The organism is Pseudomonas sp. B12(2026), assembly GCF_057767015.1.
This window is the reverse complement of the sequence record NZ_CM173430.1, coordinates 4,664,634-4,721,460: the sequence shown is the minus strand read 5'-3', so window position 1 is coordinate 4,721,460 and position 56,827 is coordinate 4,664,634. Positions and strand designations below refer to the sequence as shown.

The following is a 56,827-nucleotide window of genomic DNA, read 5'->3' as shown; positions in this document are numbered from 1 at the left end:
GCCGGGCGCCGACAGCGTGATCGCCCAGGAAGACTGCCAGGTCGACGGTGACTGGCTGCAGGTGCCGCCGGTCGCCCACGGCAGCCATGTGCGCCGGCGCGGCGAGGAGCTCTGCGCAGGCGACCTGCTGCTCAGCGCCGGGAAAGTCCTGCGCGCCCAGGAGCTGGGCCTGCTGGCCAGCGTCGGCCTCGACCGCGTGGCGGTGTACCGGCCGCTGCGCGTGTGCCTGCTGAGCAGCGGCGACGAGCTGCGCGAGCCGGGCGAGGCGCTGGCGCCGGGGCAGATCTACAACGCCAACCGCTTCAGCATCGGCGCGCTGCTGCGCGGCTGGGGCATGGAAGTGCACGACTACGGCGTGCTCGCCGACACCCTGGCGGCCAGCCGCGACGCGCTGAGCCTCGCCGCGTCCGAGTGGGACGTGCTGATCACCAGCGGCGGCGTGTCGGTGGGCGACCGCGACTACCTCAAGCAGGCGATCCGCGAGCTGGGCGAACTGCACCTGTGGAAACTGAAGATCCAGCCGGGCAAGCCGCTGGCCTTCGGCAGCGTCGCCGGCAAGCCGTGGATCGGCCTGCCGGGCAACCCGGCCGCCGCGCTGGTCACCGCGCAGGTGGTGGCGCGGCCGTTCCTCTGGCGCGCCCAGGGGCGCAGCGCGGTGGAGACGCTGCCGGTGTCGCTGCCGGCCGGCTTCGACTGGCCCACGCCCAACAGCCGCCGCCAGTACCTGCGCGCGCGTCTGGAGCTGGACGCCTCGGGCGTCGCGCGCGTCTGCCCGCATCCGCAGCAGGGCTCGGCCATGCTGCGGGCGGCGAGCTGGGCCGACGGCCTGGTGGTGGTGGAGGCCGGGCGCACGTTGCGCATGGGCGAGCCGGTGCCATTCCTGGCGTTCAGCGAACTCGGCGCCTGATGCCGTTCCCGGCCGCCGGCGGGTTCCGGCGGCCATCCATTGGTCAGGGGGATACATGCAACTGGTCTGTCCGGCGGGGAGTCTGCCCGCCTTGAAATCGGCCCTGCGCGAAGGCGCCGACGCCATCTACGTCGGTTTTCGCGACGACACCAACGCCCGGCACTTCGCCGGCCTCAACCTCGACGAGCGCCAGCTGCGCCAGGGCGTGGAACTCATCCACAGCGCCGGCAAGCAGATGTACGTGGCGGTCAACACCTACCCCGGCGCGGCCGGCTGGGCGCGCTGGCAGCGCGCCGTGGACCATGCCGCCGACCTGGGCGTGGACGCGCTGATCGCCGCCGACTGCGCGGTGCTCGGCTACGCGGCCAAGCGCCACCCCAAGCTCGCCCTGCACCTGTCGGTCCAGGGCTCGGCCACCAACGTCGCGGCGCTGGCCTTCTACCACGAGCGCTACGGCATCCGCCGCGCGGTGCTGCCGCGCGTGCTGTCGCTGGCGCAGGTGCGCCAGGTGGCGGCGAACAGCCCGGTGCCGATCGAGGTCTTCGCCTTCGGCAGCCTGTGCATCATGGCCGAGGGGCGCTGCCACCTGTCGTCCTACGTCACCGGCGAGTCGCCGAACCTCTGCGGCGTCTGCTCGCCGGCCAAGGCGGTGCGCTGGAGCGAGGAGCCCGAGGGGCTGACCTCGCGCTTGGGCGACGTGCTGATCGACCGCTACGCGCCGGACGAACCGGCCGGCTACCCGACCCTGTGCAAGGGCCGCTTCGTGGTCAACGGCGAGCGCTTCCACGCGCTGGAGGAACCCACCAGCCTGAACACCATCGACCTGATCCCGCAGTTGGCGGAGATCGGCGTGGCGGCGGTGAAGATCGAGGGCCGGCAACGCAGCCCGGCCTATGTCGAGCAGGTCACCCGGGTCTGGCGCCAGGCGCTGGACGCCTGGAAACGCGCGCCGCAGGACTACCGCGCGCTGACGCAATGGCAGGACGCCCTGGACAAGCTTTCCGAAGGCCACCAGACAACCCTGGGCGCCTACCATCGATCCTGGCAGTGAGGAAGTCGTGATGAAACTCAGCCTGGGACCGGTGCTGTTCTACTGGGACCGCCGGACACTCCTGGAATTCTACGCACAGATGGCCGAGCAACCGCTGGACGCCATCTACATCGGCGAGACCGTCTGCTCCAAGCGCCGCGCGCTGTCGCTGGACGACTGGCTGGGACTGGGCCGCGAGCTGCAGCAGCAGAGCGGGGCGCAGATCCTGATCTCCGGGCTGGCGCTGATCGAGGCGTCGTCGGAGCTGTCGTCGCTGCGCCGGCTGTGCGCCAACGGCGAGCTGCGCGTGGAAGCCAACGACATGGGCGCGGTGCAGATCCTCAGCGGGCTCGGCGTCGAGTTCGTCGGCGGGCCGGCGCTGAACGTCTACAACGGCCATGCGCTGGGCGAGCTGCGCGCCGCCGGCCTGCGCCGCTGGGTGCCGCCGGTGGAATGCTCCGGCGAGCAGATCAGCGCGGTGATCGAACAGGCGCGGGAACTGGGCATCGACGACGTGGAAACCGAAGTCTTCGCCTACGGCCACCTGCCGCTGGCCTACTCGGCGCGCTGCTTCACCGCGCGGGCGGAAAACCGGCCCAAGGACGACTGCCAGTTCTGCTGCCTGAACTACCCCGAGGGCATGTCGATGCTCAGCCAGGAAGGCACGCCGCTGTTCACCCTCAACGGCATCCAGACCATGTCCGGCGAGGTCAGCAACCTGCTGGCGGACTACGCCTCGCTGCAGGAATGCGGCGCCGACCTGCTGCGCCTGAGCCCGCGTGCGCAGGGCATGGTGGAGGTGGTGCAGGCCTTCGACCGGGTGCGCAAGGGCGCCACGCCGCCGCTGGCGGTGGAAGGGTGCAACGGATACTGGCATGGCCGCCCGGGCATGCTGCGCAGCGATGAGGTGAACCTGTGTTGAGTCTTGAAGCCGGCGCCCTGCGCGCCGCCGACCATTTGTTGCCGCTGGCCGCGCGCGTCCCTTCCGGGCTGCAGCGCGCGGTGCTGCAGCGTGCCGCCAACCGCCTGTTCGCCGAACCGCTGGCGGACGGCGCCTTCGACATCCTCGACGGCCACTGGCTGCGCCTGGAAGTGAGCGATCTCGGCCTGGGCTGGAGCCTGACCCGGGGTCGCGACGGCCTGCGCTTCGCCGACGCCTGCGCGCCGAGCGTGACCATCCGCGGCAGCTGGCGCGACTTCCTGCTGCTCGCCGGACGGCAGGAGGACCCGGACACGCTGTTCTTCCGTCGTCGTCTGGTGATCGAAGGGGATACCGAACTGGGGCTGGCGGTGAAGAACCTGATCGACAGCCTCGACCCGGACAGCCTGCCGGCCTGGCTGTGGAACGCCATGCGCCGCGCCAGCCGGGTGGTGCAGGAGAACGCCTGATCCGCTCGCCGTAGGATGGCGTGGAGCGAAGCGATACCCATCAGTTGCCCTGCCGGGACTGCGTGGGTATCGCAAGCTCGCGGAACGCCGCCCGACCCATCCTGCGTCAGCGCCCGTCCGTTGGCCTTGTGCCTTGCCTGGGCTGCGGAGCCTCAGGCCGGGACGCGCACGAGGAACTGCAGTTCCTCGTAGAGCATCTCGAAGTCCTGCACCGGCGCGTCCTGGCCGTAGCGTTTCTTCAGGCCGTATTCGGTGAGGGTGATTTCATGCTCGGCCTTCACCCCGTGGCGCGCCAGGCAGTTCTGCACGCAGTGCAGGTGGCAGCCGTCCACGGCGATGATCGGCCGGCCGGAGCAGGCCTTCTTCACCAGCGCCGGCACGTCGCCGCCGACGCCCGCGATGCAGGACATCTCCGCCAGCCCGTCGCGGTCCAGGCGCAGGGCGAGATCGTTGGCCAGCTGGGCGAGGTTGGAGCAGCCGGAGCAGGAATAGACGAGGGGCAGTTGCGGCGAGGGCGGCATGGGGACCTCCAGGGTGAGAGCGGCAGTGTCCCGCTGCGACGTGGTGTCGCGACATGATCTGAATCAAGTTGCGTAGATCACTACTACCAGGGAGGTACAGACTTCCGCAGGCGCGAGCAGGGGCTGTGCAGGCGAGGCCGTGTTCGGGCGTGGCGAGATCGTAGGATGGGTGGAGCTACGATCCGGGGAAGGCTCTTCGTAGGAGCGAGCTTGCTCGCGAACAAGGTCCGCAGCGGGGTTTGTTCGCGAGCAAGCTCGCTCCTACAGGTAGGGTCATGGTCGGCGTGGCGATCAGACCAGATGCTTCTCCACCGCCCACACCGCCGCCTCGACCCGCGAGCGCATGCCGAGCTTGTGCAGCACGCGCTTGACGTGGACCTTCACCGTGCCTTCGGTGATGTCCAGCTTGCGGGCGATCATCTTGTTGCTGTAGCCGTTGGCGAGCTGGCGGAGGATCTGCCGTTCGCGCTCGGTGAGCTCCTCGATGCCCTTGGGCCGGTCGTCGCCGCGCAGGGCCTGGGCCAGCACCTGGGTCAGCTGCGGGCTGATGGCGAGCTGGCCGGTGGCGGCCTGGCGGATGTGTTCGAGCAGGCGCTCGGGCTCCATGTCCTTGAGCAGGTAGCCGTCGGCGCCGGCGCGCAGCACGTTGATCACGTCGTTGCGGTCGTCCGAGACGGTGAACACCACGATGCGCGCGTCGACGCCGTTCTCGCGCAGCGCGCGCAGGGTGTCGAGGCCGTTCATGCCCTTCATGTTCAGGTCGAGCAGGATCATGTCCGGCTCCAGCTCCGCGGCCAGGCGCAGGGCCTCTTCGCCGCTGCCGGCCTCGCCCACCACGCAGAGGTCGTCCTCGAACTCCAGCAGCTGGATCACCCCCTTGCGCATCATCGGGTGGTCATCGACGAGGAGGATGCGGGCGCGGTCGTCGGTGGGGGTGGTCATGAAAGGGTCTCCGGGGATTGCGACAGGGTTTTGTGGGTGAAGCGCACGCTGACGCGGGTGCCGTGCGGCTCGCGCGGGGCGATGTTGAAGGAGGCGTCGAGGGTCTGGCTGCGTTCCCGCATGATGCTAAGCCCATAGTGCCCACTGCGGCTCTGCGCTGGGTCAAGGCCCACTCCGTCATCGTCGATGGTGATACACACCTGGCCGTCGGCGTCACTGGCGAGGCTTACCCGCGCGTGGCTCGCGCGGGCATGGCGCACTACGTTGGAGAGCGCCTCGCGGATGATCTGCAGGATGTGGATCTCCTCGTTGGGGTTGAGCGGGAGGTGCGCCAGGCGGTTGTCCAGCTCGATGGCGAGGTCGCCGCGCTCGCCGAATTCTTCCACCGTCTTCACCAGCGCCGCCTCCAGGCTGGATTGCTCCAGGCTCAGGCGGAAGGTGGTGAGCAGCTCGCGCAGTTGCCGGTAGGCGCTGTTGAGGCCTTCGCGCAGTTCGTCGAGGGTCTCGTCGATCTTCTGCGCGGACTCCTCGCGCTTGAGCAGGGTGGCCAGGCGGCTGACCTGGATCTTCAGGTAGGACAGCGATTGCGCCAGCGAGTCGTGCAGCTCGCGGGCGATGGTGCTGCGCTCGGCGAACAGCGCCAGGCGGTTTTCCTGGTCCTGCTGCAGGGACAGCGCGAAGGTGCGCGCGATGTTGTCGCAGAAACCTTCGACGAACTGGTGCTGCCAGTCCTCCAGGCGGCCGCTGGCGGTCTCGATGAACAGTTCGCCGAAGCGGTGCTCGCCGATGCTCAGCGGCTGCATCAGCAGCGGGTTGATGCCGCGGACGGAGTCGCCGCAGTAATTGGCCTGGGCGCGGCAGGCGCCGCAGTTGCCCTGCAGGCAGAAGCTGCCGGTGACGCCGTCGGTGGTGAGCGAGGTGTAGGCGCGCTCGACGCCGTCCTTGTTCAGGCAGAGGGTCACCTTGCCGGCCTGCAGGACGCGCTCCAGCTGGTTGAGCAGCGGTTGCAGGGTGCGTTCGTCGTAGGGGTCCTGGCCCAGGCGGCGGGCGCTGGCGTAGAGCAGCTCCAGGCGCTGGTGGCTGCTGGAGAGGTCGCGGGTCTTGTCCTCGACCCGCGCTTCCAGCTCGCCGTAGATGGCCTGCAGTTCCTCGGCCATCTGGTTGAAGCGTTCGCCCAGCTGGCTCAGTTCGTCCTCGCCGCTGCTGCTGACCCGCGCGCTGAGGTCGCCGCGCCCGAGCCGGCGGGCGGTGCTGGTGAGGTCGCGCAGCGGGCCGACCACGTGGTAGCTCAGGTCGTAGAGGCTGACGAAGACCACCAGCAGGCTGAGGAACAGGCACAGGCCCTGCACCGTGCTGAGCATCGTCGAGCGGTGCTCGGCGTTGTTCTGCAGCGTGCCGACGAAGGTGTCGATGTGGTTGACGAAGGTGTCCAGGGTTTCCAGCAGCGGGGCCCGGGACAGGTCGAGCTGCTCCAGTTCCCGGCGCAGTTGCGCGTGCTGCCGGCGGATCGGCGCGTCGGCGTCGGCGCGCTGCAGCAGGTGGCTGATCTCGGGGCTGTCCAGGCGCGCGCTCAGCGTCTCATGCAGCGCCTGGCGGTTGATCGGCGAGGGGTCGAGCGCCAGGCGATAGGTGAGCATGCGCAGCGAGCCGGCCTGGTTGATCACCGCGGCATCCTGGTGCGAGTAGTCGGCGAACAGCAGGGCGCTGAACATGCCGGCGAGCGCCAGGGAAACCAGCAGGGTGAGGTAGCAGCCGAAGCGCACGACGATGGATTTGCGCAGGGCAGGGCGGCCGGCGGGGGTACTACCCACAAAGATCCGGTCGCTGCCGGAAGGTTCGCTGGAGTGCACCGTACTCATTGAAAATGCCTTTTAAAACAATACTTTAGGTGTAGGAAAAAAGCATACTCCCTAAGGGGTAGCGCTGCGCATCTGCTCATGAATCGCCCTTTGGCTCATTGATGGCGATCAACAGTCGGGACTTAAGCCTTACCTAACGTGCGGGCAAAGCCATTACCGAGTGAGCTTAGCCATGCTCTCCCATCGTCAGAAACAGTACTCCGTGCTCGGCATGAGCACACTGGCGTTCGCCGTGAACTTCGCGGTCTGGACGATGTTTTCGATCATCGGTATTCGCATCAAGGAGGAGCTGGGCCTGTCCGAGGCGCAGTTCGGCCTGATGGTGGCGCTGCCGATCCTCACCGGCTCGCTGGTGCGCCTGCCGCTGGGGCTGATCACCGACCGCTTCGGCGGCCGCATCGTGTTCTTCATCCACATGCTGCTGGTGGCCATCCCGATCTACGGCCTGGCCTTCGCCACCCTCTACTGGCACTACCTGGTGCTGGGCCTGTTCGTCGGCCTGGCCGGCGGCTCCTTCGCGGTGGGCATCGCCTACACCTCGTCCTGGTTCGAGAAGCATCGCCAGGGCACCGCCATGGGCATCTTCGGCGCCGGCAACGCGGGCGCGGCGATCACCAACCTGGTGGCGCCGATGATCGTGGTCGCCTTCGGCTGGCGCATGGTGCCGCAGATCTACTCGGTGGCGATGCTGGTCACCGCGCTGCTGTTCTGGTGCTGCACCTGGACCGACCCGGCCCACGCCAAGGGCGGCGACGCCGACCCGAGCCGGCCGCGGCCGACCCTGGCCAAGCAGCTGGCGCCGCTGGGCGAGCTGCGCGTGTGGCGCTTCGGCCTGTACTACTTCTTCGTCTTCGGCGGCTTCGTCGCCCTGGCCCTGTGGCTGCCCAAGTACTACATCGCCGAGTACGGCCTGGACCTGAAGACCGCTTCCTTCATCACCATGCTGTTCACCCTGCCGTCGGGCATGGTCCGCGCCCTGGGCGGCTGGTTCAGCGACCACTACGGCGCCCGTTCGGTGAACTGGGGCGTGTTCTGGATCTGCCTGGTCTGCCTGTTCTTCCTCTCCTACCCGCAGACCACCATGACCATCCACGGCATCAAGGGCGACGTCAGCCTCGGCATCGGCCTGAACGTCTGGCTGTTCACCTTCCTGGTGTTCGTCGTCGGCATCGCCCAGGGCTTCGGCAAGGCCAGCGTGTACCGGATCATCCACGACTACTACCCGCAGAACATGGGCACCGTCGGCGGCATGGTCGGGGTCATCGGCGGCCTCGGCGGCTTCTGCCTGCCCATCCTGTTCGGCTACGCCGCCGACCGCATCGGCGTGCGTTCCTCCTGCTTCATGCTGCTGTTCGGCCTGACCGTGGTCTGCATGGTCTGGATGCATTACGCGATCAAGCAGCAGCGGCGCATCGACGGCCAGGCCCAGGTGGCCGGCTTCGACGCCTCCCCGATTCCTTCCAGCCAAACTTGAGGTAGTGCCGTCATGGGCATGATCGTCAATCCCCAACTGAAAGCCGCCATAGGTCCGTTATTGATCGACTGGCGTCCCGAAGACTCCGAGTTCTGGGCGCAGAGTGGCAAGCGCATCGCCACCCGCAACCTGTGGATTTCCATCCCGGCGCTGCTGCTGGCGTTCTCCGTGTGGATGATCTGGAGCACCGTCACCGTGCGCCTGAACAGCGCCGGCTTCAGCTTCAGCAACGACCAGCTGTTCATGCTCGCCGCGCTGCCGTCGATCTCCGGCGCCACCCTGCGGGTGTTCTACTCCTTCATGGTGCCGATGGTCGGCGGCCGCCGCTGGACCGCGCTGTCCACCGCCTCGCTGCTGATCCCCTGCATCTGGCTGGGCTTCGCCGTGCAGGACCCGACCACCCCTTACTGGGTGTTCGCCACCATCGCCCTGCTGTGCGGCTTCGGCGGCGGCAACTTCGCCTCCAGCATGTCCAACATCAGCTTCTTCTACCCGAAGAACCAGCAGGGCACCGCCCTGGGCCTGAACGCCGGCCTGGGCAACCTGGGCGTCTCGGTGATGCAGTTCGCCGTGCCCCTGGCGGTGGCCGGCGGCCTGTTCGGCGCCTTCGGCGGCGAGCCGCAGCAGCTGACTGACGGCGGCCGCCTGTTCCTGCAGAACGCCGGCTGGATCTGGGTGCCCTTCATCGCCGTGGTGGCCGTCGCCGCCTGGTTCGGCATGAACGACATCGCCGACGCCAAGGCCTCGTTCCGCGAGCAGTCGGTGATCTTCAAGCGCAAGCACAACTGGCTGATGTGCTGGCTGTACGTGGCCACCTTCGGCTCGTTCATCGGCTTCTCCGCCGGCTTCGCCATGCTCAGCAAGACCCAGTTCCCGGACATCAACCCGCTGCAGTACGCCTTCCTCGGCCCGCTGGTGGGCGCCCTGAGCCGGCCGCTGGGAGGCTGGCTGGCCGACAAGTTCGGCGGCGCGCGCATCACCCTGTGGAACTACGTGGCGATGATCGGCGGGGTGTTCGCGGTGATTTCCTTCCTGCCCGGCGCGGGCGGCAGCGGCAGCTTCTTCGGCTTCCTCGGCTCGTTCATCGCGCTGTTCTTCTTCGCCGGCATCGGCAACGGCAGCACCTTCCGCATGATCCCGGTGATCTTCCGCAACGAGTGGGCCATGCGCCTGCTGAAGGGCAACGTTTCCGAGGCCCAGGCGGCCAAGAGCGCCAGCATGGAGTCGGCGGCGGTGATCGGCTTCTCGGCCGCCATCGGCGCCTTCGGCGGCTTCTTCATTCCCAAGGCTTTCGGCACCTCGCTGGCCATGACCGGCAGCGCCGAGGGCGCCCTCTACGTGTTCGTCGCCTACTACCTGAGCTGCATCCTCGCCACCTGGTGGTGGTATGCGCGCAAGGGGGCCGAGAGCCCGTGCTGATCCCCGTGGCGGGCGCTGTCCGCGCCCGCCGCATTCCCGTTTAGCGAGCTTGATTGGTGTTTGTACGCCCGGCGTAGACCGGGTGAGGAGATATAGATGAGTTACCTGCTCGACCGCCTGCAGTTCTTCAAGAAGAAGCAGGGCGAATTCGCCGATGGTCATGGCGAAGTCAGCAACGAGAGCCGTGCCTGGGAAAACAGTTACCGGCAGCGCTGGCAGCACGACAAGATCGTGCGCTCCACCCACGGGGTGAACTGCACCGGCTCCTGTTCCTGGAAGATCTACGTGAAGAACGGTCTGATCACCTGGGAAACCCAGCAGACCGACTACCCGCGCACCCGCCCGGACCTGCCCAACCACGAGCCGCGCGGCTGCCCCCGCGGCGCCAGCTACTCCTGGTACATCTACAGCGCCAACCGCCTGAAATACCCCAAGGTGCGCAAGCCGCTGCTCAAGCTGTGGCGCGAGGCGCGCGCCGTGCACAAGGACCCGGTGAACGCCTGGGCCAGCATCGTCGAGGATTCGGCCAAGGCCAGGAGCTACAAGAGCGAGCGCGGCCTGGGCGGCTTCGTCCGTTCCAGCTGGAACGAAGTCACCGAGATCATCGCCGCCGCCAACGTCTACACCGCCAAGACCTACGGCCCCGACCGTGTGGTCGGCTTCTCGCCGATCCCGGCGATGTCCATGGTCAGCTACGCCGCCGGCGCCCGTTACCTGTCGCTGATCGGCGGCGTGTGCCTGTCCTTCTATGACTGGTACTGCGACCTTCCTCCCGCGTCCCCACAAATATGGGGCGAGCAGACCGACGTGCCGGAATCGGCCGACTGGTACAACTCCAGCTACATCATCGCCTGGGGCTCCAACGTCCCGCAGACCCGTACCCCCGACGCGCACTTCTTCACCGAGGTCCGCTACAAGGGCACCAAGACCGTCTCCGTCACCCCGGACTACTCCGAGGTGGCCAAGCTCACCGACCTCTGGCTCAACCCCAAGCAGGGCACCGACGCCGCGCTGGGCATGGCCTTCGGTCACGTCATCCTCAAGGAATTCCACCTCGACAAGCCCAGCGCCTACTTCGTCGACTACTGCCGCCAGTACACCGACATGCCGATGCTGGTGCTGCTGGAGCCGCACGCCGAGGGCGTGCTCAAGCCGACCCGCTATCTGCGCGCGGCCGACCTGGCGAACAATCTCGGCCAGGACAACAACCCCGAGTGGAAGACCATCGGCCTCGACGAAATCAGCGGCGAGCTGGTCTCGCCCACCGGCGCCATCGGCTACCGCTGGGGCGAGTCGGGCAAGTGGAACATAGAGGAGAAGGAAGGCGGCCAGAAGCGTGACACCCGCCTGGCGCTGACCCTGATCGACGGCCCGGAACAGGCCTGCGACGTCGGCTTCCCGTACTTCGCCGGGCAGGAACACCCGCACTTCAAGGGCGTGGAAAACGACGAGGTGCTGGTGCGCCGCGTGCCGTTCCGCGAGATCACCGGCGCCGACGGCAAGACCCTGCGCGTGGCCACCGTCTACGACCTGCAGATGGCCAACTACAGCCTCGACCGTGGCCTGGGTGGCGGCAACGTCGCCGCCTCCTACAACGATGCCGACGTGCCCTACACCCCGGCGTGGCAGGCGCGCATCACCGGCGTTCCGGCGGCCCGCGCGATCCAGGTGGCCCGCGAGTTCGCCGACAGCGCCGACAAGACCCACGGCAAGGCCATGGTGATCATCGGCGCGGCGATGAACCACTGGTACCACATGGACATGAACTACCGCGCGGTCATCAACATGCTGATGATGTGCGGCTGCATCGGCCAGAGCGGTGGCGGCTGGGCGCACTACGTCGGCCAGGAGAAGCTCCGCCCGCAGACCGGCTGGGTCCCGCTGGCCTTCGGCACCGACTGGAGCCGCCCGCCGCGGCAGATGAACGGCACCAGCTTCTTCTACCTGCACAGCTCGCAATGGCGCCACGAGAAGCTGTCGATGCACGAAGTGCTGTCGTCGCTGGCCGACACCAGGCAGTTCCCCGAACACGCGGTGGACTACAACATCCGCGCCGAGCGCATGGGCTGGCTGCCGTCCGCCCCGCAGCTCGACCGCAACCCGCTGCGCATCGCCGCCGACGCCGAGAAGGCCGGCCTGCCGGTGCAGGACTACGTGGTGCGCGAGCTCAAGGCCGGCAACCTGCGCGTGGCCAGCGAGGCGCCGGACGATCCGCAGAACTTCCCGCGCAACATGTTCGTCTGGCGCTCCAACCTGCTCGGCTCCTCGGGCAAGGGCCACGAGTACATGCTCAAGTACCTGCTGGGCACCAAGAACGGCGTGATGAACGACGACCTCGGCAAGGCCGGCGGCCCGTGCCCGGGCGAAGTGGACTGGGTCGACCAGGGCGCCGAAGGCAAGCTGGACCTGGTCACCACCCTCGACTTCCGCATGTCCTCCACCTGCATGTACTCGGACATCGTCCTGCCGACCGCCACCTGGTACGAGAAGGACGACCTCAACACCTCCGACATGCACCCCTTCATTCACCCGCTGTCGGCCGCCACCGACCCGGCCTGGGAAGCCAAGAGCGACTGGGAGATCTACAAGGCCATCGCGAAGAAGTTCTCCGAGGTTTCCGTCGGCCACCTGGGCGTGGAGAAGGACCTGGTCACCGTGCCGCTGCTGCACGACACCGCCAACGAGCTGGCGCAGCCGTTCGGCGGCAGCGACTGGAAGAAGGGCGAGTGCGAACCGGTTCCTGGCCGCACCATGCCGACCCTGCACGTGGTCGAGCGTGACTACCCCAACACCTACAAGAAGTTCACCTCCCTCGGCCCGCTGCTGGACAAGCTGGGCAACGGCGGCAAGGGCATCGGCTGGAACACCGAGAAGGAAGTGAAGCTGCTCGGCGAGCTGAACCATCGCGTCACCGAGCCGGGCATCAGTGAAGGCCGTCCGCGCATCGAGAGCGCCATCGACGCCGCCGAGGTGATCCTCGCCCTGGCGCCGGAAACCAACGGCCAGGTCGCGGTCAAGGCCTGGGACGCGCTGGCGCAGATCACCGGCCGCGAGCACAACCACCTGGCGCTGCCCAAGCAGGAAGAGAAGATCCGCTTCCGCGACGTCCAGGCGCAGCCGCGCAAGATCATCTCCAGCCCCACCTGGTCGGGCCTGGAAGACGAGCACGTGAGCTACAACGCCGGCTACACCAACGTCCACGAGATGATCCCGTGGCGCACCATCACCGGTCGCCAGCAGTTCTACCAGGATCACCCCTGGATGCAGGCCTTCGGCGAGGGCTTCGTCAGCTACCGGCCGCCGGTCAACACCCGCAGCACCGACAAGCTGTTCAACAAGAAGCCCAACGGCAACACCGAGATCACCCTGAACTGGATCACCCCGCACCAGAAGTGGGGCATCCACTCCACCTACACCGACAACCTGCTGATGCTCACCCTGTCGCGCGGCGGCCCGATCATCTGGATGAGCGAGAACGACGCCAGGCGCGCCGGCATCGAGGACAACGACTGGTGCGAAGTCTTCAACGCCAACGGCGCCGCGACCTGCCGCGCGGTGGTCAGCCAGCGCGTGAAGGACGGCATGGTGATGATGTACCACGCCCAGGAACGCATCGTGAACCTGCCGGGCAGCGAGACCACCGGCACCCGTGGCGGCCACCACAACTCGGTGACCCGCGTGGTGCTCAAGCCCACCCACATGATCGGCGGCTACGCGCAGCAGGCGTGGGGCTTCAACTACTACGGCACCGTCGGCTGCAACCGCGACGAGTTCGTCGTGGTGCGCAAGATGAACAAGGTCGACTGGCTCGACGAGCCGGAGCACGGCGGGTTGGGCGGTGACGCCCTGCCGCAACCGCTGCCCCAGGATATTTGAGGATTACTGCCATGAAAATTCGTTCGCAAGTCGGCATGGTGTTGAACCTCGACAAGTGCATCGGTTGCCACACCTGCTCCATCACCTGCAAGAACGTCTGGACCAGCCGCGAAGGCGTCGAGTACGCCTGGTTCAACAACGTCGAGACCAAGCCCGGCATCGGTTACCCGAAGGAGTGGGAAAACCAGGAGAAGTGGAAGGGCGGCTGGAAGCGCAACGCCGACGGCTCCATCGTCCCGCGCATCGGCGGCAAGTTCCGCGTGCTGGCGAACATCTTCGCCAACCCGGACCTGCCGGAAATCGATGACTACTACGAGCCCTTCGACTTCGACTACCAGCACCTGCACACCGCGCCCAAGGCCCAGCACCAGCCGGTCGCCCGCCCGCGCTCGCTGGTCTCCGGCCAGCGCATGCAGAAGATCGAGTGGGGCCCGAACTGGGAGGAAATCCTCGGCACCGAATTCGCCAAGCGGCGCAAGGACAAGAACTTCGACAAGGTCCAGGCGGACATCTACGGCGAGTACGAAAACACCTTCATGATGTACCTGCCGCGCCTGTGCGAGCACTGCCTGAACCCGGCGTGTGTGGCCTCGTGCCCGAGCGGCGCGATCTACAAGCGCGAGGAAGACGGCATCGTCCTCATCGACCAGGACAAGTGCCGCGGCTGGCGCATGTGCATCAGCGGCTGCCCGTACAAGAAGATCTACTTCAACTGGAAGAGCGGCAAATCCGAGAAGTGCATCTTCTGCTACCCGCGCATCGAGGCCGGCCAGCCGACCGTCTGCTCCGAGACCTGCGTGGGGCGCATCCGCTACCTCGGCGTGCTGCTGTATGACGCCGACCGCATCCACGAAGTGGCGAGCTGCGAGAACGAGCGCGATCTGTACCAGAAGCAGCTGGAGATCTTCCTCGACCCGTTCGACCCGAAGGTGATCGCCCAGGCCCGCAAGGACGGCATCGCCGACAGCGTCATCGAGGCCGCGCAGAAGTCCCCGGTGTACAAGCTGGCGATGGACTGGAAGCTGGCCCTGCCGCTGCACCCGGAATACCGCACGCTGCCGATGGTGTGGTACGTGCCGCCGCTGTCGCCGATCCAGAACGCCGCCGCCGAAGGCCATATCGGCAGCGACGGGGTGATCCCGGACGTCGAGTCCCTGCGCATCCCCGTGCAGTACCTGGCCAACCTGCTGACCGCCGGCGACACCGCGCCGGTGCTGCTGGCGCTCAAGCGCCTGCTGGCGATGCGCGCCTACAAGCGCGCCGAGCACGTCGAAGGCAAGCAGGACCTGGAAGTGCTGGAGAAGGTCGGCCTGAGCGTGCACCAGGTGGAAGAGATGTACCGCTACCTGGCCATCGCCAACTACGAGGACCGCTTCGTCATTCCCGCCGCGCACCGTGAAGAGGCGCTGTCGGATGCCTTCGCCGAGCGTTCCGGCTGCGGCTTCAGCTTCGGCAACGGCTGCTCCAGCAACTCCGGCGTCAACCTGTTCGGCGGCAAGGCCGTGGACAAGCGCAACGTCATCCAGACCGTGCAGATCCAGGAGTGAGCACCATGAGCATTTCCATGGAAAGCCACAGCCAGTTGCTCAAGCTGAGCGCGCTGCTGCTGGACTACCCGCGCGCCGAACTGCGCGAGGAAAGCCTGGCGCTGCACGCCCTGATCCGCACCTGCGACCTGCCCGAAGCGCAGCGCGACGGCATCGCCGCGCTGCTCAACGAGCTGTGCCAGGGCGACATCCTCGATGTGCAGGCACGCTATGACGGCCTGTTCGAGCGCGGCCGCTCGGTCTCGCTGCTGCTCTTCGAACACGTTCACGGCGAAAGCCGTGACCGTGGCCAGGCCATGGTCGACCTGATGCAGCGCTACAGCGACGCGGGCCTGGCCATCGACGTCAACGAGCTGCCGGACTACCTGCCGCTGTACCTGGAGTTCCTCGCCCTGCAGGACGCCGGGGCGGCGCGCTCGGGCCTCGCCGAAGTGGCGCACATCCTCGCCCTGCTGGCGGTACGCCTGGAGGAACGCGACAGCGCCTATGCCGCAATCTTCCAGGGCCTGCTGGAACTGTCCGGCGAGCGCCCGGACCTCGGCGCGCTCAAGCGCGACCGCGAGCAGGAAGTGCGCGACGACAGCCTGGAAGCCATCGACAAGGCCTGGGAGGAAACCCCGGTGAGCTTCACCGAGCCCGCCGCCGGTTGCCCGTCCTCCAGCCCCCGGCGGATCTCCACCTCCGCCGAACAACCCATGCAGTGGGTCGCCCAGCCGGTTCCGCAGATGCAGTACCGGGCGGCCAGAGAAGGAGCCTGATCCATGTCCCTCAATCTTCTAGTCTTCGGGGTCTATCCCTACGTCGCGCTGCTCATCTGCCTGATCGGCAGCTGGGCGCGCTTCGACCTGTCGCAATACACCTGGCGGGCCGGTTCCAGCCAGATGCTCAGCAAGAAGGGCATGCGGATCTACAGCAACCTGTTCCACGTCGGCGTGCTGTTCATCCTCGCCGGCCACTTCGTCGGCCTGCTGACCCCGCACTCGGTCTATTCGCACCTGATCAGCACCGAGAACAAGCAACTGCTGGCGATGGTCTCCGGCGGCCTCTTCGGCGTGCTCTGCTTCATCGGCCTGACCGGCCTGCTGCTGCGCCGCCTGACCGACGCCCGCGTGCGCGCCACCGGCAATGCGTCCGACCTGATGATCCTGGTGGTGCTCTACCTCCAGCTGATCCTCGGCCTGTCCACCATCGTCGCCTCGACGCACCACCTGGACGGTTCGGTGATGGTGATGCTGGCCGACTGGGCGCAGTCCATCGTCACCCTGCAGCCGCTGGCCGCCGCCGAAGCCATCGCGCCGGTATCGCTGGTCTACAAGCTGCACGTGACCCTCGGCCTGACCCTGTTCGTGCTGTTCCCCTTCACCCGCCTGGTGCACATCGCCAGCGCCCCGGTGTGGTACTTCGGCCGCCGCTACCAGGTGGTCCGCCAGAAGCGTCGCGCAGCCTGAGCATGAGCTTTCCCACTCCCCGCGCGGGAGTGGGAAACGGAGGTAATCGAAATGAGTTGTTCCCACTACGAAGCCAAGGTCGAACACGTCGACCTGCCGAAGATCGCCGTCAACGGCATCGCCATCGCCGAAGACGAACTGGCCCGCGAGCTGCAATACCATCCTGCTTCCAGTCACGCCGAGGCGCTGTACGCCGCCTGCCGCGCGCTGGTGGTGCGCCAGCTGCTGCTGCAGCGCGCCGACGCGCTGGGTCTTGCGGCCGACGCGGAGGAGGGCGAGGCCCCGGAAGAGGCGCGCATCCGCGCGCTGATCGACCGTGAAGTCGGCGTGCCCGAAGCCGACGAAACCGCCTGCCGCCAGTGGCACGCTGCCAACCCGACGCGCCTGACCTCGCCCTGGCGCATGCGCCTGCGCCACGTGCTGCTGGGCTGCGCGCCGGACGACCTGGACGGCCGCGCCAAGGCCCGCGAACAGGCCGAGGCGCTGCTCGCCGAGCTGCGCGAACACCCCGAGCGCTTCGCCGAGAAGGCCATGCGTTTCTCCGACTGCCCGTCCAAGGACGACGGTGGTGACCTGGGCTGGATCGAACCGGGGCAGACCGTCCCCGAGTTCGAGAAACGCCTGCTGCAACAGCAACCCGGCCTGCTCGGCCATCCGCTGGAAAGCCGCTACGGCCTGCACGTGGTCGAGCTGATCGAGCGCGATGGCGGCGAGCCGCTGGACTTCGCGCAAGCGCACCCGCGCATCGCCGCCTACCTGCGCGCCCAGGTGCTGCAGCGGGCGGTCAGCCAGTACATCAGCGTACTGGCGGGCGAGGCTCTGATCGAGGGCTTCGCCTTCGACGGGGCGGAGAGTCCGCTGGTGCAGTGACCCGGTTCCGGACCCCTCTCTCCTCATTCCTCCCTCCTGCAGGGGGAGAGGGGTTTCGGAAAAGGACAAGTCTATTGGCCGCCGCGCGCCACGGGGAGCGACGGCCGGAGTTGAACAGCATGCCCGAATGGATCGACGGCCAAGGCCGCAAGATCGACTACCTGCGCCTGTCGGTGACCGACCGCTGCGACTTCCGCTGCGTCTACTGCATGGCCGAGAACATGCAGTTCCTGCCGCGCCAGCAGGTGCTGACCCTGGAAGAGATCGAACGGGTGGCGCGGATCTTCGTCGAGCGCGGCGTGAAGAAGCTGCGCCTCACCGGCGGCGAACCGCTGGTGCGCCCCGGCATCGTCCACCTGTGCGACCGCCTCGCCGCGCTGCCCGGCCTGCGCGAACTGTGCATGACCAGCAACGGCTCGCAGCTCACCCGGCTGGCCGGCGACCTGCATGCCGCCGGTCTTACCCGCCTGAACATCAGCCTCGACACCCTCGACCCGCAGCGCTTCGCCGCGATCACCCGCACCGGGCGCCTGGAGCAGGTGCTGCGCGGCATCGACGCGGCGCAGCAGGCCGGCTTCGAGCACATCAAGCTCAACTGCGTGGTGATGAAGGGCCGCAACGCCGACGAAGTGCCGGCGCTGGTGGACTACGCCATCGCCCACGGGCTGGACATCAGCTTCATCGAGGAAATGCCGCTGGGCCAGGTCGGCCGCGAGCGCGAGGAGAGCTTCTGCTCCAGCGACGAGGTGCGCGCGCTGATCGCCGAGCGCTTCGAGCTGCTGGACAGCGCCGAGCACAGCGGCGGCCCGGCGCGCTACGTGCGTCTGGCGCAGCATCCGGGCACGCGCATCGGCTTCATCTCGCCGCACTCGCACAACTTCTGCGCCACCTGCAACCGCCTGCGCCTGACCGCCGAAGGCCGCCTGCTGCTGTGCCTGGGCCACGAGCATTCCCTCGACCTGCGCGGCCTGCTGCGCCGCCATCCGCTGCACGACGAACCGATCCTCGAGGCACTGCAGGGCGCCCTGCAGCGCAAGCCCGCGCGCCACGACTTCAGCGTCGGCGACGTGCAGGTGCTGCGCTTCATGAACCTCAGCGGCGGTTGACCGTTCCTCCCTCGGCGGGCCCTGCGCCCGCCCTTGCCTTGCCTGCGCCCTTCCTCACCCGCGGCGGATGACACAGCGTCGTCCGCCGCGGGTTTTCGGTTTATGCCAGACAAAAGAAAAGGCCCCGGCGACATGAGCGTATCGCGGGGCCTCGGGGCAATCTGCCAAGTTGAACCGTGGAAGCTAAAAAATCATGCGAAAGAATCAGTCGGCTCCTCCTCGGATTGCCTGGAACACCTCCAGCCTACGACCATCGCCCCGCTGCCGACATTCCTCCGAAGGAGTAGCGACGGGGCCGCAAAGGGGAGTGCGCCGGACGGTCGCAGGACGATTGACGTTCTGTACTTTTTAGTCCAGATTGGATTTTAAGTTTATGCGCACGGCGCGCATGGACGAATCACAACAAGACAGTCGCCTGGGCAAGGGCAAGGCAATGCCGCTGCGGCGCTCCGCGCCGCGACCCCGGACGGGCTATTCACTGCCAAGCCGAAACCCAACGGCCGGCGCTCGCTCGCCCGGTCGCGTCACCGACCACGCCACGGAGTTCATCGATGAATCGCAAAGCCCTGCTGGGCAGCCTGCTGCTGGCCGCCTTCACCACCTTCGCCCACGCCGACGACAAGCCGCTGCGCATCGGCATCGAGGCGGCCTATCCACCCTTCGCCTACAAGACCCCCGACGGCGGCATCGCGGGCTTCGACTACGATATCGGCAACGCCCTGTGCGAACAGATGAAGCGCAAGTGCCAGTGGGTCGAGCAGGAATACGACGGCCTGATCCCCTCGCTGAAGGTGCGCAAGATCGACGCCGCGCTGTCGTCCATCACCATCACCGACGAGCGCAAGCATTCGGTGGACTTCACCCACAAGTACTACTTCACCCCGGGCCGCCTGGTGATGAAGGAAGGCTCGCAGCTGGACGAGCAGTTCAGCCAGCTCAAGGGCAAGAATATCGGCGTGCAGCGCGGCTCCACCGCCGACCGCTTCGCCACCGAGGTCCTGGGCAAGGCCGGCGCCAACGTGGTGCGCTACACCAGCCAGGACGAGATCTACCTGGACCTGCTGGCGGGCCGCCTGGACGGCACCTTCGCCGACTCCATCCCGCTGGAGATCGGCTTCCTGCAGACCCCGCGCGGCAAGGGCTTCGCCTTCATCGGGCCGGAGTTCAAGGACCCGAAATACTTCGGCGAGGGCGCCGGCATCGCCGTGCACAAGGGCAATACCGAACTGGTCGGCCAGCTCAACGCCGCCATCGATGCCCTGCGCGCCAATGGCAAGTACAAGGAGATCGAGGGCAAGTACTTCAAGAGCGACATCTACGGCGATTGATTGGCCCGGCGTGTTGCAGGAAAGGCCGCCTTCGGGCGGCCTTTTTCATTGCGGCGGGTGGTTTTGCGCGTTCGCCTGGGCGGGACTTGCTCGCGAACCCGCCTGGCGCCGGCCCTGCCGGCGGATCGCGGACAAGGTCCGCTCCTACAAGGGGCACGGCGCGAACGGGGGCTCATCGCACAGGGTACGGTGGGACCGGCTTTCGTAGGAGCGGACCTTGTCCGCGATGCTCTCGCTCTTCGTAGGGAGGATACGCGCGGCGTCGTTCGCCGTGATGGGTATCGCTTCGCTCCACGCCATCCTACGAACGCGGCTCAGCAGTGGTCGGCTTGGCGCTTTCGTAGGAGCGAGCTTGCTCGCGAACCCGCTTGACGCCGGCCCTGCCGGCGGATCGCGGACAAGGTCCGCTCCTACAAGGGGCACTGAGCGAACCGGGGCTCATCGCACAGGGTACGGTGGGACCGGCTTTCGTAGGAGCGGACCTTGTCCGCGATGCTCTCGCTCTTCGTAGGGAGGATACGCGCGGCGTCGTCCGCCGTGATGGGTATCGCTTTGCTCCACGCCATCTTACGAACGCGGCTCTGCGGCGGGGGGCTTGGCGTTTTCGTAGGAGCGAGCTTGCTCGCGAGCCCGCTTGACGCCGGCCCTGCCGGCGGATCGCGGACAAGGTCCGCTCCTACAAGGGGCACGGCGCGAACCGGAGCTCATCGCACAGGGTACGGTGGGACCGGCTTTCGTAGGAGCGGACTCCGTCCGCGATGCTCCTGCTCTTCGTACGAACGCAGGCAGTCTCAGGCGCGCAGGAAGCCGATTGGCAGAGGGCAAGCAGCATTGCCGCGCACGTACGAGGCATCAGATCACTCGCCCCGCAGAGGGCTCGCCAACCAGCGGTCCCGCCGGGATATCCCGAGCAATCCACTCGGGAAAGTCGTGCTAGGATTTGCCCCCGGCTCCGATTTCTCGGGCGGTGCTGGCTCTCCGCCAGCGCTGCCACCCCTCAGCAGAAGGATCCAAGCAATGGCTCAAGTCACCCTCAAGGGCAATCCGGTTTCCGTCGATGGCAAGCTGCCGCAGAAAGGCGAACAGGCCCCGGCCCTCAAGCTGGTCGCCGGCGACCTCTCCGACGTCACCCTGGACAACTACGCCGGCAAGCGCAAGGTGCTGAACATCTTCCCCAGCGTCGACACCCCGACCTGCGCCACCTCCGTGCGCAAGTTCAACGCCGAGGCGAGCAAGCTGGCCAACACCGTGGTGCTGTGCGTTTCCGCCGACCTGCCGTTCGCCCAGGCGCGCTTCTGTGGCGCCGAAGGCCTGGCCAACGTGGTCAACCTGTCCACCCTGCGTGGCCGCGAGTTCCTCGCCGACTACGGCGTGGCCATCGCCAGCGGTCCGCTGGTCGGCCTGGCCGCCCGCGCGGTGGTGGTGCTGGACGAGCAGAACAAGGTGCTGCACAGCGAGCTGGTCGGCGAGATCGCCGATGAGCCGAACTACGCCGCCGCCATCGCCGCCCTGGCCTGATGACGCTGCCGGGCTGCCCCCCCGCGGGGCGGTCCGGCCGGCCGGAAAACCTTCCGGCCTCCTTCGGCGACATTCGCCGAAAATTCGTAACCCCCGGTAAATCAAAGGTAAATAGCGGGTAAAGAGACTTTGCCTGCGGCCTCGCTGTGCTTATCGTTCAGCCTCGCTATCCTCTATTTTTTCGCCATGACGACGACCATGACCCCAAGCAATGGAACCCTCCGTACCCTGCGCCCCTGGCTTTTCACCGCGATCATCTTCGCCGCCGTGGTGGGGCTGATCATGTGGCTGCACTCGACCTCCAGTGGCGCGCCGGCACCCCAGGGCGGTCGCGGCGGGCGGCCATCCGCGGGGCAGATGGCGGCGGGGCAGGGCGCCACGGTCACCGTCAGCGTCGCGCCCACCGTCAAGGGCGACCTGCCGGTGCACTACAACGCGCTGGGCACCGTCACGGCCTACAACACGGTCAACGTCCGCGCGCGGGTCAGCGGCCAGCTGGTCAAGGTGCCGTTCCAGGAAGGCCAGGAAGTGAAGGCCGGCGACGTGCTCGCGGTGATCGACCCGCGTCCGTTCCAGGCCGCGCTGGACCAGGCCCAGGGCACCCTGCTGCAGAACCAGGCGCAGCTGAAGAACGCGCAGATCGACCTGGCGCGCTACCGCGGCCTGTACGCCGAGGACTCCATCGCCAAGCAGACCCTGGACACCCAGGAGGCCCTGGTGCGCCAGTACGAAGGCACCCTGAAGACCAACCAGGGCCAGGTCAGCGACGCCAGGCTCAACCTTGAATTCACCCAGGTGCGCGCGCCCATCTCCGGCCGCGTCGGCCTGCGCCAGGTGGACGTGGGCAACCTGGTCACCTCCGGCGACACCACGCCGCTGGTGGTGATCACCCAGGTCAAGCCGATCTCCGTGGTGTTCAGCCTGCCGCAGCAGCAGCTCGGCACCGTCGCCCGCGAGCTCTACGCCGGCAAGCCGGTGCCGGTCCAGGCGCTGGACCGCAACCAGGACCTGACCCTCGCCACCGGCGTGCTCAAGACCCTGGACAACCAGATCGACACCACCACCGGTACGATCAAGCTCAAGGCCGGTTTCGAGAACGCCGACCACGCGCTGTTCCCCAACCAGTTCGTCAACGTCCGCCTGCTCGCCGAGACCCTGCGGGGCGTGCTGACCATCCCGGCCAACGCCGTGCAGCGCGGCAACGACGGCACCTACGTGTACCGCGTGGGCGAGGAGGACAAGGCCAAGCGCCAGCTCGTCACCCTGGGCGCCAGCGAGGGCGAGAAGGTGGTGATCACCGAGGGCCTGAAGGAAGGCGACCGCGTGGTCGTCGAGGGCACCGACCGCCTGCGCGACGGCATGCGCATGAACATCGTCGCCTCCGCCGAGCAGGCCCGCGAGGCCGCCAGCGAGGAGGGCGAGAAGAGCACCGCCAAGCCGTTCGGCTCGGACAGCCCGGTCCAGGACAGCGGTAAGCGCGAATGAACCCGTCACGCCTGTTCATCCTGCGGCCGGTCGCCACCACGCTGCTGATGGTGGCGATCCTGCTGTCGGGGATCATCGCCTACCGCTTCCTGCCGATCTCGGCGCTGCCGGAAGTGGACTACCCGACCATCCAGGTGGTGACCCTGTACCCCGGCGCCAGCCCGGACATCATGACTTCGTCCGTGACCGCGCCGCTGGAGAACCAGCTGGGGCAGATTCCCGGCCTCAACGAGATGTCCTCCACCAGCTCCGGCGGCGCCTCGGTGATCACCCTGCAGTTCAGCCTGCAGGTGAACCTCGACGTGGCCGAGCAGGAAGTGCAGGCGGCGATCAACACCGCGCAGAGCCTGCTGCCCAAGGACCTGCCGAACCAGCCGGTGTACAGCAAGGTGAACCCGGCGGACGCGCCGATCCTGACCCTGGCGGTGATGTCCCCGGACATGCCGCTGCCGCAGATCCAGGACCTGGTCGACACGCGCCTCGCGCAGAAGATTTCGCAGATTTCCGGCGTTGGCCTGGTCAGCATCAGCGGCGGCCAGCGCCCCGCCGTGCGCATCCGCGCCAACCCCGGCGCCCTGGCGGCGGCCGGGCTGAGCCTGGACGACCTGCAGACCACCGTCACCAACAACAACCTCAACGGCCCCAAGGGCAGCTTCGACGGCCCGACGCGCTCCTCGACCCTGGACGCCAACGACCAGCTGAAGTCCGCCGACGCCTACCGCGACCTGATCATCGCCTACAACAACGGCGCGCCGCTGCGCGTGCGCGATGTCGCCAGCGTCGAGGACGACGCCGAGAACGTGCGCCTGGCCGCCTGGGCCAACAACGCGCCGGCGGTGGTGCTGAACATCCAGCGCCAGCCGGGGGCCAACGTCATCGAGGTGGTGGACAGCATCAAGAAGATGCTCCCGCAGTTGCAGGCGACCCTGCCGGGCAGCCTCGAAGTGACGGTGCTCACCGACCGCACCACGACCATCCGCGCCTCGGTGGCCGACGTGCAGTTCGAGCTTTTCCTCGCCGTCTGTCTGGTGGTGATGGTCACCTTCCTGTTCCTGCGCAACATCTCCGCGACGCTGATCCCCAGCTTCGCCGTGCCGCTGTCGCTGATCGGCACCTTCGGCGTGATGTACCTCGCCGGCTTTTCGATCAACAACCTGACGCTGATGGCGCTGACCATCGCCACCGGCTTCGTGGTCGACGACGCCATCGTCATGGTGGAGAACATCGCCCGCTACCTGGAGCAGGGCGACTCGCCGCTGGACGCCGCGCTCAAGGGCTCCAGGCAGATCGGCTTCACCATCATCTCGCTGACCTTCTCGCTGATCGCCGTGCTGATCCCGCTGCTGTTCATGGGCGACGTGGCCGGCCGGCTGTTCCGCGAGTTCGCCATCACCCTGGCGGTGGCCATTCTCATCTCCGGCTTCGTCTCCCTGACCCTGACGCCGATGCTCAGCGCCAAGCTGCTGCGCCACGTCGCGCCGGAGAAGGAAGGCCGCTTCGCGCGCGCCGCCGGGCACTTCATCGAGCGGATGATCGAGCGCTACGCCGACGCCCTGCGCGTGGTCCTGCGCCACCAGAGGCTGACCCTGCTGGTGGCCATCGCCACCCTGGCGCTCACCGCGCTGCTCTACGTGTTCATGCCCAAGGGCTTCTTCCCGGTGCAGGACACCGGGGTGATCCAGGGCATCGCCGAGGCGCCGCAGTCGATCTCCTTCCAGGCCATGGCCGACCGCCAGCAGGCGCTGGCCAAGGTGGTGCTGCAGGACCCGGCGGTGGACAGCCTGTCGTCCTTCATCGGCGTCGACGGCACCAACGCCACGCTCAACACCGGGCGCCTGCTGATCAACCTCAAGCCCCACGCCCAGCGCGACGTCACCGTCAGCGAGGTGATCCAGCGCCTGCAGCCGGAGCTGGACAAGGTCGCCGGCGTGCGCCTGTACCTGCAGCCGGTGCAGGACCTGACCATCGAAGACCGCATCGCCCGTACCCAGTACCAGTTCACCCTGCAGGACGCCGACCCCGAGGTGCTCGCCGAGTGGGTGCCGAAGCTGGTGGATCGCCTGGAGCAGCTGCCGGAGCTGGCCGACGTGGCCAGCGACTGGCAGGACAAGGGCCTGCAGGCCTTCATCAACATCGACCGCGACACCGCCTCGCGCCTGGGCGTGAGCCTGTCGGACATCGACAGCGTGCTGTACAACGCCTTCGGCCAGCGGCTGATCTCCACCATCTTCACCCAGGCCACCCAGTACCGCGTGGTGCTGGAAGTGGCGCCGGAATTCCAGATCGGCCCGCAGTCGCTGGAAAACCTCTACGTGCCCGCCAGCGACGGCACCCAGGTGCGCCTGTCGAGCCTGGCCAGGGTCGAGGAGCGCCACACCCTGCTGGCGGTCAACCACATCGCCCAGTTCCCGTCCGCGACCATCTCCTTCAACCTCGCCAAGGGCGTCGCCCTGGGTGACGCGGTGCAGGCGATCCGCGGCGTCGAGGCGCAGATGGAGCTGCCGGTCAGCCTGCAGGGCAGCTTCCGCGGCGCGGCCCAGGCCTTCGAGTCGTCGCTGTCGAACACCCTGCTGCTGGTGCTGGCCTCCATCGTCACCATGTACATCGTGCTGGGCATCCTCTACGAGAGCTTCATCCACCCGGTGACCATCCTTTCCACGCTGCCCTCGGCGGGCGTGGGCGCGCTGCTGGCGCTGATGCTCTCGGGGCAGGACATCGGCATCGTGGCGATCATCGGCATCATCCTGCTGATCGGCATCGTGAAGAAGAACGCGATCATGATGATCGACTTCGCCCTCGACGCCGAACGCAACGAGGGCAAGTCGCCGCAGGAGGCCATCTACCAGGCCTGCCTGCTGCGTTTCCGGCCGATCCTGATGACCACCATGGCCGCGCTGCTCGGCGCGCTGCCGCTGATGCTCGCCGGCGGCGCCGGCGCCGAACTGCGCCGGCCGCTGGGCGTGACCATGGTCGGCGGCCTGCTGCTGAGCCAGCTGCTGACGCTGTTCACCACCCCGGTGATCTACCTGTATTTCGACCGCCTCGCCGCGCGCTGGGCCGCCTGGCGCGGCCGCCACGGGCTTGACGTGAACAGCATCGACCCGGCGGAGCGCGGGTGATGAACCTCTCCCGACCGTTCATCCTGCGCCCGGTCGCGACCTTCCTGCTGACCCTGGCGCTGCTGCTGGCCGGCATCCTGTCGTTCGGCCTGCTGCCGGTGGCGCCGCTGCCCAACGTGGACTTCCCCACCATCATGGTGCAGGCCGCGCTGCCCGGCGCCAGCCCGGAAACCATGGCCTCCACCGTGGCGACGCCGCTGGAGCGCGCGCTCGGGCGCATCGCCGGGGTCACCGACATGACCTCCAGCAGCTCCCTGGGCAACACCACCATCGTCGTGCAGTTCGACCTGTCCAAGGACATCGACGGCGCCGCGCGCGAGGTGCAGTCGGCGATCAACGCGGCGATGAGCCTGCTGCCCACCGGCATGCCGAACAACCCGACGTACCGCAAGGCGAACCCGTCGGACAGCCCGATCATGATCCTCACCCTGACCTCGGACACCTACTCCCGCGGGCAGATGTACGACCTCGCCTCGACCATCGTGTCGCCCAAGCTGGCGCAGGTGAAAGGCGTGGGGCAGGTGAGCATCGGCGGTTCCTCGCTGCCGGCGGTGCGGGTCAACGTGATTCCGGACCGGCTCAGCCACTACGGCATTTCCCTGGACAACGTGCGCACCGCCATCGCCAACACCAACGCCGACGGCCCCAAGGGTTCCCTGGAATTCGGCGGGCGCCACTGGCAGGTGGACTCCAACGACCAGCTGCGCACCGCCAGCGAATACGCGCCGCTGATCGTCCACTTCAACGCCGACACCGGCGCCGCGGTGCGCCTGGAGGATGTGGCGCAGGTCAGCGACTCGGTGGAAGACATCCGCAACGCCGGCTTCTCCGACAACCTGCCGGCGGTGCTGCTGATCATCACCCGCCAGCCGGGCGCCAACATCATCGAGGCCACCGACGCCATCCACGCGCAGCTGCCGATCATCCAGGACGTGCTTGGCCCGCAGGTGAAACTGTCGGTGATGGACGACCGCAGCCCGTCGATCCGCGCCTCGCTGGACGAGGCCGAGCTGACCCTGCTGATCTCCGTGGCGCTGGTGATCCTGGTGGTCTACCTGTTCCTGCGCAACGGCCGCGCCACGCTGATCCCCAGCCTGGCGGTGCCGGTGTCGCTGGTGGGCACCTTCGCGGTCATGTACCTGTGCGGCTTCTCGCTGAACAACCTGTCGCTGATGGCGCTGATCATCGCCACCGGCTTCGTGGTGGACGACGCCATCGTCGTGGTGGAGAACATCGCCCGGCGCATCGAGGAGGGCGACCCGCCGCTCCAGGCGGCGATCCGCGGCGCCCGCGAGGTGAGCTTCACCGTGCTGTCGATGACCCTGTCGCTGGTGGCGGTGTTCATTCCGCTGCTGCTGATGGGCGGCATCACCGGGCGGCTGTTCCGCGAATTCTCGGTGACCCTGGCGGCGGCCATCCTGGTCTCGCTGGTGGTCTCCCTGACCCTGACGCCGATGCTCTGCGCGCGCCTGCTCAAGCCCATCGAGCGCGGGCAGAAGAAGTCCCCGGTGGAGCGCCGGAGCAACCGCTACTTCGTCGCCTTCATGCTGCGCTACCGCGCAAGCCTGAGCTGGGCGCTGGAGCACTCGCGGCTGATGATGGTGATCCTGCTGGGCTGCATCGCGCTGAACCTCTACCTGTTCGTGGTGGTGCCCAAGGGCTTCCTGCCGCAGCAGGACTCCGGGCGCCTGCGCGGCTTCGCGGTGGCCGACCAGAGCACCTCGTTCCGCGCGCTGGACCGCAAGATGGCCGAGTTCCGCAAGATCCTCTCGGAAGACCCGGGCGTGGAGAACGTGGTGGGCTTCGTCGGCGGCGGCAGGTGGCAGTCGAGCAACACCGGCTCCTTCTTCGTCACCCTCAAGGACATCGGCGAGCGCGACTCGGGCGAGGTCATCGTCAACCGCCTGCGCAAGCGCCTGGCGCAGATTCCCGGCGCCGCGCTCTACCTGCAGGCCGGCCAGGACGTGCGCCTCGGCGGCCGGCAGAGCAACGCCCAGTTCGAGTTCACCCTGCGCAGCGACGACCTGACCCTGCTGCGCGACTGGGCGCCCAAGGTCGAGGCGGTGCTGAACAAGGTCCCGCAACTGGTGGACGTCAACAGCGACGCCCAGGACAAGGGCGTGCAGAGCCGCCTGGTGATCGACCGCGACCGCGCCGCCACCCTGGGCGTGAACGTGGCCGACGTGGACGCGGTGCTGAACAACTCCTTCGGCCAGCGCCAGGTGTCGACCATCTTCAATCCGCTGAACCAGTACCACGTGGTGATGGAAGTGGACCAACCCTTCCAGGAGTCGCCCGAGGAGCTGCGGCGGATCTACGTGATCGGCAGCGACGGCCAGCGCATCCCGCTGTCGGCCTTCACCCACGTGGAGCCCAGCCGCGCGCCGCTGACGGTCAACCACCAGGGCCAGTTCGCCGCGACCACCTTCTCCTTCAACCTCGCCCCCGGCGCCCAGATCGGCCCGGCCCGCGACGCGGTGATGGCGGCGCTGGAGCCGCTGCACCTGCCGCTGGAAATCCAGGCCACCTTCGAAGGCAACGCCGGCGCGGTGCAGGACACCCAGAACGACATGCCCTGGCTGATCCTGCTGGCGCTGGTGGCGGTGTACATCGTGCTCGGCATCCTCTACGAGAGCTACGTGCACCCGCTGACCATCCTCTCGACGCTGCCCTCGGCCGGTGTCGGCGCGCTGCTCACGCTGATGCTGTTCCGCACCGAGCTGTCGCTGATCGCCCTGATCGGGGTGATCCTGCTGATCGGCATCGTGAAGAAGAACGCGATCATGATGATCGACTTCGCCCTCGACGCCGAACGCACCCTCGGCCTGTCGCCGCGCGAGGCGATCCTCGAAGCCTGCATGAAGCGCTTCCGGCCGATCATGATGACCACCCTGGCCGCCATCCTCGGCGCGCTGCCGCTGATCTTCGGCGTCGGCGTCGACGCCGCGCTGCGCCGCCCGCTGGGCATGACCATCGTCGGCGGCCTGATCGGCAGCCAGTTGCTGACCCTGTACACCACCCCCGTCGTCTACCTCTACCTCGACCGCCTGCGCCACTGGGTCAACCGGAAGCGCGGCGTGGCCACCGACGGCGCCCTGGAGACACCCGTATGATCCGCCCCCGTTCCCTGTTCGCCCCCCTGGCGCTGGCCGTGGCCCTGGCCGGCTGCGCCATCGGCCCGGACTACCAGCGCCCCGAGCTGACGGTGCCCGCCAGCTTCAAGGAAGGCGACGGCTGGCGCCTGGCGCAGCCGCAGGACGGCTTCAGCCACGGCGCCTGGTGGGAGCTGTACGGCGACGCCACGCTGAACGACCTGCAGACCCGCCTGGTCGCCGCCAACCAGACCCTCGCCCAGTCCGTCGCCTCCTACCGCCAGGCGCGGGCGCTGGCCAAGGGCTCGCGCTCGTCGTTCTTCCCGACCCTCAGCGCCGACGCCGGCAAGACCCGCTCCGGCCAGGGCACCGGCAGCGGCGGCAGCGTGCGCCTGCCCGACGGCTCGACGGTGAGCAGCGGCGGCGGTGGCGGCATTTCCAACAGCTACGACGCCAGCCTCGGGGTGAGCTGGGAGCTGGACCTGTGGGGCAAGCTGCGCCGCCAGCTGGAAGCCGACACCGCGAGCATGGACGCCAGCGCCGCGGACCTCGCCGCCTCGCGCCTGTCGCTGCAGTCGGAGCTGGCCCAGGACTACCTGCAACTGCGGGTGATGGACCAGCAGATCAAGCTGCTCAACGACACGGTGGTAGCCTACCAGCGCTCGCTGACGCTGACCCAGAACCAGTACAACGCCGGCATCGTCACCAAGGCCGACGTGGCCCAGGCGCGCACCCAGCTGAAAAGCACCGAGGCCCAGGCCATCGACCTGGAATACCAGCGCGCCCAGCTGGAGCACGCCATCGCTGTGCTGGTCGGGGTGCCGCCGGCGCAGTTCGCCCTGGCCGCCGTGGACGGCGTCCCGGCGCTGCCGCCGGTGCCGGCGCTGTTGCCGTCCGAGCTGCTGCAACGCCGCCCGGACGTGGCTTCGGCCGAGCGCAGGGTGATCGCCGCCAACGCGCAGATCGGCGTGGCCAAGGCCGCCTGGTTCCCCGACCTGACCCTCACCGCCGCCGGCGGCTACCGCAGCGGCAGCTTCCAGAACTGGATCGAGACGCCCAACCGCTACTGGTCCATCGGCCCGCAGTTCGCCATGACCCTGTTCGACGGCGGCCTGATCGCCTCGCAGGTCGAACAGGCCGAGGCCAGCTACGACCAGACCGTGGCCAGCTACCGGCAGACCGTGCTCGACAGCTTCCGCGAGGTGGAGGACTACATGGTCCAGCTCAAGGTGCTGGAACAGGAGAGCGGCGTGCAGAAGGAAGCGCTGGACGCCGCCCGCGAGGCGCTGCGCCTGACCTTCAACCAGTACAAGGCCGGCACCATCGACTTCAGCAACGTGGTCACCACCCAGACCGCCGCGCTGTCCAACGAGCGCACCCTGCTGACCCTGCAGGGCAGCCGGCTGACCGCCAGCGTGCAGCTGATCGCCGCGCTGGGCGGCGGCTGGGACGCGGCGGGGATCGCCGAGGAAGGCCAGGCGCTGCGCGACTGACGGCGGCCGGTCCGGCTGCCCTCAGTGGGCGAAGAGCTGGCCGATATCGCGGAACGCCTTGAACTCCAGGGCGTTGCCGCAGGGGTCAAAGAGGAAGAAGGTGCCCTGTTCGCCGACCTTGCCCTGGAAGCGCACGTAGGGCTCGATGACGAACCGCGCACCGTGCTCGCGCAGCCGCTGCGCCAGGCGTTCCCAGTCCTCCCAGGGCAGCACCACGCCGAAGTGCGGCACCGGCACGTCGTGGCCGTCCACCGGGTTGGTGTGCGCCGCCTCCTGGCTGGCGGTGCGCGGGTGCTCGTGGATCACCAGCTGGTGGCCGAAGAAGTCGAAATCCACCCATTGCCCGCTGCTGCGGCCCTCGGCGAGGCCGAAGACCTCGCCGTAGAAGCGCCGGGCGAGGGCCAGGTCGTGGACGGGAATGGCCAGGTGGAAGGGCGAGAGGCTCATCGGTGTGCTCCTGTGCGGTTCAGGCCGGTACGGCCAGCAGGCGGGTGATGGCGGCCTCGGCCTCGCTCATCCGCCCGTGGCGGGCCAGGCGGGTGAAGGCCAGCAGGGCGCGTTCGTGCTCGGCGAGGTCGTCGAGGATGTCGCGGTCGCTGTCGTCGCCCTGCTCGGCGAGGGCGTCGTAGCGCTCGACGAAGGGCTCCAGCAGGTCTTCCAGCTGCTTCAGCGTCTGCGCCCAGTCCAGCCCCAGCCACTCGGCGGCGCGCTGGCGGCCCTGGGCGCCGGCCCGGGCGGTGTCGCCCAGCGGCAGGTTGTGGCGCTGCAGCAGGCGGGCCATGCGCAGGCCGGTCTGGCGCTCCAGCCGGGCCAGCAGGAGCATCGTGGAAGCGGCCTCGGGCAACTGCCCGGCGAGGCCGAGGAAGAAGTTCTCGCCGCGCACTTCACCGAGGTAGGCGGCCTGCAGCTCACTGGCTTGTCGATGCATGCGTCGGTCTCCCTTGCGGACAGCCAGCAGCTTAGACGATGCCGGCGGCGCATCGGCCGCGCATGTCGCGGCTGGGCCGGAAGGGGTCGCTCAGCGCTGCAAGCCGTAGTCCCGCTCGACCCGGCTGACGCGCACCCGGAAGGCGCTGTACCAGTCGCGGCGGCCGGCCTGCTGGGCCGCGCGGTGCTCGGCCTGCCGGCGCCACTGCGCGATGGCCGCCTCGTCGCGCCAGTAGGACACCGTGATGCCCAGGCCGTCGGCGCCGCGCGCGGATTCCACGCCGAGGAAGCCGTCCTGCTGCGCGGCCAGTTCGAGCATGCGCGCGGCGGTGTCCCCGTAGCCCTCGTCGAGGTCGCTGCGGCGGGAGGTGAAGATCACCGCGTAATAGGGCGGCTGGGGCGTGCTGGCGATCATGCGGGGCTCCCGACGGTGGTTGCGGCATGGCGCAAGGCCGCGGCGAGGAACGCCTGGGCCAGCGGTACGCCGATGCCGGCGAGCGCCTTGCGCTCGGGCTGGAACAGGGTGGCGAGGAAGAACGGGTGGTCGCTGGCTTCCAGCGCGCGGATGCTGCCGTCCTCGCCGTGGGCGCTGGCGCGCAGCGAGTCGCCGAACAGCGCGTCCTGGAACTGCGGGTTCACCCCGTAGCGGCAGCGATAGCCTTCGCGGATGCTCGGCAGGCCGTAGATGGCGGCCAGGCGCGAGCCGGGGCGCAGGGCGATGCTCTCGCTGACGTCCAGCAGCGCGCAGGGCAGGGCCTGGACCACCGGGCGCGCGGCGTCCGGGTCGGTCTCGGCGTGGGCCGCATCGTCCCAGCCGAGCACCTCGCGGGCGCGCTCCAGCAGCGCGTGCTGGAAGCCGCCGCAGGTGCCGAGGAACGGCACCCCGTGGGTGCGCGCATGGGTGATGGCGCGCAGCGCGCCGGCGGTATCGCGGTAGGGGCTGCCGGGCGTGCACCAGAAGCCGGAGTAGCCGTGCAGCGGCAGGCCGGCGGCCAGGGCCGGTGTCTCCAGCCAGTCGATGCGCAAGGTGCCGGAGTGCGGCAGCAGCGATTGCTCCAGCGCCAGGGGGATCGCCCAGTGCGCGGTGACGCGGCTGTCGGGATCGCCGATCAAGCCGATTCGCAGAGCTTTTCGCCGTCGCCCCATGCCTGCACCCTCTTTGCGCCAAGGCCCATTGGCGGGCCGATGGGCGCAATTTATAGTTGCGCTTGCGCAAGCTGAATGGGCGGTTGCGCAACCTCGGAGTGCGTCCATGCAATATCGTCTTGAGTACGCCGATCTCGCCCTGGTGCTGGCGCTGGTCCGTGGCGGCAACCTGGCCCGCGCGGCGGAGCTGCTGGATGTCGACGTCTCCACGGTGTTCCGCGCCGTGCGCCGGCTGGAGAAGGGGCTGGGCACCGCGCTGTTCGAAAAGGGCCGTCACGGCTACCTGCCGACCGCCACCGCGCGCCAGCTGGCCGGCCAGGCGGAACTCGCCGAGCAGGCGCTGGAGGCCGCGCGGCTGGGCCTGGAACAGGGGCACGAGGTGCTCAGCGGCACCGTCCGCCTGACCTGCTCGGATACCGTGCTGCAGGGCTTGCTGCTGCCGGCGCTGGCGCGCTTCATGAAGCGCTACCCGGCGCTCAACCTGGAGCTGACCACCTCCAACGCCTTCGCCAACCTGAGCCGCCGCGACGCCGATATCGCCCTGCGCCTGACCAGCGCGCCGCCGGAGCATCTCGTCGGGCGCAAGCTGGGCGACGTGCATTACGTTCTCTGCGCGCACCGCGATTACCTCGCCGAGCAGGGCCCGCGGCCCTGGCAGGAGATGAGCTGGATCGCGCCGGACGACTTCCTGCCCGATCACTCCAGCGTTGCCTGGCGCCGCCAGGTGTTTCCGGCGGTGGTCCCGGCGTACCGCTGCAACAGCATGCTCTCGGTGCTCGACCTGTGCCGCGCGGGACTGGGGCTGGCGGCGCTGCCCGCCTTCCTGCTGCGCCCCGGCGACGGCCTGCAGGTGCTGGAGGACGCGCTGCCGGGCTGCAGCACTAACCTCTGGCTGCTCACACGCCCGGACTGCCGCGCGCTGCGCGCGGTGGTGACGCTGTTCGAGGAACTGGCCGGGAACCTGTCCCTGGGCGCGCCGGCGGAGGCTGGCGGCCAGGGCTAGCCAAGGCGGGCGCCGGGAGCAAAGGCCCCGCGTGACGCGGGGCCCGTGGCGGTCACCAGCGGCGATAGTGCCCCGGCGGGCCGTAGTAGGCCGGTCCGTAATAGCGGGGTGCGTAGTAGCGCGGGCCGTAGTAACGCGGCGCCGGCACCACCACGACCGGGCGGTAGACCGGAACCGGCTGGTAGTACACCGGCGGAGGCGGGTAGTAGGCCGCCGGCGGCGGTGCGTAATACGGCTGCGGAGGCGGTGCGTAGTAGGGCGTGGAGCCGGCGACTATGGCCCCGCCGACCACGGCGCCGACCACCGCCCCGACGACGGCGGCATCGCTGTTGCTGTGGGCCGTTGCCTGTCCGGCGAGGGCCAGGCAACCGCAGAGTACGGCGAACTGGGGAAGACGGCGAAGCATGGTGCACCTCCTGGAACTCCGGCAGGGAGCCCCATATCTATCAGACATCCGCCGGCCCGGAAGCGTAAGCCCATCCGGTGTAAATGTTGTGTAAAAGGTGCCGCGCGGCTCTGCGCCGGGCCTTGCGTGCAGCAGCTTGCAATACTTCCCGGGCCCGTCGCCGGCGCCATGCTGCTAAGGTGGCGCCTTTCACGCCCATCACCAGATCAGGGAGACCTGCCATGCCCTTGAACCGAGTGACCCTGCTGTCGCTTTTCGCCATTACCGCGCTGGCCGGATGCAGCGCCAGGGACGCCGCGCCCGACGCCGCCTCGCAAACGCCGCCGGAACTGTCCGGCAGCTGCAACGCCAAGGCCGTGCAGTCGCTGGTCGGCAGGACCATCGACCCGACCCTGACCGAAGAGGCCCGCCGCGATGCCGGCGCCAACGTGGCGCGCGTGCTGCACCCGCACCAGCCGGTCACCATGGAGTACAACTCCCAGCGCCTGAACATCGATGTCGATGACCGGCAGGTGGTGCGGCAGGTCTCCTGCGGCTGATCCATCGCCCCACGAAAAAGCCGCCCATCGGGCGGCTTTTTCGTTTCGTTCGCGAGCAAGCCCGCTCCCACAGGGGCGCCGTGCTCTTCGTAGGAGCGGAGCTTCTCCGCGATCCGGCCGGCAGGCCGGTATCCATGGCAACGCACCGCTGGCGCGGTGATCGCGGACAAGGTCCGCTCCTACAAAAGCCGTTGCGCCACCGACCACACGCCCGCAGGCAGGCTCGCGAGCTTGCTCGCGAACCGTCCTCCAGACCCATCCCGCCCAATCAGATCGCCGAAAAACGCTCCCCCAGCCCGGAGTCGCGGAAGTGGTCGACGACATGCTCGACGAAGACGCGGGTCTTGGCCGGCAGGAGCTTCTGCGCGGCGTAGTAGATGGCGGTGTTGCCGGCATCGACGTACCACTCCGGCAGCACCCGCACCAGCCTCCCGTCGTCCAGGTACGGCAGCGCGTGCTGCATGCTCACCAGGGTGATGCCCAGCCCCATGAGCGCGGCGCAGCAGGCGGCCTCCGGGTCGCTCATGGTCATGCGTTCCCGCAGCGCGATGGGCGCCTGGGCCTGCTGGCGGTTGGTCAGCGGCCAGGGGCGCACCCGGCCGGTCTGCGGCGAGCGGATGCGGATGCCGTCGTGGCCGGGCAGGTCGCTCGGGTAGCGGACCGGCGGATGGGCGGCGAGATAGGCCGGCGAGGCCAGCAGCACCATGTGCGCCGGCGACAGCTTGCGCGCCACGACCCCGGGCGGCAGCTCGAAGCCGCCGCCGATGGCCGCGTCGAAGCCTTCGGCGATCAGGTCCACCTGGCGGTTGTCGAAGTGCCAGTCCGGGCGGATCGCCGGGTAGCGGCCGAGGAAGTCCGGCAGCAGCGGCAGGATGTAGTCGCGGCCGAACACCAGGCCCATGCTCACCTTCAGCATGCCGCTGGGCTGGCCGTCGGCGCTGGCCAGGTTGGCGATGGCGCTCTGCAGGCTCGCCAGGCCGCCGCTGGCCTCGACCAGGAAGCGCTCGCCGGCTTCGGTGAGGGTCAGGCTGCGGGTGCTGCGCTGGAACAGCCGCACGCCCAGGTTGGTTTCCAGCCGCGCGACGCTCTTGCTCACCGCCGCCGGCGTCAGGGCCATGCGCCGCGCGGCGGCGGCAAAGCTGCCGGCCTCGGCGCTGCGGACGAAGCATTCGATACTGATCAGGCTTTCCATGATGGGATTCCGGACATTCTGTATCGACTGAATATAGCGATTACCGGCTACTGCGGAAGTGCCCGGAGGTGGAGACTGGTCCCGTCGAATATCTCCCACCCCGTCAACGGAGTCCCACATGAGCACTACCCAATCCCTCGCCGGCAAGGTCGCCTTCGTCCAGGGCGGTTCCCGCGGCATCGGCGCCGCCATCGTGCAGCGCCTGGCCAACGAAGGCGCCGCCGTGGCCTTCACCTACGTCAGCTCGGCGCAGAAGGCCGAAGACCTCGCCGCCAGCATCGAAGCCGCCGGCGGCCGCGCCCTGGCGATCAAGGCCGACAGCGCCGACGCCGCCTCGGTGACGGCGGCCATCGACAGCGCCGCCAAGCGTTTCGGCCGCATCGACATTCTGGTGAACAACGCCGGCGTGCTGGCCATCGCCCCGCTGGACGAGTTCAGCCTGGAAGACTTCGACCGCACCCTGGCGGTGAACGTGCGCAGCGTGTTCGTCGCCAGCCAGGCCGCCGCGCGGCACATGGGCGAGGGCGGCCGGATCATCAGCATCGGCAGCACCAACGCCGAACGCATGCCGTTCGATGGCGGCGGCGTCTACGCCATGAGCAAGGCAGCGGTCGCGGGCCTGACCCGTGGCCTGGCCCGCGACCTCGGCCCGCGCGGCATCACCGTCAACAACGTGCAGCCCGGCCCGGTGGACACCGACATGAACCCGGAGCAGGGCGAGTTCGCCGCAACCCTGAAGAGCATGATGGCGCTGGACCGCTACGGCCGCGCGGAAGAGATCGCCGCGTTCGTCGCCTACCTGGCGGGCCCGGAGGCCGGTTACATCACCGGCGCCAGCCTGCTGATCGACGGCGGTTTCGCGGCCTGATCGGCTGCGCCTCGGCGCACAGGCGTTGAACACCGGCCCGGGGCGCAAGCTGCCGGGCCGGTTTCATCTGGCGCTCAGCCGCGGTCGCGGCTCTGGATATTCCAGTGCCCCGCCGTGGCGGCGAGTTTCTCCGAGAGCAGCTCCACCTGCTCGTAGAGGCGCAGCGTCAGCCAGTAGAAGCCCTGCTTCTCGAAGGAATCGGTGAGGTTCTGCGGGCGCTCGGGCAGGCTCTCCAGGCCCTGGCAGGCCTGCACCAGCTTGCTGGTGCGGCTGAACTTCAGCGCGTGGGCCGATTGCAGCAGCAGGCGGCCGATCAGTTGCCGGTGGATGTCCAGGCTCGACGGCACCGGCTCGATCTCGCCGGCCCGGGCGGCGAACTGGCGCGAGGCGATCAGCGACTCCAGGGTGCCCATGATCGCGCGGTGGATGCGCTGGATGATCTCCAGTTCGCGCAGCGGCATCCCGGTTTCCCGCGCCACCGGCCCGAGGTGGGCGCGCGCGGCCACCAGGCGGTGGTCCAGGTCCTCCAGCTGGCGGGCGAAGTGTTCGGCGCTGAAGTCGTGGCTCGACGACAGCTGGCCGTACATCCGCGCGCAGGCCCGCAGGTTGTCCGACAGCAGGTAGCGCCAGACGTAGACCGCCCGCAGCGGATAGATCTGCGAGAACAGCAGGGCGACGGCGACCCCGATCAGCACGTTGGCCGAGCGCCACAGCCCTTCGGTGAAGCCGGTTTCCCCCGGCCCGACGACGATGCACAGGGTGATCCCGGCGAGCAGCGCGACGTAGCCGGCGCGGCGGATGGCGAAGAACGCCGAGGCGGCGCCGAGCACCGACAGCAGCAGGTATTCCAGGAGCTGGGAGCGGGTCTGGTCGTAGATCGCGATCACCCCCAGGCCCACTGCCGCGCCGACCAGGGTGCCGACGGTGCGTTCGTAGGACTTGCCGCGAATGGTGCCCTGGTGCACCAGCCCGCCCATCACCACCAGCACCGTCACCGAGGCCCAGAGGCCGTGGGGCAGCTTCAGGACGCTGGTCAGCAGCATCGAGGCGAGCAGCGCCAGGCCGACCCGGACGCAGTGGATCCAGGCGGCGTAGCGGTAGCGGGTGTAGGGGTTGGCCAGGCGGCGGAAGGGCAGGGTGAGGATCGACGGGTGCTTCGCCAAGGGAAGCGGCTCCTGTGCGGACGGTGGCGATGCAGCAAGGTTAGCCGGTTGCGCCGCGGGTAGGCCAATCCCCGCGTCACTGGCGGCGGGTAGCCCGCGTCGTCCGGGGCTTTGCACCACATACAGGCAACGGCGAATTAACGCGGAATTGACGTTCTCCGTGGTCCACTGCGGCGACTTCCAAGCGCTGTGTTCCAGGGGACCACCATGCCTGCCCGCCCGTTGAGTCCCGCTGCTTCTGCCGTGCCGCGCCGGCGTCATCTGCGCAGCGTCCTGCTGGTCCTCGCCGTCCTGCTGCTGGTGGCGGGCAGCCTGGCGGGCTTCATGGTGCTGGTGCCGCCGCCGCCCTATACCCCGCTGTCCGGCCAGCCGGCCTCGCAGGTCACCCTGATGGCGCTGGGCGACCAGGGCAGCGGCGACCTCCAGCAATGGCGCGTGGCGCGCGGCATGGAACAGGTCCCCGAGCGCGAGGGCGGGCTGAACATGGTCCTTCTGCTGGGCGACAACTTCTACGGCAAGCCGCTGAAGGGGATCGACGATCCCGCCTGGCAGCTGAAGTTCGAGCGCGTCTATCACGGCGACTGGCTGGGCCGCGTGCCGTTCTACGCGGTGCTGGGCAACCACGATTACCCGACGTCCGCCGCCGTCGAGCTGGACTACGGGCGCCGGCATGCAGGCTCCGGCCGCTGGCAGATGTCCGAGCCCTTCTACGTGCGCGATTTCGGCGAAGCCGAGGGGCGTCCGCTGCTGCGCGTGGTGTTCCTCGATACCTCCCAGGGCAGCGCCGGCCGCCAGCGCCAGGTGGACTTCCTGCAGGAGGCCTTCGCCAAGGGCGGCCCCGCGCCGATGTGGAAGATGGTGGTGGCGCACCACGCGATCCGCAGCACCGGTGGCAAGCATGGCGATGATCCGCAGCTGATGGCGCAGTTGCTGCCGGCCATGCAGCGCAGCGGGGTGGACATCTACCTGTCGGGCCACGAGCACAACCAGCAGGTCATCGTGCGTCCCGGCGAGCCGGCCTGGGTGGTTTCCGGCGGCGGCGGACAGACCCTCGATCCGTTCAGGCCCGGCGCGCAGGGCGCGGACTCGCCGTTCGCCGCCGAGCGTCACGGCTTCGCCCGGCTGGCCTTCAGCGCGGAGCGGTTGCAGATGGCCTACTACGACGAGGACGGGCGCGCCGAGCAGCATTTCCGCTGGGAGCGGGCCTGCCCGTGGATGGCGCAGGGCTGCCTGCGCCGGGACGACGCGCCGCCGCTGGCGACAAACTGATCCCCCCGGTTCCGCGAGCGTCTCAACGCGCCGGCGCGACCTCGGCGAGCTGCGCGCACAGGCCGCGCAGCTGCTCGCACAGGCTGCGCCCCGCGCTGCCCAGCTCGGGGCGGGCGTAGAGCGCGAGCTCCAGCCCGTCGATCGGCGCGAAGCCCTGCGCGGCGTCGAGCAGGCGATGCCCGGCGTGACGGCTGCGCAACGGCAGCAGGCTGACGCCCAGCCCCGCCGCCACCGCCGCCGACAGGCTGGCCAGGCTGCCGCTGCTGTAGCTGATGCGCCAGCGCCGCCCACTGGCTTCCAGGGCGTGGATCATCTCCTGGCGGTACAGCGCGCCGAGCGGGAACACCACCAGCGGCAGCGGATCGCGGGCGGCGGCGGGGCTGTCGGCGCTGTCCAGCCAGGCCAGCGGCTCCGGCCAGTGCGCCAGGCAGTCGCTGTCGGCGCCCCATTGCTTGACCAGCGCCAGGTCCAGCTCGCCGCCGCGATACTGGCGCAGCAGTTCCTGGCTGAGGCCGCTGGAGACTTCCAGGCGCAGGCGCGGACGCTGCGCGCTGAAGGCCGCCAGCAGCGGCATCATGCGCTCGCCGGCGAAGTCCTCGGGCATCCCCAGGCGCAGCACGCCTTCGCTGTGCTCGCCGCTCAGCGCCTCGCGGGCCTCGCCGCCGAGCTGGAGGATGCGCCGGGCGTAGCCGAGCAGCCGCTCGCCCTCTTCGGTGGGCAGCACCTGGCGCTGGCTGCGGTCCAGCAGGCGGCAGCCGAGGGTCTGCTCCAGCCGCAGGATCTGCTGGCTGACGGTGGACTGGGTGAGGTGCAGCATGTCGGCGGCGCGGGTGAAGTTGCCGGCGTCCACCACCATCACGAAGCTGCGCAGCAGGTTGGGGTCGAGCATTCTCGTTCTCACTGGAAGACATGTTTCTATTTAATTTCAGCATGGAAAGCGCCTTCGTCATACTGCCGGCGTTCCTTGCGAGGCTGCCGCCGCGTCGGCGCGCCGGCCTCCCGATCCATCGACGAGACGCGCCATGCAACCCGAAGACTTCATGCGCGAGGCCCTGCAACTGGCCCGCGACAATATCCAGGCCGGCGGCCGCCCGTTCGGCGCCGTGCTGGTCAGGGACGGCCGGGTGATCGCCCGCGCCGCCAATTCCATCCACCTGGACCACGACCCGACCGCCCACGCCGAGCTGCTGACCCTGCGCCGCGCCTGCGCCGCGCTCGGCACCCCGCGCCTGGGTGGCTGCGTGATCTACGCCAGCGGCCACCCCTGCCCGATGTGCCTGGCGGCCATGCACCTGTGCGGCATCGAGGCGGCGTACTTCGCCTATTCGAACGACGAGGGCGAGCCGTTCGGCCTGTCCACGGCCGGGGTCTACCGGCAGATGGCCCTGCCGCCACGGCAGCAGGCGCTGCCGCTGCGGCCCTTGCGGCCGGCCGGCGAGGAGGGGCTCTACGCGCGCTGGCAGGCGCGCGGCGAATGAGCCGGAGCATCGCCGTAGCGGCGGACGAAGAGGCCCGCGCCAGCTGGATCGGCCTGCTGGTGATCGTCGCGCTGGGCATCAACCTGCGGCCGATCCTCACCTCCATCGGCCCCTTGCTCAGCGACATCCGCGATGCCACCGGCCTGGGCTTCCAGGCGGCGTCGATGCTCACCGTGCTGCCGGTGCTGTGCATGGGGCTGTTCGCCCTGGCCCTGCCCTGGGTCGGCCCGCGCCTGGGGGAACGCCGCGGCGTGGTCGCCGGCCTGCTGGCCATCGGCGCCGCCTGCCTGTGGCGCCTGCTGCTGGACGGCGGCATGGCGCTGATCGCCAGCGCGGTGCTGGCCGGCACCGGGGTGGCGATCATCCAGGCGCTGGTGCCGGGGGTGATCAAGCGCTGGTTCCCGCACCGGGTGCCGTCGGCCATGGGCCTGTATTCGGCGTCGCTGATGGCCGGCGGCGGCAGCGCGGCGGTGCTGGCGCCGGTGCTGTCGGAGCATTTCGCGCGCTGGCAGGTCGGGCTCGGCGCCTGGCTGCTGCCGGCGCTGCTCGGGCTGCTGCTGTGGGCGCTGGCGCGGCCGCGCGAGACGCCGCCGGCCACGTCGCCGCGGCAGACCGTGCAGCATTATTTCGGCAGCCGCCGGGCCTGGCTGCTGGCGCTGTATTTCGGGGTGATCAACGGCGGCTACACCAGCATGGTCGCCTGGCTGCCGGTGTATTACCGCCAGCTCGGCTGGAGCGCCCAGGCCAGCGGCGGGCTGATCGGCCTGATGACCGTCTTCCAGGTGATCGCCGCGCTGAGCATCCCGCTGCTCAGCCGCGGTTCGGCGGACCGTCGCGGCTGGCTGGGCCTGTGCCTGCTGATCCAGCTCGCCGGCTTCGCCGGGCTGATCCAGGCGCCGCTGCAGCTGTCCGGCGTCTGGGTGGCGCTGATCGGCTACGGCCTGGGTTCCTGCTTCGCCCTGAGCCTGACGCTGACCCTCGACCACCTGCCCGATCCGGGCGCGGCGGGGCGGCTGGCGGCCTTCGTGCAGGGCATCGGCTTCATCGTCACCGGGATCATTCCCTACCTGACCGGCTGGCTGCGCGACAGCACCGGCAGCTTCCAGGCGTCCTGGGTGCTGCTGGCGGTGTCGGTGGTGGCGATGCTGGGGGTGACGCTGCGCTTTTCACCCGGGGGCTATGCGCGGGCGATGGCCAGGTAGGCGATCGGGGCGTCCGGGGGGCGGACGTGTTGCCCTGCGCAGGGCGGAAGCGGCCCGCTCAGACCTCTTCCTTCAGTTCCTTCAGGTGCTTGTACACCGTCGCCCGGCCCATGTTCAGCACGTTGGCCACGTAGTTCGCCGCGCTCTTGCCCTTGAACGCGCCCTCGGCGTGCAGCGCCAGGACCAGTTCGCGCTTGTGGTCGCGGGTCAGGGTGGAAAGGCTCAGCTGGCGCTGGCGCAGCCAGGCGTGGAGGAAGGTGTTGATGCGCTCCTGCCAGTCGTCGCGGAACAGCGCGTCCGGCTGCGGGATGAGCTTGTTCGAGGAGAGGAACAGGTCCAGCGCCGCCTTGGCGGTCTCGAACAGGGTGATGTTGAGGTTGATGCACAGCACCGCCAGCGGCTCGCCCTGCGCGTCGCGCAGCACGGTGCTGATCGAGCGGATCTTCTGCCCGTCCCAGTTGAGCTTCTCGTAGGGGCCGATGTTGCGCTCGTCGGTGCTGCCTTCGAGCATGTCTTCCAGGGCCGAGTCGTCGCCGATCTCGCGCTTGGAGATGTTGTTGGCCAGGTAGGCCACGCGCTGGTCGCGCAGGTCGTGGATGACCACCTCGGCGTGGGGGAAGAACAGGGTGGCGATGGCGTCGGCGATCGCCTTGTAGTTGTCCAGCGGGTCTGCGGCGGTCATGGGCAAGGCTCTTGGGCGGTGGGGCCGGGCGGGCGCTGGCGAGTGTGCCGCAAGCGCCCGCGGGCTGTCACGGTCGGCGGCTCACTTGGCCAGCAGGCGCGCCGGCGAGAGCATCCCGGCGCTCAGGCCGTGGCGGGCCAGGTGTTCGGGCAGCGCCTGGTGGCGGATCAGCGCGGCGCTGGCCTCGCCCATCGCCGCCGAGGTCTGGATGCCGTAGCCGCCCTGGCCGGCCACCCAGTACAGGCCGGGCGTGGCCGGGTCGTAGCCGGACACCAGGTCGCCGTCGGCGAAGAACGAGCGCAGGCCCGCCCAGGTGTGGCTCGGGCGGCGGATGCTCAGCGTGGTGTGCTCCTCGATCTGGTAGATGCCCAGGGCGATGTCCAGCTCCTCGGGCTGCACGTCGTGGGGCTCCACCGGGTCGGCGTTGGCCGGCGAGCCGAGCAGCATGCCGGCGTCGGGCTTGAAGTAGAAGGATTCGTCCAGGCTCACCAGCACCGGCCAGGCGTGGCTGTCGACGCCTTCCGGCGGGCTGAACAGGAAGGCCGCGCGGCGCTTGGGCTGCAGGCCCAGCGGGGCGGCGCCGGCCAGTTCGGCGATCTTGTCGGACCAGCCGCCGGCGGCGTTGACCAGGGTTGGCGCGCGGTAGGTCTGCTGCGCGCAGCGCACTTCCCAGGCGTCGTCGATGCGGCGGATTTCCAGCGCTTCGCTGTCCAGCTGGAGGCTGCCGCCGTTGCGCCGGATGCCGCGCAGGTAGCCTTGCAGCAGGCCGTCGGTGTCGATGTCGGCGGCGCTGGGGTCGAGCATTGCGCCGTGGACCTTCTCGCGGCGCAGCACCGGGACCAGCGCGCAGGCTTCGTCGGCGCTGAGCAGGCGCATCTCCGGCACGCTGGCGCGGGCGCTTTCGAACTGGCGCCGGAGTTCTTCCGGGTTGCCGTCGAAGTCCACGGTCATCTCGCCGCGCGGGGTGAGGATCGGGTGTTCGGCGAAGCCCTCGGGCGGGTTGTCGAAGAAGGCGCGGCTGGCGGCGGTCAGTGCGCGCACCTGCGGCGTGCCGTAGGCCACGGTGTAGAGCGCCGCCGAGCGGCCGGTGGAGTGGTAGCCGGCGTGGGATTCGCGCTCCAGCACGGCGACCTTGCCGTGGCGGGAGAGGAAGTAGCCGGTGGAGGCGCCGGCGATGCCGCCGCCGATGATGAGGTAATCGACTTCGATCATGTTCGTCTCCGGCTCAGGCGTTCTTCATTTGCAGATGGTAGAGCGCATTGGCCAGGGCGACGTCTTCCAGGCCCAGGCCGATGGAGCGGAAGAAGGCGTGGCGCTGGTAGTCCGGCTTGGCCGCGCGGCCGCTGACCAGCTCGGGCAGGTCGCCGCGGATGCTGCCGTCCCAGCCGTGCTCGTCGCGGGCCAGGCGCATTTCGCCGGCGGAGGCGGGGGTGGTGGCGCGGTAGTCGCAGTACACGTCCATCCGCGCCAGCGACTGCGGCGGCACTTCGTGGGCGCGGGCGACGTTGGTGCTGATGGAGGTGATCAGCGCCGGCTTGCCGAGGATCGCCGGGTCCAGCACCGGGGTGCCGGAGGAGGTGCACAGCAGGATCACGTCGGCATCGGCCACGGCGGACTCGACGCTGGTGGCCGGTTCGGCGCGCGGGTCGATGGCGCCGAAGCGGGCCAGCACCCCGGCGTTCAGGTTCGGCGAGTAGACGCGGATGCCCTGCCAGTCGCGCAGGCCGGCGACGTAGCGCAGGTGCGCGCGGGCCACCGGGCCGCTGCCGATGATCGCCAGGCGCTTGGCATCCGGGCGGGCCAGCTCCTGCACCGCCAGCGCGGTGGTGGCGGCGGTGCGCGCGGTGGTCAGGCTGCCGGCGTCGCACAGCAGAAGCGGCTGGCCGCTCTCCATGGACATCAGCAGGCTCCAGGCGGTGACCAGCGACCTGGGCTGGCGGACGATGTAGGGCGAGGTCTTCACCCCGTAGACCTTCTGCGAGGCCAGCACGCCCAGGTAGTTGATGAAATCGCCGCCGCCGTTGGGGAATTCCACCAGCTGCTGCGCGGGTTGCACGGCGTTGCCGGCGGCCAGTTCGGCGAACATGTCGCGCATCGCCTGGAGTACGTCGACCCGTTCGAGCAGGCGTTCGGCCTCGGCCTGGTTGAGCGTGAGGGGCGGGGTGGCGGACATGGCGGGACTCCGGATATGGATTTATTTTTCCATTCTGGACTCTATTGTCTTTATCGGCAAGGACGTGCGGTCGGCTGGCACGACGGCTTTTCGTTTGTCCGCGATCACCGCGGCAGCGGTGCATTGTGATGGGCACGCCGGCCTGCCGGCCGGATCGCGGAGAAGCTCCGCTCCTACGCGAGCGCAGCGGTCCTGCGTGGGTGGGTGGTCGGCTGGCGCAACGGCTTTTCGTAGGAGCGGACCTTGTCCGCGATCACCGCGACAGCGGTGCATTGTGATGGGTATGCTGGCCTGCCGGCCGGATCGCGGAGAAGCTCCGCTCCTACGAGAGCGCGGCGGTCCTGCGTGGGTGGGTGGCTGGGCGGCGCAACGGTTTTTCGTAGGAGCGGACCTTGTCCGCGATCACCGCGACAGCGGTGCATTGTGATGGGCATGCCGGCCTGCCGGCCGGATCGCGGAGAAGCTCCGCTCCTACGCGAGCGCGGCGGTCCTGCATGAGGGCACGGTCGGGCCGCCCCTGTAGGAGCGAGCTTGCTCGCGAACCGCACGGCACCGGAGCCTCCGGCGGAATGCGTTCGCGAGCGAGCTCGCTCCTACGAAAAGCTACAGCTTGAACTGCGCCACCAGCTCTTCCTGGCTGCCCGCCACGCGGCGCAGGTGCTCGCCGCAATCGCGGGTGTGCGCGGCGGTCTTGCGGTTTTCCACGGTCATGTCGCTCAGGCGGTGCATGTGCTGGTTCACTTCCTGGGTGGTGGCCGCCTGTTGCTCGGCCGCCGCGGCGATCTGGAAGGCCATGGCGTGCACGCCCTGCAGGGAATCGTCGAGGGCGCCGAGGGCTTCCAGCACCGCCTGGGTGTCCTGTTCCAGGGTGTGCGCCTGTTCGCTGGCCCCGCTCATGCTCGCCTGGGCCTGCACGGAGGATTCGCCGAGGCTGCCGACGATGGCGACGATCTCGTCCGTGGCGGTGCGGGTGCGCTGGGCCAGGCTGCGTACTTCGTCGGCGACCACGGCGAAGCCACGGCCCGCTTCGCCGGCGCGGGCGGCCTCGATGGCGGCGTTGAGGGCGAGCAGGTTGGTCTGTTCGGCGATCGAGCGGATGACGTCCAGCACGGTGCCGATCTGCTGGCTCTCGCCGGCCAGCGTCTGCACCACGCCGTCGGCCTGGCGCAGGCCGCCGAGCAGTTGGTCCTGGCGGCCGATCATGTGCTGCAGCGTGCCCTGCATGGCGACGAAGGCTTCGCGCGCGGCGGCGCTGCCGTCGGCGCTGCGGCTGGCGCTGCCGGCGATCTCCTGCACGGTGGCGGCCATCTGGTCGACGGCGCTGACCACCATTTCCAGCGCTTCCTGCTGTTGGTCGAGGTGGCTGCTGGTGCGCCCGGCGGCGTCGAGGATGTCGCCGCTGGCATCGCCCACCGCCTCGCTGGCCTGGCGCAGGCGCTCGACCACCTGGCGCCAGGCCGTGGTCATTTCGCGCAGCGCCTGCATCAGCCCGCTGCTGGCATCGGCGTCGTCGCCCAGGCGCAGCTCGCCGCTGGCCAAGCGCTGCGCCAGCGCCGCCATGCTCGCCGGCTCGCCGCCCAGCGGGCGCATCACGCTGCGGCTGACCAGCCAGGTGCCGGCGGCGACGCCCAGCAGGGTCAGCACGCCCAGCACGAGGATCTGCCACATCAGCTTGCGCACCGGGGCGAACGCCTGGTCCTGGTCCATTTCCGCCACCAGCGCCCACTGCAGGTTGTCCAGGTTCAGCGGGACGAAGGATTTCAGCGCCGTCTGGCCGCTCAGGCCGGTTTCGCTGAGGCGCCCCTGTTCGCCGGCCAGGGCTTTCGCGCTGGCCTGGCCGGGCAGGGCGGCGGGGCTTTCGCTGCCGCGGCGGACGTGGTGGTCGGTAAAGCGCACCGAGTCCGAGCGCAGGCCGCCGTCGCCGCCCACCAGGTAGGTTTCCCCGGCTTCGCCCAGGCCCTGGCGGCTCTGCATCACCTCGTTGATCGCGGTCAGCGGCAGTTCCAGCACCAGCAGCAATTGCAGCTTGCCGCCGTCCTGGATCGGCGCGGCCAGCCATTGCACGGGCTGCTGGTCGTCCAGCGCGGGTTCCAGGTCGCTGATGGTGGCCTTGCCGCTGTCCAGGGCGGAGCGGACGAAGCGCCCGAAGGCGGTGTCGCGCCAGTTCGGGGCGCCGATGTTCTGCTGGTACTCGGCGCCGCGGCCGAGCGTGAAGACCACGCTGCCGTCGCCGGCCACCAGGCGCAGTTCGCGGTAGCCGAAGGTCTTGGTGAAGTTCTCGAAGACCGGCCGGTCGTAGTTGGCGGTGGTCACCAGGGACTGGCTGTCGAGGCCCGCATAGTTGCTGCCGAGACTGTTGGCGAGGTTGCTGAGCTGGTCGTGCCGGGCCTTCCAGGCGTCCATCAATTGCCGCTGCTTGATGTTGGCGACCGCCTCCAGGGCATTCAGGCTCTGATCTTCGAGGGCCCGGCTGGCCTGGAGGTAGACCACGATGGCCATCACCAGCACGGGGATCAGGCCGATCGAAAGGAAACTGAGGGCGAGTTTGATGCGCAAGGGCATGGGCGGATTCCGGCGACGTTTACTTGGAATTGTTCTCACGTGTCATGCAAGAAGCGTGCGAATTATTTTACGCCTGTAAATAAATCTGATCGGAAAAGGCAGGCGAAATGACGCCTCCGCCGAAGGGTGGCGTATTGCCATTGTTTGCGCGGGGGCTGCGCGAGGTCGTCCCGGCGGGTCCGGCGGGACAAACGGGGCGGGACGATGCGTCGTCGGCAAGGGGCGGTGTCACCGGGCGTAACACCGGCGGAAACGAAAAAGGCGAAGCCGGGTGGCTTCGCCTTATTCTGGAGCAGAGAGCTGCTACCGCGGGGGGATCAGTGCTTGCGCGGCACCGGCTTGAGCAGCTCGGTCGGCGGCATTTCGCAGTTGATCTTGCGGCCCAGCAGTTCCTCGATCGGCGGCAGGGCGAAGGCGTCGTCCTCGCCGGCGAAGCTGATCGAGGTGCCGGTGCTGCCGGCGCGGCCGGTACGGCCGATGCGGTGCACGTAGTCGTCCGGGTCTTCGGGCAGGGTGAAGTTGATCACGTGGCTGATGCCGTCGACGTGGATGCCGCGGCCGGCGACGTCGGTGGCGACCAGCACGCGGATCTTGCCTTCGCGGAAGCCTTCCAGGACCTTGATGCGCTTGTGCTGCGGCACGTCGCCGGACATCTGGGCGGCGCTGATGCCGTCCTTGGTCAGGCGTTCCTCGATGCGGCGCACCTCGTCCTTGCGGTTGGCGAAGACCATCACGCGGGTCCAGTCGTTCTGCGCGATCAGGTTGTACAGCAGCTTGTACTTGTCGCTGCCGGCGACGGCGTAGACGTGCTGCTCGACGGTGTCGCTGGCGACGTTCTCCGGCTCGATCTCGACGATGGCCGGGTCGACGGTCCACTGCTTGGCCAGGTTCATCACGTCGTCGGTGAAGGTGGCGGAGAACAGCAGGGTCTGGCGCTCGCCCTTGTACGGGGTCTGGCGGATGATCTGGCGGACCTGCGGGATGAAGCCCATGTCGAGCATGCGGTCGGCTTCGTCGAGCACCATCACCTCGACCATGTCCAGGTGCACCTCGCCGCGCTGGTTGAAGTCCAGCAGGCGGCCGGGGGTGGCCACCAGGATGTCGCAGAAGCGCGATTCCAGGGTCTTGAGCTGCTTGTCGAAGTCCATGCCGCCGACGAAGCTCATGACGTTCAGGCCGGTGTACTTGGCCAGGCCGACGGCGTCCTTGGCGATCTGCACCACCAGCTCGCGGGTCGGTGCGATGATCAGCGCGCGCGGCTCGCCCATGTAGCGCTCTTTCGGCGGCGGGGTCTGCAGCAGCTGGGTGATGATCGAGATGAGGAACGCGGCGGTCTTGCCGGTGCCGGTCTGGGCGCGGCCGATGGCGTCCTGGCCCCTGAGGGTGAAGCCCAGCACCTGCGCCTGGATCGGCGTGCAGTAGGGGAAGCCCAGGTCATGGATGGCGTGCATCAGGCGCGGATCGAGCTTGAAGTCGTGGAAGCGGGTCTTGCCTTCGGCGGGTTCCACCACGAAGTCTTCCAGCTTCCAGTTGTCCACCACCGGCGCCTTGGGCTTGCGCTCGCGGCGCGGCTTGTCGGCCCGGGGTTCGCGCGGCTTGTCGGCGCGCTCGGTATTTTCGCCGCGTTCGGCTTTGTCGGCGCGCTCGGCGCGCGGCTTGTCGGCCTTCGGCGCGCGGGCCGGCTTCTCGGCGGACTCGCCCTGGGGGCGCGGATTGCGCGGCTTGCGCGGGCGTTTCTCATCGCTCTGGGCGGGCTGGGAGGCAGCGGGAGCGGGGGCTGCCGGCGTGGCGACGGGCAGTTCGCCCTCGCCCTTGCTGAAGATTTTCTTGAGTGCTTTGAGCACGGTGGTCTCGTACTGGTTAAGGAATGAACGGCCGCCAGTGTAATGCAAGATGCCCGCAGGGCGAAGTGCCACAGGATTTCCCGGCTCTGGCGGGCCTCGGGGCAGCGCTCGCGGCGTCAGCCCACCAGGCGGTTGCGGCCCTCCTGCTTGGCCCGGTAGAGCGCGCTGTCGGCCCGCAGGATCAGGCTCGGCAGGTTTTCCTGGTAGTCCATCTGGGCCAGGCCGAGGGAGACGGTGACGCCCGGCAGCACGCCCACCGGCGAATAGAAGGAGCTGATCTGCTCCAGGCTCTGGCGCAGCCGGTTGCCGATGCGCCGGGCTTCGTCCAGGCCGATTTCCGGCAGCAGGATGACGAACTCCTCGCCGCCGTAGCGCGCCATGCTGTCCTTGGGCCGCAGCTGGCTGCGTAGGGTGTGGGCGACCAGGCAGAGGGCGTAGTCGCCGGCCAGGTGGCCGTGCTCGTCGTTGTAGTCCTTGAAGTGGTCGACATCGAGCATGAGCAGGCACAGCGGATGCGCGTTGAAGGCGCAGCGGGTGCTTTCGCGGTCGTAGATGTGCTCCAGCCAGCGCCGGTTGAACAGCCCGGTCAGGGTGTCGATGTTGGCGTTCTGTTCGGTGTCGAGAATGATCCGGTTGCCCTGGCGCACCTTTTCGCAGAGCACGCCGAGGAGGTTCTGCATCACCTGCGGGGAGTGCTGGAAGAGGTTGAGCAGCGACTCGCGGTGCAGGCGCAGCACGGTGGTCGGTTCGCTGGCGACCACGTAGGCGGACGGCGGGTCGTTGTCGATGAAGCTGATCTCGCCGGCGCAGTCGCCCGGGTGCAGGCTGGTCACCGGCTGGTTGTCGAGCGAGCCGAGGTACACCTTCAGTTGGCCGTGCAGGACCATATAAAGGAAGTGGTTGCGGTTGAACGGCGAAAGGAGGATCTCACCGGCTTCCAGCTCGCAGGCGCGGAAATCCTTCAGCAGCTGTTGCAGGCTGGCCGCGGCCACGTTCTGGAACAGGCGAAGGTGCTGCAATTGCTGGATGTCTTCCTTCCACTGCGCGGGCTTCATGGCGTGACGGAAGCGGGAGCTGGACTGGTGATGTGCACGACTGACTCTCCATGTAGTCCAATTCGCACATTGAGCCATCAGTATTAGTCAGATTTGGATACTGGCAATCTGGCTCCATGCCGGGCCGACCGGCGGTCGACCCGGCGGCTCATCAGTCCTCCAGCCACTCGATGTGGATCGCGTAGCCGCCCAGCCGCTCGGCCAGCGCCGTCCTCGCGTGCACATCGAGGTGGCCTGCGCGCAGGCGCGCCTTCTGCCCGTGGCGGTCGTCGGCCAGCACCTCGATGGCCGGGCGCGGCTGGAGGTGACGGACTTCCTCCTCCAGCACGCGGCGGATGGCGTCCAGGCGCAGCGCGGGCTTGAAGGTCTTGCCCACGGCGGTGACCGGGATGGCGTCCAGCAGCCAGACGTCCTTGGGCACCGCCGCCCGCTCCGGCACGTGCTGCGCGGCGTGCTCCAGCAGTTCCGCCTCGCTGGCCTGCACGCCCGGCTTGAGCTGGATGTACACCACCGGCAGCTCGCCGGCCTTGAGGTCCGGCTTGCCCACGGCGGCGGCCAGGGCCACGGCGGGGTGGCGGTGCAGGGCTTCCTCGATCATCTGCGGATCGATGTTGTGGCCGCCGCGGATGATCAGGTCCTTGCTGCGCCCGGTGAGCCAGATGTAGCCGTCGGCGTCGATGCGGCCCAGGTCGCCGGTGTTGAACCAGTCGCCGTCGACCCAGATGCCCTGGTTCTTGCCGGCCTGCAGGTAGCCCTTGAACACGGTGGGGCCGCGCAGGCAGAGGTTGCCGATCTCGTCGACCGCGGCGTCGCGCAGGTAGCGGCCTTCGCCGTCGAGGATCGCCGACTTCACCTGGCAGTAGGGCAGGCGCAGGCCGATGGAGCCGGGCCGGCGCTCGCCGCCGCGCGGGTTGCAGCTGGTGCCGCAGGTGCCCTCGGTCATGCCGTAGCCTTCGATGATCTTCAGCCCGGTCCGGGCCTCGAACTGGCGGATCAGCTCCACCGGCATCGGCGCCGCGCCGCACAGGGCGAAGCGCAGGCTGGAGAGGTCGCGGCCCTCGCTGGGCACCTGCAGCAGGGCTGCATAGATGGTCGGCACGCCGCTGAAGCTGGTCACCCGGTAGCGCTCCACCAGCTTCCAGAAGTCCTGGATCAGCGTCGGGTTGCGATAGCCCTGGGGGCCGGCCAGTAGCACCTGGGCGCCGCGCATGAAGGGGGCGAGGCCGGTGACCATCACGCCGTTGACATGGAACAGCGGCAGGCCGCAGAGCAGCACGTCGGCGCCGTCGTAGTCGGCGTTCAGGCCCATGATCTCGGCCATCGCCACTTCGTTGAAATGGCTGTGCGGCGCCAGTTTCGGCGTGCCGGTGGTGCCGCCGGTGTGGAAGTAGGAGGCGACTTCGTCCGGACCGATCACCCGGCCGCTTTCCAGGTGGTCGGCCGGGCACTGGGCGATCAGCTCGTCGAAGTCCAGCACGCCGGCCGGCAGCGCGCCGCGCTGGGCCTTGAGCGCCGCGCGCTGCGGCTCGGGCAGCAGGTTGGCGAGATCGACGGTGACGATGGCGGCCAGCTCCGGCAGCTCGTCGCGCAGGGCGGCGACCTTGTCCCACAGGTCTGTGCCGGGGAAGGGCGCCAGGGTCACCAGCACGCGGGAGTCGGCGGCGCGCACCAGTTCGGCGATGTGCGCGGGGTCGAGCAGCGGGTTGATCGCGTTGACGATCCCCGCCGCTTCGCCGCCCCAGATCACGTAATGGGTCTGCGGCAGGTTCGGCAGCAGGAACGACACCGCGCTGCCCGGCCGCACGCCGAGGCGGTGGAAGGCGTTCGCCGCCTGGGTGACGCGGGCGAACAGCTCGGCGTAGCTGATGCGCAGCGGCTCCTCGGCGGCCGAGCCCTGCAGCAGGAAGCTCAGGGCGGTTTCCGGGCCGAAGCGCTGCGCCGAGCGGCGCAGCAGTTCATAGGTGCTCGGCGGCAGGTCGCGATCCTGCAGCGGGACCTGTTCCAGGGCTTCGATGTCGCGCAGGCGGGTGATCGGGGCGTTCATCTTTCTTCTTGTTCTCCGCGGATGAGGGGATCAGAGGCGTTCCCGCAGCCACGCGCCGATGTCGCCGATCTCCTCGTTGCTCACCTCGTGGCTCATCGGGTAGGTGCGCCACTGTGCGGGCACGCCGTTGGCCAGCAGGAAATCGTACGCGGCGCGGCCCATGTCGGGCGCTACCACGTCGTCGAAAGTGCCATGCAGGCAGAGCGCCGACAGTTGTCTTTTTGTAGCCGGCAGGCTTATGCCTTCGCTGAATGTCGGGCCATAGGTGGACAGCGCCATGACCCCGCCCAGCTCGCCGTCCCAGCGCAGGTAGCCGGTGTGCAGCACCACGGCGCCGCCCTGGGAGAAGCCGGCGAGGATGATGCGCCGGGCGTCGATGCCCTGCTCGATCTGCCCGCGGATCAGCGCGATCACGGCGTCGGCCGAGGCGTCCAGCTGCGCTTCGTCGATGGCGCGGGCCGGCGCCATGGCGAGGATGTCGTACCAGCTCGGCGCGGGCATGCCGTTGAACACCGTGACCGGGCGGGTCGGCGCCTGCGGGAGGATGAAGCGCGTGCCGGCGAAGCTGCGCTGCAGCATCCGTGCTACCGGCTCGAAGTCGTAACGGTCGGCCCCCAGGCCGTGCAACCAAATGACGCAGGAGTCGGCCGGGCGGGAGGGTTCGAGGATCAGGGGCTGGGTCATGGAGGCTCCAGGGTGGGGCGGGCGCTCTGGGATGGGGCGTCGCGCGCGAATGCGGTGGGGTGCGCCATGCAAGAAGATGTCGCATGGCCATAACTTGTAGGACTTGACGTCTCTGGATTGTAGGAAGATTCGCGGAGCTGGTACGGGCCTTGCTACCTCAGGCTCCAGGCTGCGCCACCCCGCTTGCGGTAACACTTTACCGACCCCATCCGGAAAGCTGTACCGCAAGCGGGGTGGCGAATGCCTCGGGCTGCTCCAGGGCCCGTCGACGTCCGCCGCGGTCAACGGTGGGTGCGACGGGCCTTCGCCTTCACGCGCAATGATCTGCTTTCACCCGTTCCTGCCCGCATCACCCGCGGGCTCGGGGAAGGTCTGCAACGCCTCGGTGCGGTTTCCGAGAGCGGACTAGACTCACCCTTAGGTCTCCATCCCGTCAGTGGTCCTGCTTGTGCCTCACGAGGGTACGGCGGTGGAGCCGGGACTCCAGAACACTAAAAAAGCAACGGAGAAGATCGATGAAGATGGTGAAATCCACCCTGGCTGTGCTGACCACCGCCGCCGTGTTCGGTATCAGCGGCCTCGCCCATGCGGGCGCCACCCTCGATGCAGTAAAGAAGAAAGGCTACGTGCAGTGCGGTATCAGTGACGGTCTTCCGGGCTTCTCCTATGCCGACGCGAAGGGGCAGTACAAGGGCATCGACGTGGATGTCTGCCGCGCCCTGGCCGCCGCCGTGTTCGGCGACGCGAGCAAGGTCAAGTTCAGCCCGCTGACCGCCAAGGAGCGCTTCACCGCGCTGCAGTCCGGCGAGATCGACATCCTCTCGCGCAACACCACCTGGACCAGTTCGCGCGACAGCGCCATGGGCCTGAATTTCGTCGGCGTGACCTACTACGACGGCCAGGGCTTCCTGGTCAACAAGAAGCTCGGCGTGTCCAGCGCCAAGGAGCTCGACGGCGCCACCGTGTGCATCCAGGCCGGCACCACCACCGAGCTGAACCTGTCCGACTACTTCCGCTCCAACAACCTCAAGTACACCCCCATCACCTACGACACCTCCGACGAGAGCGCCAAGTCGCTGGAGTCCGGTCGTTGCGACGTGCTGACCTCCGACCAGTCGCAGCTCTACGCCCAGCGCATCAAGCTGGCCAAGCCGGACGACTACGTGGTGCTGCCGGAAGTCATCTCCAAGGAGCCGCTGGGCCCGGCGGTGCGCCAGGGCGACGAGGAATGGTTCGACATGGCGCGCTGGACGCTCTTCGCCATGGTCAACGCCGAGGAGCTGGGCGTGAACTCGAAGAACGTCGAGGAAACCGCGAAGAGCACCAAGAACCCCGACATCGCGCGCCTGCTCGGCGCCGAGGGCGACTACGGCAAGGACCTGAAACTGCCCAAGGACTGGGTGGTGCAGATCGTCAAGCAAGTGGGTAACTACGGCGAGATCTTCGATCGCAACATCGGTGAAAGCAGCGACCTGAAGATCAAGCGTGGCCTCAACGCCCAGTGGAACAAGGGTGGTCTGCAGTACGCACCGCCGGTGCGCTGACCCGACCCGCGCCGGCGCCCGGAGTCTGGGCGCCGGCCTGTTTCGAACGACGTGAAGCCTTCCGGGCGGTCGCGGGCGTGGTCCCGTGGCGGCCCGGCGGGGTTCCGAGAGGGCTTACATGCAGAATTCCATCAACGCCGGGCGTGCGCGGGGGCTCTCGCTCACCGATCCCACCGTCCGGGCCTGGGCCTTCCAGATCATCGCCGTGATCGTCGTCGTCGCGGTGGGCTGGTTTCTCTTCGACAACACCCAGACCAACCTCGAACACCGCGGCATCCAGTCCGGCTTCGGGTTTCTCCAGCACAGCGCCGGTTTCGGCATCTCCCAGCACCTGATCGACTACAGCGAAAGCGACACCTATACCCGGGTGTTCCTGGTCGGCCTGCTCAACACGCTGCTGGTCACGGTGGTCGGCATCTTCTTCGCTACCATCATCGGCTTCATCCTCGGCGTGGCGCGGCTGTCGCACAACTGGCTGATCCGCAAGCTGGCGACCCTGTACATCGAGACCTTCCGCAACATCCCGCCGCTGCTGCAGATCTTCTTCTGGTACTTCGCCGTCCTCGGGCCGCTGCCCGGGCCCCGGCAGAGCATCAGCTTCGGCGACCTGTTCTTCGTCAACAACCGCGGCCTGCAGATGCCCGCGCCGGTCGCCGCCGACGGCCTGGGGCCGTTCATCGTCGCGGTGATCCTGGCGATCGTCGGCTGGGCGGTGATCTGGAAGTGGGCCAAGGCCCGCCGCCACGCCACCGGCAAGGCGTTCCCGGTGTTCCTCAGCGGCCTGGCGCTGCTGATCCTGCTGCCGGCGCTGGTGGCGCTGGTGGCCGGCGCGCCGTTCCACTGGGACGTGCCGGTGCTGCAGGGCTTCAACTTCCGCGGTGGCTGGGTGGTGATCCCGGAACTGGTGTCGATCATCCTCGCGCTGTCGGTGTACACCGCCGCCTTCATCGGCGAGACGGTGCGCGCCGGCATCCTGGCGGTCAGCCACGGCCAGACCGAGGCCGCCGGCTCCCTCGGCCTGCGTCCGGGGCAGATCCTGCGCCTGGTGGTCATCCCGCAGGCGCTGCGGGTGATCATCCCGCCGCTGACCAGCCAGTACCTGAACCTGGCGAAGAACTCTTCGCTGGCGGCCGCCATCGGCTACCCGGACATGGTCTCGCTGTTCGCCGGCACGGTGCTCAACCAGACCGGCCAGGCCATCGAGACCATGGCCATCACCATGAGCGTGTACCTGGCCATCAGTATCAGCATTTCGCTGCTGATGAACTGGTACAACAAGCGCATCGCGCTGGTCGAGAGGTAGGAAGCAGACCATGGCAACTCATACCTTCAAGCCCGATCAGCCGCCACCGGCGATGAGCGTGGGCGTCGTCGGCTGGCTGCGCGCCAACCTGTTCTCCGGCTGGTTCAACACCCTGCTGACGCTGCTGGGCCTGTACCTGGTGTACCTGATCCTGCCGCCGTTGCTGGAGTGGGCCTTCATCAAGGCCAACTGGACCGGCGCGACCCGCGCCGACTGCGCCCGCGAGGGCGCCTGCTGGGTGTTCATCGGCTCGCGCTTCGGCCAGTTCATGTACGGCTTCTACCCCGAGGAACTGCGCTGGCGCGTGGACCTCACCGTGCTCTTCGTGATCTTCGGCGCGGCGCCGCTGTTCCTCAAGCGCTTCCCCTACAAGCTGAAGTACGGCCTGGGCTTCCTCCTGGCCCTGCCGCTGGTGGCCTACTGGCTGCTGCGCGGCGGCTTCCTCGGCCTGGAGAACGTGTCCACCAGCCAGTGGGGCGGCCTGATGCTCACCGTGGTGATCGCCGCGGTCGGCATCTGCGGGGCGATGCCGCTGGGCATCCTGCTGGCGCTGGGACGGCGCTCGAAGATGCCGGCGATCAAGGTCATCTGCGTCACCACCATCGAGTTCTGGCGCGGCGTGCCGCTGATCACCGTGCTGTTCATGTCCTCGGTGATGCTGCCGCTGTTCCTGCCCGAGGGGATGAACCTCGACAAGCTGCTGCGGGCCATGGTGATGGTGGTGCTGTTCGAGGCCGCCTACATCGCCGAGGTGGTGCGCGGTGGCATGCAGGCGATCCCCAAGGGGCAGTACGAGGCCGCCGCCGCCATGGGCCTGGGCTACTGGCGGACCATGGGCCTGGTGATCCTGCCGCAGGCGCTCAAGCTGGTGATCCCCGGCATCGTCAACACCTTCATCGCGTTGTTCAAGGACACGAGCCTGGTGATCATCATCGGCCTGTTCGACTTCCTCAACAGCATCAAGCGCGCCACCGCGGACCCGGCCTGGCTGGGCATGGCCACCGAGGGCTATGTGTTCGCCGCGGCGGTCTACTGGATCTTCTGTTTCAGCATGTCCCGCTACTCCATGCACCTGGAGCGCAAGCTGGACACCGGCCACAAGCGTTAGGAGTGATTCATCATGTCTGAAGCCACCCAAAAGACCGCACAGCCGGCCATCGGCGATCACGTGATGATCACCATGAAGGACGTGAACAAGTGGTACGGCCAGTTCCACGTGCTCAAGGACATCAACCTGGAGGTCAAGCAGGGCGAGCGCATCGTGCTCTGCGGGCCGTCCGGTTCGGGCAAGTCCACCACCATCCGCTGCATCAACCGCCT

General features: G+C 68.5%; 47 protein-coding genes (2 of these 47 only partly in view). 28 read left to right on the top strand and 19 right to left on the bottom strand.

Annotated features, from left to right (window positions below; genetic code table 11):
* The 4 genes in view from AC3B6A_RS21980 to ubiT are tightly spaced (at most 55 nt apart) and all read left to right on the top strand, a layout consistent with a single transcriptional unit that may run on beyond the window.
* Positions 1-907, top strand: partial view of a molybdopterin molybdotransferase MoeA gene (locus AC3B6A_RS21980; protein WP_488399222.1) — the 3' portion only. Its footprint begins 326 nt before the window's first position; the window shows 907 of its 1,233 coding nt (coding positions 327-1,233); its start codon lies beyond the left edge, outside the window; its stop codon occupies positions 905-907.
* 55 nt (positions 908-962) lie between these two features.
* Positions 963-1,958, top strand: coding sequence for a ubiquinone anaerobic biosynthesis protein UbiU (gene ubiU, locus AC3B6A_RS21975; RefSeq protein ID WP_488399221.1), 996 nt, complete (start codon positions 963-965; stop codon positions 1,956-1,958).
* Positions 1,959-1,968: 10 nt separating this feature from the next.
* Complete coding sequence (locus tag AC3B6A_RS21970; RefSeq protein WP_488399220.1) at positions 1,969-2,859, top strand: U32 family peptidase; 891 nt, start codon at positions 1,969-1,971, stop codon at positions 2,857-2,859.
* A complete protein-coding gene (ubiT, locus tag AC3B6A_RS21965) occupies positions 2,853-3,326 on the top strand; it encodes a ubiquinone anaerobic biosynthesis accessory factor UbiT (RefSeq protein WP_488399218.1) in 474 nt (157 codons plus the stop codon). Before AC3B6A_RS21970 ends, ubiT begins: the two co-directional genes overlap by 7 nt.
* A gap of 152 nt (positions 3,327-3,478) precedes the next feature.
* On the opposite strand, the gene AC3B6A_RS21960 is transcribed toward ubiT, so the two are convergent.
* The 3 genes from AC3B6A_RS21960 to AC3B6A_RS21950 form a co-directional block, all read right to left on the bottom strand.
* Positions 3,479-3,847 (bottom strand): putative zinc-binding protein, encoded by a 369-nt coding sequence (locus AC3B6A_RS21960; protein ID WP_488399217.1) that lies wholly within the window; start codon positions 3,845-3,847, stop codon positions 3,479-3,481.
* A 291-nt stretch (positions 3,848-4,138) separates the two neighbouring features.
* Positions 4,139-4,789 carry a two-component system response regulator NarL gene (narL, locus tag AC3B6A_RS21955; protein WP_488399216.1) on the bottom strand — a complete coding sequence of 217 codons (651 nt, stop codon included), beginning with the start codon at positions 4,787-4,789 and terminating at the stop codon, positions 4,139-4,141.
* On the bottom strand, positions 4,786-6,648 hold the full coding sequence (locus AC3B6A_RS21950) for a histidine kinase (RefSeq protein WP_488399215.1): 1,863 nt from the start codon (positions 6,646-6,648) through the stop codon (positions 4,786-4,788). Before AC3B6A_RS21950 ends, narL begins: the two co-directional genes overlap by 4 nt.
* Before the next feature lie 172 nt (positions 6,649-6,820).
* Here AC3B6A_RS21950 and AC3B6A_RS21945 point away from each other — a divergent pair, with 172 nt between their 5' ends.
* The 14 genes from AC3B6A_RS21945 to AC3B6A_RS21880 all read left to right on the top strand — a co-directional run bounded on the left by AC3B6A_RS21945 (position 6,821) and on the right by AC3B6A_RS21880 (position 30,423).
* Positions 6,821-8,122 carry a nitrate/nitrite transporter gene (locus tag AC3B6A_RS21945; protein ID WP_488399214.1) on the top strand — a complete coding sequence of 434 codons (1,302 nt, stop codon included), beginning with the start codon at positions 6,821-6,823 and terminating at the stop codon, positions 8,120-8,122.
* Between the two features lie 12 nt (positions 8,123-8,134).
* Positions 8,135-9,541, top strand: a complete 1,407-nt coding sequence (locus AC3B6A_RS21940) for a NarK family nitrate/nitrite MFS transporter (protein ID WP_488399213.1) — start codon at positions 8,135-8,137, stop codon at positions 9,539-9,541.
* A 96-nt stretch (positions 9,542-9,637) separates the two neighbouring features.
* Positions 9,638-13,417 carry a nitrate reductase subunit alpha gene (locus tag AC3B6A_RS21935; protein ID WP_488399212.1) on the top strand — a complete coding sequence of 1,260 codons (3,780 nt, stop codon included), beginning with the start codon at positions 9,638-9,640 and terminating at the stop codon, positions 13,415-13,417.
* 11 nt (positions 13,418-13,428) lie between these two features.
* Complete coding sequence (gene narH, locus AC3B6A_RS21930; protein ID WP_488399211.1) at positions 13,429-14,964, top strand: nitrate reductase subunit beta; 1,536 nt, start codon at positions 13,429-13,431, stop codon at positions 14,962-14,964.
* Between the two features lie 17 nt (positions 14,965-14,981).
* Positions 14,982-15,722, top strand: coding sequence for a nitrate reductase molybdenum cofactor assembly chaperone (narJ, locus tag AC3B6A_RS21925; protein ID WP_488403666.1), 741 nt, complete (start codon positions 14,982-14,984; stop codon positions 15,720-15,722).
* A gap of 3 nt (positions 15,723-15,725) precedes the next feature.
* Positions 15,726-16,412 carry a respiratory nitrate reductase subunit gamma gene (narI, locus tag AC3B6A_RS21920; RefSeq protein ID WP_488399210.1) on the top strand — a complete coding sequence of 229 codons (687 nt, stop codon included), beginning with the start codon at positions 15,726-15,728 and terminating at the stop codon, positions 16,410-16,412.
* A gap of 51 nt (positions 16,413-16,463) precedes the next feature.
* Complete coding sequence (locus AC3B6A_RS21915; RefSeq protein ID WP_488399209.1) at positions 16,464-17,282, top strand: peptidylprolyl isomerase; 819 nt, start codon at positions 16,464-16,466, stop codon at positions 17,280-17,282.
* A 119-nt stretch (positions 17,283-17,401) separates the two neighbouring features.
* Positions 17,402-18,388, top strand: coding sequence for a GTP 3',8-cyclase MoaA (gene moaA, locus AC3B6A_RS21910; protein WP_488399208.1), 987 nt, complete (start codon positions 17,402-17,404; stop codon positions 18,386-18,388).
* Positions 18,389-18,939: 551 nt separating this feature from the next.
* Positions 18,940-19,716 (top strand): L-arginine-binding protein AotJ, encoded by a 777-nt coding sequence (aotJ, locus tag AC3B6A_RS21905; protein ID WP_488399207.1) that lies wholly within the window; start codon positions 18,940-18,942, stop codon positions 19,714-19,716.
* A 1,017-nt stretch (positions 19,717-20,733) separates the two neighbouring features.
* On the top strand, positions 20,734-21,234 hold the full coding sequence (gene tpx / locus AC3B6A_RS21900; protein ID WP_488399206.1) for a thiol peroxidase: 501 nt from the start codon (positions 20,734-20,736) through the stop codon (positions 21,232-21,234).
* A gap of 198 nt (positions 21,235-21,432) precedes the next feature.
* The gene (locus AC3B6A_RS21895) at positions 21,433-22,719 is read left to right on the top strand and encodes an MdtA/MuxA family multidrug efflux RND transporter periplasmic adaptor subunit (RefSeq protein WP_488399205.1); all 1,287 of its coding nucleotides are present in this window, start codon (positions 21,433-21,435) and stop codon (positions 22,717-22,719) included.
* Positions 22,716-25,838 (top strand): MdtB/MuxB family multidrug efflux RND transporter permease subunit, encoded by a 3,123-nt coding sequence (locus AC3B6A_RS21890; protein WP_488399204.1) that lies wholly within the window; start codon positions 22,716-22,718, stop codon positions 25,836-25,838. The genes AC3B6A_RS21895 and AC3B6A_RS21890 overlap by 4 nt, the downstream gene beginning before the upstream one ends.
* The gene (locus AC3B6A_RS21885; protein WP_488399203.1) at positions 25,838-28,951 is read left to right on the top strand and encodes a multidrug efflux RND transporter permease subunit; all 3,114 of its coding nucleotides are present in this window, start codon (positions 25,838-25,840) and stop codon (positions 28,949-28,951) included. Before AC3B6A_RS21890 ends, AC3B6A_RS21885 begins: the two co-directional genes overlap by 1 nt.
* Positions 28,948-30,423, top strand: a complete 1,476-nt coding sequence (locus tag AC3B6A_RS21880; RefSeq protein ID WP_488399202.1) for an efflux transporter outer membrane subunit — start codon at positions 28,948-28,950, stop codon at positions 30,421-30,423. Before AC3B6A_RS21885 ends, AC3B6A_RS21880 begins: the two co-directional genes overlap by 4 nt.
* 21 nt (positions 30,424-30,444) lie before the next feature.
* Here AC3B6A_RS21880 and AC3B6A_RS21875 read toward each other — a convergent pair whose 3' ends face one another.
* From AC3B6A_RS21875 to AC3B6A_RS21860, 4 genes are all read right to left on the bottom strand, one after another.
* Positions 30,445-30,870 (bottom strand): VOC family protein, encoded by a 426-nt coding sequence (locus AC3B6A_RS21875; protein WP_488399201.1) that lies wholly within the window; start codon positions 30,868-30,870, stop codon positions 30,445-30,447.
* Between the two features lie 19 nt (positions 30,871-30,889).
* Complete coding sequence (locus AC3B6A_RS21870; RefSeq protein WP_488399200.1) at positions 30,890-31,351, bottom strand: hypothetical protein; 462 nt, start codon at positions 31,349-31,351, stop codon at positions 30,890-30,892.
* A gap of 90 nt (positions 31,352-31,441) precedes the next feature.
* The gene (locus AC3B6A_RS21865; protein ID WP_488399199.1) at positions 31,442-31,765 is read right to left on the bottom strand and encodes an antibiotic biosynthesis monooxygenase family protein; all 324 of its coding nucleotides are present in this window, start codon (positions 31,763-31,765) and stop codon (positions 31,442-31,444) included.
* A complete protein-coding gene (locus AC3B6A_RS21860; protein ID WP_488399198.1) occupies positions 31,762-32,496 on the bottom strand; it encodes a CTP synthase C-terminal region-related (seleno)protein in 735 nt (244 codons plus the stop codon). Before AC3B6A_RS21860 ends, AC3B6A_RS21865 begins: the two co-directional genes overlap by 4 nt.
* 106 nt (positions 32,497-32,602) lie before the next feature.
* Between AC3B6A_RS21860 and AC3B6A_RS21855 the strand changes: the two genes are divergently transcribed.
* Entirely contained in the window at positions 32,603-33,499 is an 897-nt protein-coding gene (locus AC3B6A_RS21855) for a LysR family transcriptional regulator (protein WP_488399197.1), read from the top strand.
* A gap of 52 nt (positions 33,500-33,551) precedes the next feature.
* Here AC3B6A_RS21855 and AC3B6A_RS21850 read toward each other — a convergent pair whose 3' ends face one another.
* Entirely contained in the window at positions 33,552-33,905 is a 354-nt protein-coding gene (locus tag AC3B6A_RS21850) for a hypothetical protein (protein ID WP_488399196.1), read from the bottom strand.
* A 221-nt stretch (positions 33,906-34,126) separates the two neighbouring features.
* Between AC3B6A_RS21850 and AC3B6A_RS21845 the strand changes: the two genes are divergently transcribed.
* A complete protein-coding gene (locus AC3B6A_RS21845; RefSeq protein ID WP_488399195.1) occupies positions 34,127-34,444 on the top strand; it encodes an I78 family peptidase inhibitor in 318 nt (105 codons plus the stop codon).
* Positions 34,445-34,712: 268 nt separating this feature from the next.
* On the opposite strand, the gene AC3B6A_RS21840 is transcribed toward AC3B6A_RS21845, so the two are convergent.
* Entirely contained in the window at positions 34,713-35,636 is a 924-nt protein-coding gene (locus AC3B6A_RS21840) for a LysR family transcriptional regulator (protein ID WP_488399194.1), read from the bottom strand.
* Between the two features lie 118 nt (positions 35,637-35,754).
* On the opposite strand from AC3B6A_RS21840, the gene AC3B6A_RS21835 reads away from it, so the two are divergent.
* A complete protein-coding gene (locus AC3B6A_RS21835) occupies positions 35,755-36,504 on the top strand; it encodes a 3-oxoacyl-ACP reductase family protein (protein WP_488399193.1) in 750 nt (249 codons plus the stop codon).
* A gap of 74 nt (positions 36,505-36,578) precedes the next feature.
* Here AC3B6A_RS21835 and AC3B6A_RS21830 read toward each other — a convergent pair whose 3' ends face one another.
* Positions 36,579-37,667, bottom strand: a complete 1,089-nt coding sequence (locus AC3B6A_RS21830) for an FUSC family protein (protein ID WP_488399192.1) — start codon at positions 37,665-37,667, stop codon at positions 36,579-36,581.
* A 207-nt stretch (positions 37,668-37,874) separates the two neighbouring features.
* Between AC3B6A_RS21830 and AC3B6A_RS21825 the strand changes: the two genes are divergently transcribed.
* A complete protein-coding gene (locus AC3B6A_RS21825) occupies positions 37,875-38,936 on the top strand; it encodes a metallophosphoesterase (protein ID WP_488399191.1) in 1,062 nt (353 codons plus the stop codon).
* 22 nt (positions 38,937-38,958) lie between these two features.
* Here AC3B6A_RS21825 and AC3B6A_RS21820 read toward each other — a convergent pair whose 3' ends face one another.
* Positions 38,959-39,825: a LysR family transcriptional regulator gene (locus AC3B6A_RS21820; RefSeq protein WP_488399190.1), complete on the bottom strand. Its 867-nt coding sequence runs from the start codon at positions 39,823-39,825 to the stop codon at positions 38,959-38,961.
* 133 nt (positions 39,826-39,958) lie between these two features.
* On the opposite strand from AC3B6A_RS21820, the gene AC3B6A_RS21815 reads away from it, so the two are divergent.
* Both AC3B6A_RS21815 and AC3B6A_RS21810 read left to right on the top strand, forming a co-directional pair.
* On the top strand, positions 39,959-40,414 hold the full coding sequence (locus AC3B6A_RS21815; RefSeq protein ID WP_488399189.1) for a nucleoside deaminase: 456 nt from the start codon (positions 39,959-39,961) through the stop codon (positions 40,412-40,414).
* A complete protein-coding gene (locus tag AC3B6A_RS21810) occupies positions 40,411-41,616 on the top strand; it encodes a CynX/NimT family MFS transporter (protein ID WP_488399188.1) in 1,206 nt (401 codons plus the stop codon). Before AC3B6A_RS21815 ends, AC3B6A_RS21810 begins: the two co-directional genes overlap by 4 nt.
* A gap of 58 nt (positions 41,617-41,674) precedes the next feature.
* Here the strand turns inward: AC3B6A_RS21810 and AC3B6A_RS21805 are convergent, their stop codons facing one another.
* The 8 genes from AC3B6A_RS21805 to AC3B6A_RS21770 all read right to left on the bottom strand — a co-directional run bounded on the left by AC3B6A_RS21805 (position 41,675) and on the right by AC3B6A_RS21770 (position 52,660).
* Positions 41,675-42,298, bottom strand: a complete 624-nt coding sequence (locus AC3B6A_RS21805; protein ID WP_488399187.1) for a helix-turn-helix transcriptional regulator — start codon at positions 42,296-42,298, stop codon at positions 41,675-41,677.
* Between the two features lie 81 nt (positions 42,299-42,379).
* Entirely contained in the window at positions 42,380-43,510 is a 1,131-nt protein-coding gene (locus AC3B6A_RS21800; RefSeq protein ID WP_488399186.1) for an NAD(P)/FAD-dependent oxidoreductase, read from the bottom strand.
* A gap of 13 nt (positions 43,511-43,523) precedes the next feature.
* Positions 43,524-44,471, bottom strand: a complete 948-nt coding sequence (locus AC3B6A_RS21795; protein ID WP_488399185.1) for an ornithine cyclodeaminase family protein — start codon at positions 44,469-44,471, stop codon at positions 43,524-43,526.
* A gap of 603 nt (positions 44,472-45,074) precedes the next feature.
* The gene (locus AC3B6A_RS21790; RefSeq protein WP_488399184.1) at positions 45,075-47,033 is read right to left on the bottom strand and encodes a methyl-accepting chemotaxis protein; all 1,959 of its coding nucleotides are present in this window, start codon (positions 47,031-47,033) and stop codon (positions 45,075-45,077) included.
* Between the two features lie 317 nt (positions 47,034-47,350).
* The gene (gene rhlB / locus AC3B6A_RS21785) at positions 47,351-48,877 is read right to left on the bottom strand and encodes an ATP-dependent RNA helicase RhlB (RefSeq protein WP_488399183.1); all 1,527 of its coding nucleotides are present in this window, start codon (positions 48,875-48,877) and stop codon (positions 47,351-47,353) included.
* Between the two features lie 116 nt (positions 48,878-48,993).
* Positions 48,994-49,932 carry a GGDEF domain-containing protein gene (locus AC3B6A_RS21780; protein ID WP_488399182.1) on the bottom strand — a complete coding sequence of 313 codons (939 nt, stop codon included), beginning with the start codon at positions 49,930-49,932 and terminating at the stop codon, positions 48,994-48,996.
* Positions 49,933-50,083: 151 nt separating this feature from the next.
* Complete coding sequence (locus tag AC3B6A_RS21775; protein ID WP_488399181.1) at positions 50,084-51,976, bottom strand: acyl-CoA synthetase; 1,893 nt, start codon at positions 51,974-51,976, stop codon at positions 50,084-50,086.
* Between the two features lie 30 nt (positions 51,977-52,006).
* Complete coding sequence (locus AC3B6A_RS21770; protein ID WP_488399180.1) at positions 52,007-52,660, bottom strand: alpha/beta hydrolase; 654 nt, start codon at positions 52,658-52,660, stop codon at positions 52,007-52,009.
* 515 nt (positions 52,661-53,175) lie between these two features.
* Here AC3B6A_RS21770 and AC3B6A_RS21765 point away from each other — a divergent pair.
* The 4 genes from AC3B6A_RS21765 to AC3B6A_RS21750 form a co-directional block, all read left to right on the top strand.
* Positions 53,176-54,204, top strand: a complete 1,029-nt coding sequence (locus AC3B6A_RS21765) for an amino acid ABC transporter substrate-binding protein (protein ID WP_488399178.1) — start codon at positions 53,176-53,178, stop codon at positions 54,202-54,204.
* 118 nt (positions 54,205-54,322) lie between these two features.
* A complete protein-coding gene (locus tag AC3B6A_RS21760; RefSeq protein ID WP_488399177.1) occupies positions 54,323-55,507 on the top strand; it encodes an amino acid ABC transporter permease in 1,185 nt (394 codons plus the stop codon).
* A 10-nt stretch (positions 55,508-55,517) separates the two neighbouring features.
* Positions 55,518-56,615, top strand: a complete 1,098-nt coding sequence (locus AC3B6A_RS21755) for an amino acid ABC transporter permease (RefSeq protein ID WP_488399176.1) — start codon at positions 55,518-55,520, stop codon at positions 56,613-56,615.
* 12 nt (positions 56,616-56,627) lie between these two features.
* Positions 56,628-56,827 carry the 5' end (the start) of an amino acid ABC transporter ATP-binding protein gene (locus AC3B6A_RS21750; protein ID WP_488399175.1) on the top strand. Its footprint extends 577 nt past the window's final position, so only the first 200 of its 777 coding nucleotides appear in the window; the start codon lies at positions 56,628-56,630; the stop codon falls past the right edge of the window.

Coding starts and splice junctions, on each gene's coding strand:
- AC3B6A_RS21865 (WP_488399199.1), bottom strand. CDS start 31,765: ATGATCGCCAGCACGCCCCAGCCGCCCTATTACGCGGTGATCTTCACC.
- AC3B6A_RS21810 (WP_488399188.1), top strand. CDS start 40,411: ATGAGCCGGAGCATCGCCGTAGCGGCGGACGAAGAGGCCCGCGCCAGC.
- moaA (WP_488399208.1), top strand. CDS start 17,402: ATGCCCGAATGGATCGACGGCCAAGGCCGCAAGATCGACTACCTGCGC.
- AC3B6A_RS21960 (WP_488399217.1), bottom strand. CDS start 3,847: ATGCCGCCCTCGCCGCAACTGCCCCTCGTCTATTCCTGCTCCGGCTGC.
- AC3B6A_RS21815 (WP_488399189.1), top strand. CDS start 39,959: ATGCAACCCGAAGACTTCATGCGCGAGGCCCTGCAACTGGCCCGCGAC.
- AC3B6A_RS21935 (WP_488399212.1), top strand. CDS start 9,638: ATGAGTTACCTGCTCGACCGCCTGCAGTTCTTCAAGAAGAAGCAGGGC.
- AC3B6A_RS21795 (WP_488399185.1), bottom strand. CDS start 44,471: ATGTCCGCCACCCCGCCCCTCACGCTCAACCAGGCCGAGGCCGAACGC.
- AC3B6A_RS21760 (WP_488399177.1), top strand. CDS start 54,323: ATGCAGAATTCCATCAACGCCGGGCGTGCGCGGGGGCTCTCGCTCACC.
- AC3B6A_RS21755 (WP_488399176.1), top strand. CDS start 55,518: ATGGCAACTCATACCTTCAAGCCCGATCAGCCGCCACCGGCGATGAGC.
- AC3B6A_RS21860 (WP_488399198.1), bottom strand. CDS start 32,496: ATGGGGCGACGGCGAAAAGCTCTGCGAATCGGCTTGATCGGCGATCCC.
- AC3B6A_RS21820 (WP_488399190.1), bottom strand. CDS start 39,825: ATGCTCGACCCCAACCTGCTGCGCAGCTTCGTGATGGTGGTGGACGCC.
- AC3B6A_RS21940 (WP_488399213.1), top strand. CDS start 8,135: ATGGGCATGATCGTCAATCCCCAACTGAAAGCCGCCATAGGTCCGTTA.
- narJ (WP_488403666.1), top strand. CDS start 14,982: ATGGAAAGCCACAGCCAGTTGCTCAAGCTGAGCGCGCTGCTGCTGGAC.
- tpx (WP_488399206.1), top strand. CDS start 20,734: ATGGCTCAAGTCACCCTCAAGGGCAATCCGGTTTCCGTCGATGGCAAG.
- AC3B6A_RS21835 (WP_488399193.1), top strand. CDS start 35,755: ATGAGCACTACCCAATCCCTCGCCGGCAAGGTCGCCTTCGTCCAGGGC.
- AC3B6A_RS21950 (WP_488399215.1), bottom strand. CDS start 6,648: ATGAGTACGGTGCACTCCAGCGAACCTTCCGGCAGCGACCGGATCTTT.
- AC3B6A_RS21790 (WP_488399184.1), bottom strand. CDS start 47,033: ATGCCCTTGCGCATCAAACTCGCCCTCAGTTTCCTTTCGATCGGCCTG.
- AC3B6A_RS21840 (WP_488399194.1), bottom strand. CDS start 35,636: ATGGAAAGCCTGATCAGTATCGAATGCTTCGTCCGCAGCGCCGAGGCC.
- ubiU (WP_488399221.1), top strand. CDS start 963: ATGCAACTGGTCTGTCCGGCGGGGAGTCTGCCCGCCTTGAAATCGGCC.
- AC3B6A_RS21945 (WP_488399214.1), top strand. CDS start 6,821: ATGCTCTCCCATCGTCAGAAACAGTACTCCGTGCTCGGCATGAGCACA.
- AC3B6A_RS21805 (WP_488399187.1), bottom strand. CDS start 42,298: ATGACCGCCGCAGACCCGCTGGACAACTACAAGGCGATCGCCGACGCC.
- AC3B6A_RS21885 (WP_488399203.1), top strand. CDS start 25,838: ATGAACCTCTCCCGACCGTTCATCCTGCGCCCGGTCGCGACCTTCCTG.
- AC3B6A_RS21845 (WP_488399195.1), top strand. CDS start 34,127: ATGCCCTTGAACCGAGTGACCCTGCTGTCGCTTTTCGCCATTACCGCG.
- narH (WP_488399211.1), top strand. CDS start 13,429: ATGAAAATTCGTTCGCAAGTCGGCATGGTGTTGAACCTCGACAAGTGC.
- AC3B6A_RS21780 (WP_488399182.1), bottom strand. CDS start 49,932: ATGAAGCCCGCGCAGTGGAAGGAAGACATCCAGCAATTGCAGCACCTT.
- AC3B6A_RS21855 (WP_488399197.1), top strand. CDS start 32,603: ATGCAATATCGTCTTGAGTACGCCGATCTCGCCCTGGTGCTGGCGCTG.
- AC3B6A_RS21870 (WP_488399200.1), bottom strand. CDS start 31,351: ATGCATCGACAAGCCAGTGAGCTGCAGGCCGCCTACCTCGGTGAAGTG.
- AC3B6A_RS21880 (WP_488399202.1), top strand. CDS start 28,948: ATGATCCGCCCCCGTTCCCTGTTCGCCCCCCTGGCGCTGGCCGTGGCC.
- AC3B6A_RS21800 (WP_488399186.1), bottom strand. CDS start 43,510: ATGATCGAAGTCGATTACCTCATCATCGGCGGCGGCATCGCCGGCGCC.
- AC3B6A_RS21825 (WP_488399191.1), top strand. CDS start 37,875: ATGCCTGCCCGCCCGTTGAGTCCCGCTGCTTCTGCCGTGCCGCGCCGG.
- AC3B6A_RS21890 (WP_488399204.1), top strand. CDS start 22,716: ATGAACCCGTCACGCCTGTTCATCCTGCGGCCGGTCGCCACCACGCTG.
- AC3B6A_RS21850 (WP_488399196.1), bottom strand. CDS start 33,905: ATGCTTCGCCGTCTTCCCCAGTTCGCCGTACTCTGCGGTTGCCTGGCC.
- aotJ (WP_488399207.1), top strand. CDS start 18,940: ATGAATCGCAAAGCCCTGCTGGGCAGCCTGCTGCTGGCCGCCTTCACC.
- AC3B6A_RS21895 (WP_488399205.1), top strand. CDS start 21,433: ATGACCCCAAGCAATGGAACCCTCCGTACCCTGCGCCCCTGGCTTTTC.
- narI (WP_488399210.1), top strand. CDS start 15,726: ATGTCCCTCAATCTTCTAGTCTTCGGGGTCTATCCCTACGTCGCGCTG.
- AC3B6A_RS21875 (WP_488399201.1), bottom strand. CDS start 30,870: ATGAGCCTCTCGCCCTTCCACCTGGCCATTCCCGTCCACGACCTGGCC.
- AC3B6A_RS21970 (WP_488399220.1), top strand. CDS start 1,969: ATGAAACTCAGCCTGGGACCGGTGCTGTTCTACTGGGACCGCCGGACA.
- AC3B6A_RS21775 (WP_488399181.1), bottom strand. CDS start 51,976: ATGAACGCCCCGATCACCCGCCTGCGCGACATCGAAGCCCTGGAACAG.
- AC3B6A_RS21915 (WP_488399209.1), top strand. CDS start 16,464: ATGAGTTGTTCCCACTACGAAGCCAAGGTCGAACACGTCGACCTGCCG.
- AC3B6A_RS21770 (WP_488399180.1), bottom strand. CDS start 52,660: ATGACCCAGCCCCTGATCCTCGAACCCTCCCGCCCGGCCGACTCCTGC.
- narL (WP_488399216.1), bottom strand. CDS start 4,789: ATGACCACCCCCACCGACGACCGCGCCCGCATCCTCCTCGTCGATGAC.
- AC3B6A_RS21765 (WP_488399178.1), top strand. CDS start 53,176: ATGAAGATGGTGAAATCCACCCTGGCTGTGCTGACCACCGCCGCCGTG.